The organism is Bacillus sp. ISO11 (genome assembly GCF_003458115.1).
GTDB lineage: Bacteria > Bacillota > Bacilli > Bacillales > Bacillaceae_G > Bacillus_A > Bacillus_A cereus.
Map to the genome: position 1 here is coordinate 1 of NZ_QXCO01000020.1, position 57671 is coordinate 57671.

A 57671-nucleotide genomic window follows, 5' to 3' on the forward strand; every position below is an offset into this window, starting at 1 on the left:
GACTTACTATCTTTTCCTATTATTTTCTAGAATGGTATAGTGCTAGACAATCAGCAGAGTCGTTAACAACTAACGAGGCTAAACAATATGAGACCTCCACACCTTCTAAAGAAAATGAAACGCAAAATAGCAATCAAACAGAGACTGAGACGGAAACTACATTACAACCGGAAGAATCTGTACAAATTCCCGCTTCAAAGGTAAACCATCAGTTAGGAGATAAAGTAGCATATTTAATTATCCCTAAAATACAAAAGAAATACTCTGTATATTGGGGAGCTGATGATAAAGTACTAAAAAAGGGTGTAGGTATGTTTGTTAGTGACTTAACCACTACACCATCTGGAAATGGTCATACAGTTTTAAGTGGACATAGAGATACTGTTTTTACCGAGCTTGGTCAATTAAAGGAAAATGACCAACTTATTGTGGAATATGAAAATAAAACATATACATATAAAATTAACAAGCATTGGATAACAGATTCAGAAGATCGAACAGTTATTGTAGAAAAAAGTGAGCCAACATTAACATTAACAACTTGTTATCCTTTTGACTATATAGGAGACGCTCCAGATCGGTACATAATTGAATCATCTCTACTTTCCATTCGGTAAGGAAAAAAGTCCAAAAATTAAAGTGGTTTAAGTAGGAAGAAGGCACCTTTGGGTGTCTTTTTTTATGAGTAAGAAGTACTGCCAATATGCGAGGAAAAATAGGTCATAAGACGGAATTTCAGCCTGAAAATTCTAAACTATCTTTTTTATTTCCTTTCGACATAATATGACAATATCTTTATATATAGTTTGTTATTATTATCTTGGCAATCTTATATTTTACATAATTGGAGGAACAAACGTGGGAAAAATATTTAAATTTGGATGCCTAGGCATTATAGCTTTATTTGTAATCGGAATAATTGCTATGGTCGCTGGTGGTGGAGACTCAACAGAAAAAACTTCAACAGACACTAGAGCAGTATCAAAAGAAGGTGTATCTTCTGATGTAAAAATCGCTGTAGGATCTATGGAAACAGTAGATTCTGTGGGTAATGAATATACAAAAGAACAAGCACAAGGTGTCTTTAAAATTTTAGAGGTTACACTTACTAATAATCAAAAAGACGCTATCACTGTTGATGCTAATAGTTTTAAATTAGTAGATAGCAAAGGTCGTGAATTCACATATTCAACACAAGGTCAAACATCTTTTGACTTGGCTAATGGTGGGAAAACTGACTTCTTCTTAAAACAATTAAATCCTGGTCTAACACAGACAGGTAAAATTGTATTTGATATTCCAAAAGATGCTGAAGGTCTTTTCTTAAAAGCAAGTGGCGGTATGACAGGTAAAGAAATTAATTTAAAAGTTGAATAGTTAAAAGCACTCGAAAGAGTGCTTTTATTCTTTCTCAATAACCAAAATTATTTAACGTGGTAAAATAATACTCGGATTGGTATCCAATGCCATATTACGACGGTTCAAATCGTAAGAAGACACTTTTGAGTGTCTTTTCTTTTGTACATTATATCTATTACATGCTCATTGATTTTTTATGTCAAATATACATAAAAAAGAAGAGATGCGCTAACATCACTTCTAGTAATTGCTACCGTCAGGATGGTAATTATATCATTTATTTTTACGAAACCTACCCTTTTGCTTCCGATGGCAACGGGGATTGTTTTTTGTTATCTTTTTTCTAAAGTTTGTTTCCTAAAAACATACGCAGAAACTTCACTTACAATTGCTTTCACAAATTCTTTTAGAAGCTCAAACAAAAAATCTATAGATATATTCTCTCCCCCTTTTCTTTCAAATAGAAAGGAGGAATAAATAATCACCCTCACAATATACAGTTAATTCTACTTTATCATACTAGTACAATCTCACCTATATAAAAAAGACCACCATTTGTGAAGTGCACCCCAATTGTTAGACACATAATTAACAATTGGGTACAATTTCATATTGGTAGTCTTTTTTGGGTAGTTTTAGAGATTTTAATTATAACATCTAAATATATCATTTCCAATATACTATATTTTTTATAATTCTTGATTTCTCACTCTTCATTGCATGATAACTTTCCCTATAACGAGTAACAAATAACATGAAAAGAAAAGATTGAGAAATTCAGAGTAGAGTTTGGACTAGCAACTAACTATAGAAGTAATGTTGGATAAGCTGTAACTCAAGGAGTAAAAAGAGTAGCCCCGTTGAAAGGAAGAATGGAAGAAGCTCAAAAATCAATCAAGCTTTTCGATCAAAAACTAAGTAACGCTCAAGCTAGCTTAAATGAAATTGAATCAAAATTGGGTGTTAACCGCAATTAAAAATCATAACAAAATATAACATAACATGAAAAAATAATATTTGGATGGGAGTCCAATACATATTATTTTAATTAAAGTGGTTCAAGTCGGAAGGCACCTTAGGATGTCTTTTCTTTATAAAAAAGGACTCCTAAAGCACCTTAAATTAGTCAACTTCAATATTACTCTCTTTTATTAGTTTGTTTCAACATAATATATTAATTTTAAGTTAAAAATTTGTTATAATAAGTAAATGATTATATTAATTAGATGGAGAGGATACAATATTATGGGTTATAAGTTTCGTAGAATTATCCAAGTTTCCCCGGGTGTGAAAATTAACTTTACATACACAGGTACGGGAAGGAACTCCATTCCACCTGAATCAAGAACAACAACTTATATACCTGGAACTGGAATCTCGTATACACCACGAATAGCTGATTCAAACAACTATTATATACAACGAGGGTTTCAAGGGCAAAACACTTCCTATTCCACTATGAATGAACAAGATTACAATACAGTAAGAGCATTTGAGCAGGTAAGAGAAACCAAAACTTACATTGTTGCTGCTTTTCGTAAGAAGGATAATCAAGTAAACTCCGTGGGTAGAAAACTAATGAAACCACTTTCCATAATTGCAGGCGTTTTTGCAGGCCTATTCTTACTTATGATGCTTGTTATACCTGCTCTATTCCTGGCAGTCATGTCTTTCCTATGCTATAAAAATATAAAAACACCATTTGCAGTTGTATGCCCAGAATGTGATGCTGAGAATCTATTCATTTTTGAAGAAGAGAAAATTGCTTGTCGTAAATGTGAGAGCACTCTTATAATCCAAAAATAAAAGGTTCTCAAATACACTTCCAAAAAATGAATTGTGGTATTGAATTCTAAGATGGCCCTTGAAGCTCATAATTGTTTCCATACCTCCTTGAAGGCTCCAGCTCTCTTTTTCATTTACATTAGGAGGAATGAACAACTATGTTTAAAAGATTAGCAGTATTACTTATTGGAGCTCTATTATTATTTGGTTTATCCGCTTGTGACAGCGTTAAATCAATGACAAATAATGTCACGGTTGGTAAGGTAATTGAAGAATTTAAAGCTGCAGGATTAGAAGCTGACAATCCTAGTGATCTACCAGAAAAAGAATTTGGAAATACTAGAAAAGAAGCAAAGCGCATTCTGGTTCCAGCATTAGGTGAAGATAGTGGTGGTAGAATATTTGAGTTTAAAAACAAAGAAGATCTTGAAAAAGCTAAGAAATACTATGACGATTTAGGTAATGGTAATCAAATGCTATTCTCTCATACTTACGCAAAAGGTAACTTCCTTATACAAATGAATGGTGATATGGAAGATGCCCAATTTAACAAATATAAAGAAATTATGGACAAAGTAATTAAGTAAGTTAAAGGATCCGCTTTCATTTATATGAAAACATGTTAGAATTATCTTTGGATTGGCGTCCAATACATATTATTAAAATTAAAGTGGTTCAAGTCGGAAGGCACCTTTGGGTGTCTTTTCTTTATGAAAAATAATTATAAATAAACAAAAAAGCCTCAAATATTGAGGCTTTTTAGTATTTTCTACCTTCATAATAGGCAAAATATCCTCCGCAGTACCTTGAAATTTCATATTTTTTAAAATACCATGTGATACCTTCATTATCAGTGTATGCATTTCTGAATACATTTTCGGTATTAAATTCCTGTTTGTAGTATATACCATTTTTATATGTAATGTCTTCTAACGGTTTATAACAACGTTCATAAGTCTCTGAATTTGCTGATGCAGCACCAATTCCTCCAGTCAATGCAATACCAGCTGCTAATGTTCCAACTACTAATTTCTTGAACATAATAAATCCCCCTCAAATAGTTTTTATAACTTGCACCTTAAATGTATCACTTCTGTTAATTTTGTAAATATTTTGAATCTGTAGAAATATTTATTTAATTATTAACAATATTGGGATTATATTTTATCTAATGGAAAATAGAGGGGTTTATGATAATATGTAATAATGCATGTTCATTCAACAAAAAATCGTGATAAAATCTAAGCACCTGTTCTATTTTTTCAGTTATCTTAGAAACCTTACTTCTTATTTACCCAAATGGGAGGCGCTTTATGGCGCCTTTTTTTTATTTTTCAAAAGGACCTGCTCATTTAATCCATAAAAACATAAAGTAATTTGAATCCATTAAAATACATGAGTGACTCCTTATTTTTCTCCTACTATTTAAAGGAGGAATTATTATGGGCTTTAGTGGTAGTTGCGGTGGCGGCTGTGGCTTTGCAGGAGGATTTGCTTTATTAGTTGTATTATTTATTTTATTAATTATTGTTGGAGCTTCTTGCTTCTGCTAAAAACTATGGGAAAAGACACTCTTATTTGGGTGTCTTTTTTTGGTACATTAAAAAGCCTCGCCATCCTATGGAGATGGTGAGGTCCTTAGGGCATATATCCTCTTTTCTTATACATATTAGATTCGTTATACACACATTGAAAATATAGCAAAATATGTACATAATATCCAGAAAAATATATGTACTAAAGGTGGGGTCGTCGCCCATAGAAGGAGGCGTAATTAGGGCTTTAGCCAGAGCTTTAATAATATTTTAGGTGGTGAGTTTTATGAGGGCACAAGAGGTTCTCATAGAGAATAACAAAAAGAGATACATATTATTGGAACAAGAAGGATTACCTGTAATGCCAATTATGAAATCCCAATTACATATAGTGAACGAAAACAGCGTAAATAGCCAAAAGGCCACATACAAAGTTTACTATCGTAATCATATTTTGTATGTAACTCATCACATGCTTCCCCTCCTTTTTACTCATTACAATCAAGATCCTTCTGTTTTTCTTCCAATATAACCTTATTTATTTTCGTTAACGTATCCGTCATTTGCTCTAAAGCATTTATATCGATTTTTGAAAAGTATTTCTCAATTAATACATCATCTAACTCAGACAATCGCTCTATATACTTACTACCGTTTGGACCAAGTGTAAGGAAATACTCCCTTTTATTGTTAGGGTTTACTTGTTTTGAAATCATCTTCTGCTTTTCCAATTCCGATAAAACTTGGCTCACAGCCCTTTTTGATATATTAAAAGTAGCCGCAATGTGATTTGCTGTCGTATTCTCATTTAAATTAATATGAAATAGCATGCTCCCTTGCTGTCCTGTAAGACCGTACTCATCTTTTAACTCCTAAAACGGTAAAATTTAGAATTAATTATAAACTCTGTTCATTTCATTAATTATTTCTTTATACGTTCTAGTCATAGCACTCTTCCTCCATGCTTTATTCACAACGAAAAAAGAAGACATCCATCAAGGTGCCTCCTTTTCCTAATTAAAATTTTAAACTCTCACCATTCGTCGCAATTACTTCTTTATACCAATTGAAACTGTCCTTCTTCGATCTTTTTAATGAACCTTTTCCTTCATTATCTTTATCAACGTATATATATCCATAACGTTTTTTCATTTCGCCAGTAGAAGCACTGACAAGGTCAATCGGGCCCCAACTTGTATAACCGATAATATCTACTCCATCTTGAATTGCTTCGGACATTTCGATCATATGCTTCTTTAGATAATCAATACGGTACTCATCATTCACTTCGTCTTCATCATTTAATTGATCGATTGCACCGAGACCATTTTCAACAACAAATAAAGGTTTTTGATAGCGATCATAAAGTTGGTTCGCTGTAATACGGAAGCCCTTTGGATCAATCGTCCATCCCCACTCTGATTTTTCAAGATATGGATTTTCAACTGAACCGAATACATTCCCGCTCGTTATGCTTTTTAACACTTCTGAATCTGTACTTGTTGCTCTACTTGCATAATAACTAAATCCAATATAATCAACAGTATACTCTTTTAAAATTTCTTCATCTTCTTTTTCCATTTCAATTGTTAAATTATTATCTTTAAAGAAGCGTTTTGCGTATCCAGGATATGCTCCTCTTGCTTGTACATCAATGAAGAAGAATGATTCACGGTCTTGTTCCATCGCACGAAGAACATCGTCTGGATTACATGTATATGGATACGTTGCACCAGCTGCGAGCATACAACCAATTTTTGCATCTGGAATGATTTCATGACAAGCTTTTACAGCTAACGCACTTGCGACAAGTTGGTGATGAGCTGCTTGATACTGAATTTGTTTTTTATTATCATCTTCTTTAAATGCTAGACCTGCTCCCATGAAAGGTAAATGTAAAAGCATATTAATTTCATTAAACGTCATCCAATATTTCACTTTATCTTTATATCTATTAAAAATCGTTTTTGCGTACGTCTCGAAGAATTTTACAAGCTTTCTACTTCTCCAGCTTCCATACTTTTCTACTAAATGAATAGGCACATCAAAGTGAGCCATCGTAACAACTGGTTCAATGCCATGCTTCAACAGTTCATCAAATACGTTATCATAAAACTGTAATCCTGCTTCATTTGGCTTTTCATCATTACCATTTGGGAAAATACGCGTCCACGCAATCGATACACGTAACGCTTTAAATCCCATTTCTGCAAAAAGAGCAATATCTGCTTTATAACGATGATAAAAATCAATTGCTTCGTGTGATGGATAAAACTCTCCTTCTACTGGTGTGAAGGAATGAATATTTCCTTTCATAATATCCCAGCGGTTTTCACCAGTTGGTAATAGATCAACCGTCGTTAATCCTTTTCCGTCTTCTACATATGCGCCTTCAACTTGATTGGCAGCAATCGCTCCCCCCCATAAAAATCCTTTAGGAAAAATAACTTTAGACATATAGAAAAACTCCTTTATATAAGATTTAACGAGGAAAGGTATTACGATTCTCAAGGAATGCCTTTCTTCGTGTGAAACATAATGAAATGTAACTACTATTTAACTCCTAACTCTAGTAAAGAATCTCCTGCTTGAATCTTTTCTACTTCAGTTTTTTTCATACTATATTTATCATAATTTGTAACAACAACTGGTGTCGTCACAATATAACCCGCCTTTTGAATTTCAACTATATTAAATTCAATAAGTAATTGCCCTTTTTCTACTCTCGCTCCTTGTTCAATATGAGAGGAGAAAAACTCGCCATTTAATTTCACAGTATCCATCCCAATATGGATTAAAATTTCAGCACCTGAATCCCCCGTAATTCCTACTGCATGATTCGTCGGGAACAGCGCAGAAATTGTACCTGATAGTGGTGAAAATAACTTTCCTTCCGAAGGCTCAATCGCAATGCCTTCACCTAACGCACCTGATGCAAATGCAGCATCATCAATGTTTTGAAGTGGCATAACTACACCATGAAAAGGACTAAAGATTACTTCATCATCGTTTGATGCAGCAACTTTATCAATTGTTCCATCTGTTTCTGTAGATATTTGCTTTTTTGTAAAACCAAATAAGTAAGTCAGAATAAAACCTACTATTAAAGAAACAACCATCGAAACAATTGCTCCCCAAAATCCAGCTGTAATCCCATCTTCCGGACTAATAAATGTCGGAAGCGTAAATATGCCAAGCCCACCCGTCATATAACTTTGTGTACCAAATACGCCAAGTATTGCGCCGCCAACTCCCCCAGCAATACAACTCATAATAAACGGCTTTTTAAGAGGAAGTGTAATACCATAAATCGCCGGCTCTGTAACACCGAAAATACCTGAAATAAAAGCCGGAATACTAAGTGTTTTTAATTTCTGATCTTTCGTTTTCATCCAAACGCCAAGTACAGCACCAATTTGAGCAAATGAAGCAGCAAATATAAGCGCTAGTATCGGATCAATACCGTGTACTGCTAAATTGTTATAGCCAATCGGAACAACGCCCCAATGAAGGCCGAATATGACAAGCACTTGCCAGAAAGCACCGAGTAAAGCACCCGCAACTAATGGGCTTGAATTATAAAGCCAAAGCGTCGCCTGTCCTAAGAACTGCCCTGCCCACGTCGCAATTGGACCAATAACGAGAAATGTAACTGGTACAACGATTAGTAACGTTAAGAATGGTAGTACAAATGTTTTCACAACATCCGGAATGACCTTCTTTAAAGACTTTTCTACTTTCGCTCCAAAATAAGAAGCGAGGATAATTGGAATAACAGATGATGCATAGTTCATTAAAATAACTGGTATTCCTAAAAACGTAATATGAATTGGTGATTCAAACATAGTCCCTGCAAATAACGTATATAATGGCTCACTTGCTGTTATACCGGATAGAGCCGGATAGACTAATGCTCCACCAATTGCCATACCGATGAATGGTGATCCTCCGAATTTCTTACTTGCTGTATATCCTAAGAAGATCGGGAAGAAATAAAATAACGAATCGCCAACTGCATTTAATATTTGATACGTTCCTGACTGTGTACTTAACCAGCCTAACGCTACAAATAGTGCATTAAATCCTTTAATCATCCCTGTTGCAGCTAACACCCCTAAAATAGGAGTGAAAATGCTAGAGAGAATATCTATTAGACTACTCTTTTTCTTCTCACTCGCACTTTCTTCCTCTGTTTCTTGAAATCCTCCGACAGCAATAACCGCTTTATACACGTCGGATACATGGTTACCAATTACAACTTGATATTGTCCGCCGCTTTTCATAACAGTCACAACATCTTCCATACTTTTCAGTACTTCTGTATTAGCTTTCCCCTCATCTTTCAACTGAAATCGTAAGCGAGTTATACAATGTATAACGCTATCTATATTTTCTCTCCCACCAACATGTTTCAGTATGTCTTTTGCCAATTTTTCATACTTCATAATAATTTCTCCCCCCTACAATCATCTCATTTATCATTTTTATAAAAAGAAAAAACCTAAACTAACCATAACGGTGCGATACATACGAATCACTCCATTACAAGTCAATTTAGGTTTTGCCTGCTAAACAGTAACAATCCCGTTTATTCAATTACATAATTCATTGCGTTTCGTTACACGATGAATGTGCAACGTCAAATACACCTTTTCATCTTTTGAAAGATGACTATTATGTGCTTTTTGTAAGTATGCTTCAATTTTTTCTGTACAACAATACGCCTCTTCGTACTTATTTTTCACTTGCTCGTATAAAAAATCATCATCGGCCGAGCTCAATTCCTTCTGCATTAAACGCTGAGCAAAATATCGCAAATGCGTTACAAACCGACTATAATTAAATGAATTCTCATCTAAGTTCATCTTATAGTGGTACTTTACAACATTTAAAATATCTTGGACGATTTTCGTCATCGTTACCGTTTGTTGCATTGCCGGCTCTCCTTGCTGTGCATTAACGAAATGCAGTGCAATTGACCCTGCCTCATCTTCAGAAAGTCTAAGCCCAGTCTCTTCTTCAATGATGTTCAAAGCTTGTAGACCAATTTCAAACTCTTTCTGATAGAACCTCTTTATCTCCCAAAGCAGAGTATTTTTGAGATCCATTCCTTCTTTATGCCGAGTTAAGGCGAAACTTAAGTGATCCGTTAATGTAAGATAAATATAATCACTTAAATCCCCCGGCAAAACTGTCTTAGCAAACTGAATAATTCTCTCTGTAATCTCTAAATTTTCTACAGGAATTTCAGTTAGCAACTTAGCGAGTTTCTCTGATAATTCTCTTGTTTCTAGCACAAAGGTTTTTTCTATCTTAGATTCATCAATCGCATCGCCTACTTTTTTCTGAAATCCCAAACCTCTGCCCATAAGTACAACTTCTGTCTCATTATCCTTCATCGTACAAACAACATTGTTATTTAAGATTTTATGGATTCTCATATTGTTCCACCTTCTTCTTAAAGTCACAAAAGGTAATAAAAAAACCTAAACTGATTCCAAAAGCCACACTACACCCGTAGCCTCTAGATCAATTTAGGTTTTGCCTGCTGAACAGTAACAATCCTTTTAATTATTAACTTACCTTCATTATACACAAAAAGTAAGCGGTTGCAACGATAAATTATTGAATTTTTTTTACAAAGCAAAATACTAACAGTTAATCAGCTGTTGCTTAAATTCCACTAAAACTTTCTCTCTTCATAATCTTCCGTATCAGCTTCTTTCTACAACTCCTGCTACGTAGTCAGTTGCTTAATATTATAAAGCAAAGAAAGAAGAATATAGTTTAGTTCCTGTAATTAAGGATTTAAGTGGCATTTTACTTATTAATACTTTAAGGTTTTTTGATTGTTGTACTATGATTACCCGCTCTAATAAAGATGATGATAAAGATATTCTTGAGTATAAGAAAGAATTATCTAGTATGCTAAGTGCCATTAATAACAACCTTAACAAAAAGGAACCAATTTACTTCCTTTTTAACAAAAATGAAAAGTTCAAGTTTGACCAAATTTAAACTGTTCGTGAGCTATATGAAAGTTATTTAATTAAAAGTGAGCTAACATTTAAATCATCTCATATGCCCTTGCTACCAAAAACATTCTTAAAAAATTCAACAACACCTATAAATATAGAAATTTATCAAAAGAATGTAATGGAATTTCTTGATGGACATAAAAAGTCAAACCTTGGTCTAGAACAAGTAGAAAATTTCGATAATATCTATAAATCTATACAAACCATGCAAAACAACTATATAAAATAAGAGACCATATAATGGTCTCTTATTTTAGTGCAATCCATTCATAGCTTACCTACTCTTTTGATTTCTTCATTTAGGCATACGGACTAACACAATCCTCTATTTTTTCAATTGATAGCCTGTACTATTTTTCTGCAAAATGGTATATAAACGAAAATGTGTTGTCGTAATTAGTCTAGCTTTTGTTGAAGATTCTTTTCTAAATTCTTGAAGTAATGTATAATTAAAGTGTCCTACATGAGATATTGAGTCATATCTCATTTGTCATTCAAAAAAGGCCTGTATATAAAAATAAGGCCTTTTTGTATGTATTCCTAAATATCCTTCTTATCCTCCAGTTTGAGTATTAGTATGATTATCTGTCATTTTAAAATATTACATACTATTCACTATCTCCTTGATCATTTCAAGTTAAATAAATGCAATCTTTTTATGAGCATTTTTACGATTCGTAATCCACTTGCACTACTTACTTAGTACATAAAAAGTGAGATTAGTCAGCAGTTTAATTTACTCACATTTTTGAATTTAGTTGTTTTATCCATACTTCTCTTTCATAGTTAAGAGCCGGTCTTAAAACAGCAATCACCTTTTTAAACCATTGTAAAATTTCCTCTTTAGAAATTGTTCCTTTATATTCGTCTAGTACCTCTTTAATAAAAATAATAGATGGATGTTGTTCACCGAAATAATTCAAACTTTCTAGATATAGACTGTGCTTTACACTAATAGCCATTTCAATAAGTTCTTCACTAGAAAATTGTAAATTTCTTTTATTATCCTCTATCTTATTAATAATATCTCTTAACTTTCCTGTTTTATAATAAAATTCATATTCAGGTGGAACCTCAGGTAGTTCTATAGGTTCAGAAGGAGCAAAATAAAAAACAGGGTAATCGCATTTCTGTGCACTTTCTACCATTTCCTTTATATCTATCTTCTCATTAACTTCCCTAAGTCCCATTAAAAACTTCAAAGGTGTTGTACTCCAAAGCCAATCTGCTTTAGGAATTGAAAGTTTGTCGAACTGAATGTCTAAATACCTATCCCATTCTTTAGAATATGAATCATGATAATGTGTACCCTGTTTCCATTCTCCATCATAATTATAATAATGCGCTACAACTGACCAAGAATCATAACTTCTATAAGTTATATCATTAAAAATCAAAAAGCCGCGTGGCAACAACCAAATTACTCTCTCTTCATTACTAGTGTCAAAAATTGATTTATTGGCTTTTTTACTTTCAACCACTTCAACCTCATCAAAATTTGGTCTTTTCCCTCTAACTGGTGGTTTTAATAAAGGCTCTTCCCAAATTAATCTTTCTAACTCTTTATATGATTTATCAATATCCTCATAGTTCCAACCTAGAGCAAACCTACTTTTAAAGAAATCAGGTAAAAAGTATTCACCATTCTCCTCTCCTAAAGAAATGGGAATAAATTTTTCCTGCTTTGTATTATTATAAATGTTTGGGGTAATAATCATTGTTTCAGTTCCTACCCCTCCGCGTCTAGTATTCGCCTTTTCACAATAATCTTTGTCACAAATAACTAAAACCTTGTCCGCAATTTTAATACTATTCTCCATAAATTCAAATCTATCATGCCCCACTACTCCATGCCATCTATCAAGAATTACTTCCACACCTGATTCTTTCATTAACTTATTTGCTAAATCAAGAACCCATTCTTTATGATCCTCTGATGACCAACTGTATGATATAAATACATGAGGTACTTTTTCTTCATTTTTCAATTAGCTTATCTCCCTTTTTTTTTAACTAAATTTTAACATACTATTCTCATGAAAAATTATCCAAAAATGAAGAAAAACTCATTTCTTCATAGAGCTTTCATACTCAATCATTTATCTTAAACTATTAGATTAATTATCTATATTTACAGTATTATTACTTTTTGCAAAACATATAATTAAAATATAATAATTATATATTCTAATTAATCTTATTACATATTAATGCTAGTCAAAATTAAACTGTACTAATAAGTAAAAAGACAAAGGTTTTATACTTTTGTCTTTTTATTTTAAGGCGATTCATTCGTAACTTTCCCACTCTTTAGGCTTCTTATCATACTTTAAACGTCCAGTCGTACAGAATGAAGCAATCATCCATTGAATGAGGTTCATCTTTGCATATGGATCAACACAATCCTCTATTTTTTTTAATTGATAGCCTGTACTGTTTTTCTGCCAAATTGTATATCAACGAAAGTAAGTTGTCGTAACAAGTCTATTTTCTTCTAGAAAAAAGTTAACTTCCTCTCTTTACCTATGAATACGAACAATGAATATGCCTTTAAAAGTAGATTCTCTAAGCAAAATACCCCTAAAAGCACTAAAAACGCCTTCCTACAAAACTGTAGAAAGACGTTTTAAACATTGTTATTGCTTGATTCTTCTATAATTGACTATAACTATTTAACCGATACCGATGGTCGGGGGTGAACTAAAACTCCTGAAGGAACACGATTTTGAGTCGGTTATAGAATTTAATCTTCTCCATAAACCATCAGAAACATTGATATATATACGCTCTTTAACGTTCAATTTAAGTTTAAACAAAATTATAACATACGACTATCTTGTAAATAAGTATTTTTCGTTTAAAAAGATTCGTCAAGTTGAGTAGTTCGACATAAAACAATTTTCTTCCTAATATATTAGTTAATATATTAACGCCCTTACCGACACAAGACTCTTTAAATAATCATTAAGCAAAACAAAAAGGCTAAATCGATTGTCCATCTTTAATTAAACTTGTTAAATCAAAGAAATCTATTAAATGTCGTCCAAAAGCATTAATTCCAATTTCAGGGTTAGCAACATTTTGACTGCTTTCCATATTGTCTTTTTCGGGACTCGCCACAATTCCAAGTAACCCCATTCTTTCTAATCGGTTTTGTATATTTTTTTTATATGCTTGATTTTCATAATGTTTTTTAATCTCTTCTTGTGATGCGGATACACTTAAAAAGTTATTAAGTTTTCCCGTTACATTATATCTATATTCCCCCGTATAAGTTAACAATTTTTTTATATCATCCACTCTTAATTCTCTTAAGACATCACAATAAGCTATGATACGATTTTCATCTTTGATTTCTTGATCGATTATGTTTTCAAAACCATTAAAAAGAAATTCAACTTTTTCATCCTGCGCATCATTCATTATATCTTCTAAAATAATAGGAAATGCTTTTTGTTTAAGAAATTCATTAAATGCCTTGTCCAATCTTTGTATTTTATCTTCAATAGCTATAATACGTTCTTGATGTTCTTCTAAACGTTTTTTCAATCGATTTATTCGATGTGAAGTAATAGCCCCACTTATATAAGGTGCTACGCTTCCAATATTATCAAATACGTATTCTACCTTACTGCCTTCTTCAACTCCTAATAAATTTTTTACCGATTCAACTACATCGAATTTCATTTCTTTCTCCTTTACATGGTTTATTAGCTAATTTCTCGAAATTCTTTTATTACATCCGGAATGCCTGTGTTTAATTCATCTTTATTATATTCCATTCCTAATTCACGTCTTAATTGGTTATAATCTTTTACTGTTACCTCTACAAGGTTTTGTGAAACACCTTTTTTTATTTTACCGAAAGAAGAAGCTAATTCTTTTGTCGCTTCGATTAATTCAAGACTAGCATAACCTGCATTTTTAAAAATAAATTGTTCAATATCTTGAGGACTTAAATAGGTTCGCTCACTTGTATGTCCTAATTCTATATAACCAGCTCTTATGGATTCTTCTTTAACTATATTTACACTAGAAATTATCATACTATAAAGTGGTGCATATAAATTCTTATATTGTTCCATTTTAAAATTCCTTTTTACTTTTCTCGGCTCAATATATAAATGAATAAGTAAAAAAGTAAGAACTGAAAATATTACTGAAATAAAAGCTGATAATATTTTTACATCAATACTCATTTTTCCTCCTTAATAAACAAGAATAATTTCTTTTCATAGACAAAGCACCCTTATAATAAGAGTGCTTGTACAATCTATTTTAAGTATAAAAATACTTCAAATTCCTATATAAAACTGTTAAAACATCATTTTTTTCCTTTTGCTTGTGCCAAAACTGAAGCAGCAAGACTTTTTGTTAGTTTACTAGTACCCTTATTTTGCAATGCTTTTGACGCTTTAGATGCCATAGACGCACTCGATACTTTCTTTGATCCTTTTGCCATTTAATCACCTCCTTATTCCAAATGGACATTTTTACCTTTATGCATATATTGTATTACGTTTAAAAATAAGACACAAGATATATGTATAAATTCTTTTTTAAACACAATTTAATTAGTAATTATCCACGAATCTTTTTCAGCAGGATTCGTATATATTTGTTAGCACCGCACAAGATGGTGACCACTCTTTTCCCTCATGCTTGCATTTATTCCTTACCACTACATATACATACTTTTTTACACTTATTTAACTTAAAAATCATGCGAATTTATTCCATATATGAGGTAATAATGTTTTAAAGATACGAGGGATTCAGGTACTTCTTATCTACACTTAATTCAAATTGGCGTAGAAATAAGCATTAAAGTTTCAAGTTTTAAACTTCTTGTTTTCCCCTTATCTAGCAGTACAGTTATTTTCTTTTGTCTATTTTTAAGCTTAATTGAGTCATATCTCATCGTCATTTTAAAAAGATCCCCATTTTTATATGGAGATCTTTTTTTAACGAAATGAAACTACTAATTTAAAATAATAGAAAATGAGCTTGATCCCCATAAAGTTGTTTAATTTACAATAAATTCGTTTAAAACATAATAAAGTTATTTAAAAAATGCTGGTCATGTTCTTCAACAATTGAGCCATTTAATTGAATAAGACTACACAAAAAGTTGCTTTCCCTTACGTAAGGAAAGTGACTTTTTAGCTTGATTCCCCCCCTGTTATCAAGCTATTTATTTTAAGTTCTTTTGACAAATATTGAAAATATTATTGACTATTCAGTTGAACTGTATTACGTTATTATTAAGTTGAACTATATAGTCGAACTGAATAAAGGGTGAGGATATGAAACATAAATTACTACCGTTGTCTGAAACCATGCATTATATTTTATTAGCTATGCGTGAGCCACTCCATGGCTATGCCGTAATGCAGAAGATAGAAAAGATAAGTAACGGTACTGTTATTTTAGCAGCTGGTACATTATACGGTGCGATTGAAAACTTGAATAAGCATGGTTGGATTGAATCTGTTGGAGAGTCAGGTCGGAGAAAAGTTTATATGATAACTGCGGAAGGAAGTGCCATTTTGAAAATGGAGCAAAATAGGCTATTACATATATTATCCCTGTACGAAGGAAGTGAATCGAATGAAGAAAGCTAAGATATTTTTTGATATCGAAAAAGAGGAGCAATGGCTGAATGAGCAATTACAAAAAGGCTATCGTTGTACAAATATTAGTGGATTAGGAATATACACTTTCGAAAAAACCGACAAGAGATATGTGATGCGACTGGATTATCAAGATTATTTGTCAAAGAAAAAGTTTAAAGATTACAGAGGGATATATGAAGATTTCGGTTGGAACTATATAAAGGGGCCCTGGCTTAGTGGAACTCGATATTGGCAAAAAGAAGATGATGATCAAAATGAAATCTTCTCGGATCGCCAATCAAAGAGCAATTATTATAAAAGATTGATGGGTTATTCATCTGGTATTGGTATACTGTTATTGCCTTATTTTCATATGCTTTACAAGAATTCAGGTGTATATTTAACTGAAGGTCTTTGGAGTATGAAAGGTGCATTTTTTTGGAAAGCATTATTATTTGAAACTCCATTTGTCCTTTTGAGGTTGCTTCCAGCCCTTATGCTTGTTTTCATTGGTATCAGCTTCTATAAAACTTATCAAAAGTATTCAATGTTAAAAGAAAAATAAACGTTTTTGAAATCTTCCAGGATCGCGCGCTATTGTTGAATAAACCTTAGATTTCCAAACGACTTTATTGTTATATTTTTGAGTACAGTGAAGTATCTGATATCGAAAATTAAATAACTATATTTTAACCCTGTCCTAAATTTAGTACGGGGTTATGCTTGTTTTAGGTATTAAAGTTATATAACTTTATTGTCTTTATACACCTCCATTAATATCCTCCCGCCTTAATTAATAACATAGTCATAAACATACTAAACAAGAGGCTTTTTAAATACTTATTTTCATCTTTTGCTACAAAAAGAGCTAAACAGCAGAATGAAGCCCACCCTAACCAAAATAGCATTCCAAAATCATTGGTAAATTAGTCAATTAAATCTACTCCTTCGAATGTTTTATCTATTACACTGTTTAATATATTCATTTTCCCTTCATATTTTAAGAACTAAATAAAAAAAGACAGAAGTTTTACATTCTGTCTTTTATATTTGCCTTAAAGTAATCCATTCGTAACTTTCCCATTCTTTTGGTTTCTTATCATATTTGATACGACCAGTTGTGCAAAATGATGCAATCATCCATTGTATGAGATTCATCTTTGCATACGGATCAACACAATCCTCTATTTTTTTCAATTGATAACCCGTACTATTTTTCTGCCAAATTGTATATAAACGAAAATGTGTTGTCGTAACAAGTCTAGCTTTTGTTGTAACTTGCCATTTCGCAATTTTCGTTAAATCTTCTTTAACTTTTCTCTCATACTCTTGTCTTATCACTTTATAAGTCTTATCTTTATTAATTAATCCATTAGAAAATGAAAAAGGCATTTGATGCACCTCATAGACCGTTCCTTCTTCATCTCCTAAAATGTTTGATTCTACTAGAAATATATTTTTTAGTTTTAACTGTTCCGTTAATTCTTTTCCGCTCCGATAAAAAGGTTTTTTTATCTTCTGAAGCATAACAACCTGTACAATTAATGCGATAAGTAATGGATACGCTAGTATAAACACCATATTAATAAACATATTTGCAATAAGTACACCTACTAGTGCGAATATCATGTAATAAATATATGTTTCTCTTTGATGAATGATTCTACTGTTCAAGTCAGGATACCTCCGTTTTGATAGATAGTGAACGCAACATACACAATTGCTCCTAATAAAATAGAACAAGCCCCTGGAAAGCTCTGTATCAGCTGTATTTCTTTCTTTGGTAGTTTGGCCCCAAATATAGAAGCTGCATGCTCCAATTGGTCTTTAATCGCTCCTACAAATCCTAAAATCTTAATTAGTCGATACACACTAGCTATCCAAAAGAATAGTAAATGGAAAGCTGTGAGTGTAATTGCGGTAAGCATAGCCGATTCTTCTACTACATTGCTAACATATAAACCTACCACCACAAGCATTTTGGTATCACCGGGTGAAGAAAATTTAAATGTCTCTAGCAATAACCCACACGCTAAGGCCATGACTAGTACAATTGCAATCTCTTTCCCTGTTCTTGTTCCGGCAAGGTACGTGATTCCTATCCCCAATATTAAGAATAGTAGATGCCACATATTCTTCGTTTTTCTATATTTCAAATCAGTAAATACATTTAGGAACATGTAACTTAGTAATAATCCCACAATATACAGACCCATTTTCTTTACTCCCCTCTTAATTTCATAAAAAATGCTGTGTAAAAAAGGGAACCACTTTTAGAGTAGCCCCCTCGTTTATTTTTATATTTATTTTTTGTTCCAAGAATCAACATCTGCATTGCTTGATGCTTTTGTGAATCTTGCTAGAATTGTATCATAGCCACCTTGAATTGCTTTCCATACGAACGGGCCAATTACTAATACGATAATCACCGCTAAGGCAATTAACATACCGTTTTCTGATGATAGTTGCGAATCCTCGTTTTTTAACCAATTTTTCATTTTTGCTAACATGATTGAATCTCCCTTATCCATTTATTTGAGCTATACTTAAAAAACATCATTCATCTAAAACTTCTATTATTTGTTCCAAGAATTCACATCTGCATTGCTTGATGCTTTTGTGAATCGAGCTAGAATCGTATCATAACCACCTTGGATTGCTTTCCATACAAATGGGCCAATCACTAATACGATAATGACCGCCAAGGCGATTAACATACCGTTTTCTGATGATAATTGTGAGTCTTCGTTTTTTAACCAATTCTTCATTTTTGTTAACATGTGTATTACTCCTTTTCCTATTCCATTTTTAGTAATGTCTTCTATAAACTTGCAAATCCTTGCATTAAAGATTGAATAACAATCACCATCGGATAAATCACAATACAACCAATAACAGCAACGTTAAATTTATTCATTTCCATCGGCTTATTTTGAATGAGACGGTTATAGTTCTCATGTTTTAACTCGCGCATCATTTTAATTTGTGCGTCCATAATGCGAAGACTCTGTACCTTGTCTGTTTTTTGTGCTTGTTGCAATGCAATCGTAAAGGTATTTACTTCTGGACTATTTAAAGCAGCAGCAAAGTTTCGAAATGGTTGATCCGAGCCCGCATACATTTCTAATTCCGCTGTAAGTGTAGATACATACGGACGAAGATGTCTTCCAGCATATATCTCTGCCTTTTTTACTGCTTCTAATGTTGTATGTGTTTTTAACAACTGCAACATTGGAATTAGATACTCTGGTAATTCGAACTTCCTAGCTTCAATCGCCTGTTTGCTTCTTTTCTTTAATAGATAATCAGGATAGAAATAAAGCAATGGTGACATTAGAGCGCCTACTTTAAATAAATAGTAATCATGAAATACAGTACATATTAAGAAGACAGAGGTAAAAATGATGGGATATGCTACCTTCATTTTCAGATATTCTTCTGGTTCCGTATCCAAGCCAGCTTCTTCTAACTTTTTCTGGATCTGCTCTTTTTTTTCTTCTGTCAGATACTTATGTGATAACGACTGGAAGGGAGCAAGCATTATTTGATTTAAATTCTTCTTTTCAATTCGTTTTGCATTTTCTACATAGTTCGTAAGTAAGCTACCACTATCTTTTTTACTTTGTAGAAAGGTAGAGAATACCCAATACATGACAACGAATACCACTACAGCTAAAATCGTAGCCACCTTATTCCCCTCTTTCTGTTGGGTTATAATTTGCAATCTTTTCTACACGAGTTGCTAAGAAAAAGACAATGAACATATTTACCGCTAACGCGATTTTCCCCATCATAGAACCTGCTAAATATCCATATGCTTCTTTTGACATCAACATAATAACAATTGGCATGGCGATAACGATTAAGCAGTTCTGTACAAAAGCCCGTTGTGCTTGCGACAAACTAGAACGCAATCTTGCCAGGTATAGCTTTTGTTTTTCAAAATCTTCTGCAATATCTAGTAGGACTTGTACTGAATTTGTTCCACCTTCTCGGCTACACACTTCCAACATTTCATGGAAGAATACCAATTCTCTAAAGTTAAACGTTTCATTGAATTCTCTAAATGCACGATGCATTGTGGTTCCACCTTCTAATAAAAGAGAAACTTTCTCTATTTCTTCTTGAATGCTTTCATGCATCATTGGTTTCACCTGAACTAACACACGTTTTGCATTGTTGCTAATTTGAAGTGCATTTGCTACTGCCTTCATATAGATAGAAAGACGGTCAATGACAATCAAGTAGTAACATTTTTTTCTTCGATAAAGAAGAAACCTTGGAACTAAAAATCCAGATAAAACAGTAATCAGTGTAAAAGGAACTCTACCAAAGGAAAAATAGAATACTGCTGCAATACTCATTCCGAAAAGAATCGTATATACCCAGTACATACTTTTTGTCAATTTCCACTCGTACTTTTGGGCTTCTTGGATAACGGATTGTGGCAAATACATTCGTATCCCTTTGATATTTCTTAATTCCAAGCGCCTTTCTTCTTTCTCATTTTCTTGAACAAATTGAGAAAGAGCAGAACCTTTAGATTTTGCAAAAAGTAAAACGAGCAATCCTACACTAATAAAGATTAAAAATATACATCCATAGGCTAACAAACTATGCATACTGCACCTCCTTTTGTGAAAGGAATGGCGCATAAAGAGCTGGATTTACAGTAGAAGAACGGAATTTCTTCTCCATTTCAGCTGACATTTTTGCTGTAATGATATGATCTCCATGAATCTTTCCTACTCTCTCATTCATTTCATCGTATTCCTCACCCGACGGAATAAATTGAGAAAGCTGATTGAACTGTATATCATCTCGATAATCTAACAATTCAATCATCTCTGTAATATAGCGATTCCCATCATCTTTCTTCTCTAAAAAGACAATCACATCAAATGTCTGTGAAATTAATTCATATAAATACTGAGCATCAATATTCGCACCACTTTGCAGACACATAAGCATTAAACGTCTAACCGCTTCTTTTGCACTTCTTGCATGGACAGAGGTGAAACCAGGATGTCCTGTTTGAAAGAAGTTAATCATTTTTAACGCTTCTTTCCCCCTCGATTCTCCTACAATTAATCGCTTTGGTCCTTGACGTAAAGCATTTGTTAACAATCTGTCAAAATCGATTGCATTTTCTTCTACTTCCGATGCCCTACATTGCATCGGAACGAAGTGATGTTCTGGAAATATGCGATGTAAATAGAGTTCGGGGTTATCTTCTACTACGAGAGTACGTTCTTTCTTCTTCCCATTTGGAATATGAGAAGCAAGATACTTCATAAACTCTGACTTTCCTGTACCTGTTGCTCCAGCGACTAAAATATTCATTTTGGCTTTCACAGCTGCAGCCAAAAAGTGTAACATTTCTTTCGATGCTTGATTGGTAGATAACATACGTTCTTTAGAGGCACGGAGGTGATCTGCATTCTTACGAATCGTTATTGTTGTTCCGAGTCCCCCAAGTTCATCTAAAGCAATATTGATACGGATATATGGAAACACGCAGTCCACATACGGCTTTGCTGTATTTAATGACTCTGATGTACTGTTTACCATCTTATAAGCTAGGGCTTTCACTTCTTCTTCTGTCTCAAATCGGTAAGGAAATGTACATTCTCCCTCTCCGATTTTTTCGTAAATGATTTCTTTTGTGCCATTGATATAAATATCAGTTACATCCTTATCTTCTTTTAAAGGTTCTATAATCCCAAATCCAACAATTTCATCACACACCATATTTAGTAACTGTTCCGAAGGTACATCTGAAACGACGACTTGATTGCTTAGTAAAAAGCCTTTAATAATTTGCTCCACAGCTGTTCTCTTCTCTTTATTCATAAAGGATTCGCTTAAGATATCACGATGTTCTTTTACTAAAAATGCACGAATTTCATCTGTAATATCTTTAATTTGTTGAGCTGTAGTTGTTCCTAACTTTCGAACCGATTTAGAACGAATCCTATAACCAAAGTGATATAAGTCCACTCGATTTCGCTTTAAGGATACTTGTTTTTCCTGTAAATAGCCCCACATACTACTTGCCACCTTTTTAATTTCGTAAACCAAAGAGACCCTTTTTCATAGAGGAGTGCTGGGATGGAATATTAAGACCAGCTACTTCCATAATATGATGGACCTTTGCATTAATTTGCGGGGAACCAAATTGCATTCCCCATTCATAACTCGTACGATCTCTGTCATACGGAATTGTCACCGCAATGTTTTGGGAAGAAAGCTTTTCAATATCTTCTACATAGTCCTCGTCTCCCATATTCAAAACATGAATCATACGAGGTAATGTTAGCTTTGCTTCTTCTATTAGTTGTAATTCTCTTTTAATTGCTAACGCACCACGAGGGTTGCCATTTAGCACATGAACAACAAGGTCTGATTGGTATAGGATTGGGTAACTAAGCACCTCGGATAATTCAGTTGGTACCGATAGGATGATGTAGTCATATTCTGTATCTACAAGTGATTCGATAAATGTCGTTACAAACAATTCTTTCTTTTGAATCTCTGGGAATTGAGTTAAACTATAACCTGATGGAAACACCAGAAAATCCATCTTATCGTGTAATTTTTGCGTCAACCTTGGATTCACTTTTTTTTCTAGTAAATCTTGCTTGGTACAAATATACTGCAAGAGATTGTATTCATTTTCTTTTCTTACAAGCCCTAGCATATTTTTACTCTCATGGCTAAGACCTGTTCCAACCGCGAAGTTTGGTCTTACTTGGTCCGCTTCTACATAAAGCACCTTTTTCCCTAAATGAGCTAACTCATTTGCCATCGCAATACTTAACGTACTTTTTCCTACGTTTTCGTTTGTCGCATAAAAGGCAACCATTCTTACTTGCCGGTCCATCTTAAAAGCCCCTTCCTTATTTGGATTCGTTCAGATACTGTGCAACATATTCTTTTACACTTTTAGATATGGGATTGGTTGAATGCTTCTCTACATAGTCTAAAATATTTTTCTGGTCAGATATTTGCGAGAATCCTTCTGCTGGTTCTAATTCTTTCCCTGTTTGTTCTACCTTTTGTCCAACTGCAACAGGAATTACATCTCCAAGTGTTTTCGCACGATTTAGATATTGAAGTTGTTCTGGTGAAACAGCCAATGTATATAATCGCGTTACTTTTGGCTTTTGTTTTCCTTCTTGTTCCTCTTTTGATTCTTTCTTTTCTAGTACAAATGCATCTTCTGTATTGCTATCCTTTGCAGCCGTAACACGTACACGTTGGAAAAGACCACCGAATACTACCTTCTCATTGTCCCCGTCCTTCACAACCTGCTTAAAATATAAGTCCACATAAGTGTTAGGAATGATACTATTACCTGAACTTGTTTCCAAATCAACGAGTAACGGGAATGCAGCTTCTCCATCTTTCAAATTTAAAATGGCAGAGTCAGGTAACTCCTCTTTCTTTACTACTTTATTTTTAAAAAGATAGCTATTTTCGGTGATGGGCTGCCCATCATTTGTCCACTTACCTATAACCTCTTTTTTACTTACACGTAATGCATTTGGAGGAATCCCATCACCAGGTAATGTTCGTTCCACTAGCATTTCTTCTTTAATCTCTGTATGCGCAGGTATATCCTTTGCAGCTACAATAACTTTTGTTGGTTTTACTGCATTTTCTACTGCAAAATGATTGTATCCATAGATACCCGCTACTGTTATAGCAGCTAAACCTACCGCTGTAATCTGCTTCTTTTGAAACTTAGACGGCTTCAATGTTTATATTCCTCCTTATGTAGCCTTTAAACGCAAAAAAGGACACACCTATGGCGTAAAACGCCTTAGGTGTGTCCTTTTAGCTAATCTAAAGTCTATATGAAAATGTTGGATTTATTTTCTTTAATATTACAATCTCAATATTATGATATATATAGTTTCATGTCAATCATTTCTAAAAAATATCTGTTTTTTCTATTTAAAAACCACGTAATCGATAATTAACCTCGCTCCAAAAACCCTGTTATAACAAGGTTTCTAACCTATTAAGCATCCCGAAAATATGTTGTAATTAATCTAACACAACTGAATATTCCAAGGTGGTCGGTTGCTATCCTTTCTCTTTCATTTTATGGAGAAAAGAAGAGATCATTTGGAAATACTGTTCACAATAGTTGATGCAAGAGGCAAAATTATTATTAAAACGAAATCAATTTTGTTCCTGTTTCAAAATACTTTGCAGGAGCATAACTTTTCCCATTCCGATCCTGAAATTCACTTCCAATATATAACGATGCAATCATTACGATAATTCCAATGAAAATTACACGTTTCATACGTTGTTTTTTCTTTTTATCCATTCAATATTCCCCTTTCTACAAAAAAAAGACACATCCCATTAAGGGATGTGCCTTTGGTTTATCCATTCAGCTACTAGTTTAAGAAGGATATCTTATTGTGTTGATTCATCTAATTATACTATATTTTATTCTCATTTCCTATTTCTCATGTAATACCAATCTGTTAATTTATAAAGTACATCTTCCTTACCAACCCAATTCCAACCAACTCCACTTCCTCCAGGGAATGGATCGTCAGGAAATACTCTTCTTTTTATGAAATCATCATACGCAACACCCTTAATCTCTACTTGCTCAGTTAAACATAAACTCATTTCATTGATACCTGCTGGAGCTGTTTCTACATTAAAAGTGTATACACCATCTTTTGTCTTCAGTGGTGAATACCATTTTTGGCCACCATCAATGATTTTCTCTTGTCCATCCCAATATAAAGACTTAGTTGGTCTTTTACTATCAAAAACATGTCCTGTTGCTTCAGATAAATACATATTTTTAGGTAGGAATTTCGCTGTAGTATCTTTAAGTTCTTTCTTCTCTAAATCTTGAGTAGACTTTAATCCTTCGTCTGCAAATGGGTATTGTGCCTTAGCAGCAGTAAATACACCAGGGTAATTCGCATTCCAATCATTTTTGTACTTACCGTTTACTTCATACGAAAATCCATAACCAGAATGTAGCTTAGAAGGAGCTAAATTACCAATACTCCCTGTCAAAGTTTCATAATACATTTCCCCAGTTATATCTTCTTTTGATACACGTTCACTTACTGTTTCTACTACACCTTTTACACTCGTTACACCACACATTGCCTTTTCTTTTGAAGGCTCATAGATTGCTGTTTTAATAGGATTATTTTTGTACGTAGTTTCCTCGATGTCTATACGATTACCAGCAGGGTTAATTTCCGCTTGAATTGTTCCTTTACCTTTATGTTGCCAGTCAAGGTTCAGGGTTTTCTTTTCTCCCTCAGTTAATCTTACCTTTTGTAAAGCTACTTGTTGTCCGTTATGTTTTAACACAACTACTGTTTCAGGATTCGTATATTTTTCTTCTAATACATCTAACTTTTTAATTTTATTCTTCTCTTTTTCTAACTTCTGTCTTGCATTATCTAGCTTACTTGCCGCACTATCTAGTCTATTTTCTTCCCAAGAGCAGTCTCTATCAATGTAGTGATCCTTTCCCTCGGCATCTACTTCATGAATTGGATTACGGCGACAATAACTTAGACTAGATTGAGCACTATCTCTTTCCGATTCAGAGCTATTTACTTCTTGTTGAGACTTATTAATATTGTTGTTTACCTTTGCTCTATATTGATCACGCTCTGGTTTAAAATTATCACGTGATACATCTACTCTTGTTTTGATATCCTTTCCTTCTTTTGCTGTTTCTCCTTCAATTCGATCAGCAGAAAAATCAATTTTATACTTAAAATCATCTTCATCTCCCGGATCTGGATTAGGTGTTACTTCAGTACCACAGTTACCATCTATGGTGAAATCAACAGTTTTCTCGTTTGATTCCCTCTGAACAGCATCAAGGACTTTAATTTTCGCAGTATATCGACCACACATTTGTGGCTGCCACCTTAGTTCTTCTGACTTAAATTGTCCTGCATCACCTTCATTTGGTTTTTGATTATCTTTTTGTGGAATTGAACGCAGATAATTTTCTTGATGATACACGGTTTCGCCATCTTTTGTAATATCTAACATCCATTTAACTCGGTTCCGTTCTCCAGCAGCTTTTTGATAAGGGTTTACTGTTGATCCATTAGGATCTCGGTCATTGTATCCTTTATTTTTACTTACATATTCAAAACCGTTAAATGTAAATTTTACGGGTATATCTTTTTTCCCACTCGTAGCTTTAAAATCTTTTATTTGAGGTTTACTTGTACGCACATACCACAAGCTATACCTATTCACACCTTCTACACCACTAGCCCCTGCATATCCGCCAGAGAGATAGGCAATGTCTCGTATCCAATAAAACTTTCCTAGAGTTTTATTAGGGCCATCTAATATTTTAATATTATGTTTTTTCATGTTATTCAAAACAAAATCTGGCTCTCCCCAATATTTATCTTTAACAACAGTTTTTGTAACTCGTTCAACTTCTGTTACCATTCTATCCCCAACTATGACTGAACTGTTGACATACCCATCATTTGAAATTCGTACATACGGATCTGATAAGTCTTCATTTTGAACTAGATTTTCCCTTGGATTTTCCCAATTGAATGATCCATTGTAGATAGCTGGATAATGCAAATCAGCTTTATATGCAAAATCTACTGCTTTATAATCGCTTCCTGGTCTAAGTAAACTACCTTTTAATTGCAATTCATCAGATTTTAATAGCGAATTTTTACTACCATCGAAAAAAGGTATGTCATTATTCGATGCACTTGCAACTGACGGCAATGCTAACATTAAAGAGGTACAAGTTAAGAACAACCTATTTCGCATTCTCATAAAATTCTCCTCCTTAAACGCAAAAAAGGACAAACCTGTACCTTGGTAAGGTACGTAAGGTTTGTCCTTTACGTATTTATCGTTATATTAATCTTATAAAATTATACAATAATGCATTTCAACTGTAAACACTAAATGATTACTTAGGCTCTACTTCTACATACATCATGTGTTCTGCTGTAGAGTGACCTACACGAATTTTATATTTACCTTTTTCATAATTATTAATTGCTTGAGCATCTACTGTTTCCTGGATTTCTTTATCTAAAACTAAAGCTGAATTTAACATAGCAACCCATTTTTTAGCTAATTCAATAGTCGCCTCATTATTGTCTAGGAAAATAATTTTAAAATCATCTTCATTATTTGCATCAATGTAGACTTGAGCACCTATTGTACCTGCTGGTAAGTACATATTCTTATCAAGTATTCTAATAGTTCCATTTAAATCTGCATATTTAAGATTAGTGCCGTGTTTACTATTCACACTCTTAATAAGATTTTGCGCTTCTGTAGAAATAGATTTCTGAGCAATTGGATCGTTCATAGCAACTGGATTATAAGTAACATCTTCTGTAGTTAAACCTTTGTCTAAATTCGTTGGTAAATTAATTTCTGGTTTTGTCTCAGGTTTCGGGTCTGGTTTTGGATCTGGCTTCACTTCTGGTTTTTCCTCTGGTTTTGTTTCAGGTTTTGGGTCTGGTTTTACTTCTGGTTTTTCCTCTGGTTTTGTTTCAGGTTTTGGATCTGGCTTCACTTCTGGTTTTTCCTCTGGTTTTGTTTCAGGCTTTGGATCTGGCTTCACTTCTGGTTTTGTTTCAGGCTTTGGATCTGGCTTCACTTCTGGTTTTGTTTCAGGCTTTGGATCTGGCTTCACTTCTGGTTTTGTTTCAGGCTTTGGATCTGGCTTCACTTCTGGTTTTGTTTCAGGCTTTGGATCTGGCTTCACTTCTGGTTTTGTTTCTTTTTCAACTGCATTAATAGAGTTATATAAGAATTGACTATACGCTTCACGTGTTACAAACATTTTTGGAGAATACATATTATCTCCTGTACCAATTGTAACCCCATTTTCCTCTAATGCACTAATTGCACCGTAAGACCAAGAATTTTTATCAACATCTGCAAATTTTGTTGTTTTCGTTGCCTTAAATTTAAAAGCATTTGTAAGCACTTGTGCCATTTGTTCACGAGTTAAAATATCATCTGGACCATACTTTCCATCACCAAATCCATTTACAAGTCCTGCTTTAGCAAGTGCTAAGATTTCTTTTTCAAACAAATGTCCTTTAATATCAGTAAAAGGATTTTTGAAGCTAGCATCTGCATCTGCTGGTTTTACGTACATATAAATCATACGAGCAACTTGCCCACGAGTTACATTATCACCAAAGCCAAAGATATTATTTCCGTACCCTTGCACTACTTTACGATTTGTTAAATCATAAATTGCTTTTGTAGACCAGTGATTTGCTGGAACATCATTGAATTTTAATGAGTCTGTGTTATCAGCCTTAGCAGTAAATGCTCCTGCTCCTAGTAATGATGTACCCATAATTGTTAGTGCTGTTGCTGTTTTTAAAAATTTGTTAGCCATTGATTGTTCCTCCAAATATATTAATTTTTCATAGATTCTTTTATTGTACCTAATTTAAACATAAAATCCAGATAATTTAACATACAAATTAATTAATTAACATTTTTTATAACTTCTGTTCTATATAGGTATATTTTCCTGGCAAAAAACTATACTTTTCAGCATAGTCTTTTATAGTACAAATCTTAGAATTTTCATTATTTAAAATATACTTGTCCCAATCCCTCTTTACTCGCCCATATCGGAGCTTTTATGCCATCTACACCAATCAGCTTAAATATGAAGAAATGGTGTTCTGCTTTCACCTTAAAAGAAAGGGATTGATTATGATCGGTGCGTCCCTTTGTATACTCATACTTCCATCCATCCATCTTTTCTTCTTTCATTCTTTTCTCTATCCCAGGGACTAAATCCACCCTTTTTCCATTGTAATCATATTGAAATCCACCCTTATTTTCTGCGATTTCTACTATATCAGCAGCAAAGTTATGTGCTTTCACTAACTGTATTCCATACAAAACGCCTTCGGGTAAAAGGCTAATTAATAATAAAGAAAAGGTAAGGAATAGAGCCGTAGTTACTGTATTTTGCATTTTTAATGCACCTACTCTTTTTCTTTATTTTACGTTTCCACCTAATTGTTTTTCTTTTCCATTTGCATCATAAATAATAATACTTCTCGCTTTACTCTTTATCGTTTCTTTTTTTTCATCAAATTGCTTAAAATAACTAGCAGCTTCTGCATCACCTTCGACAGCAATCATTGCTGGTTTTTCCTGTACATCATGTACAGTGAAGTTACGTTTTGAAGCGGGATCTTTAAAATCCGCATTACCGTTATACGCCTTTTCAAACTCTTGTTTCGCTTTTTCTGCATCAATAGCTATTTCTTCTTCTGCACGCAGAGTACCTACTTTTACAGACTTAGCCACAGCTATCTCGCCTCCCCTTTCTAAAGACGATTTATTATCAGTATGTGTTGTATCTCCAATCACCATATCAGTTACAAAGAATAGACAACCTACAAATAACAGCAACATACTTGCTGCAACAATAAACTTTTGCATTCCTCTTCAGCCTCCTTAACTTTCAGACTTTCGAAATCGAAATCCACTTAAAATGGAACTTTTTTTGGAATTCAACAATTGATTTGGTAGCAATAACTCTGCTATTTCCTTCATTATTCCTTCTAACTCTTTATAATAGTTGCGACTTGATAGTAACGTACTACTATTCAATTGTGACTCCAACACATCTTCTATTTCATATGGTGGTAAAGCAGTTAATACCTTATCTCCAAAGCATTCTTCTACTATTTCATGCTTTAAAAGTACAGGAGAAAACTTATTCCCAATGATCCTCACTTTCTCTAAACCTAAGTAAGAAACGAGCTTTCTCTCTTTTTGTGTAAGAGGATGCGCTATCTTTAGCAATTGATGCAGATCTGGTTCCGCTACAAAGAATATGTAATCCGCCATTTCACATATCTCATGGTATAAATCTTTATCCCAATCGCTCCCTGCATCAATAATAGATATAGGTGCTTCTTGGTTGGCCAATAAAACCTTAATAAAATGGTCGAAGTCCTGCTCTGTTTCGTTTTGAAGCTCTTGGTCAACTATAGGATTCTTTACAATATAATTTATTCTTCCTTGCTTCCATTTTGGAATTAATAATATATCAGATTCCTTCTGTAGCATCTCTTTATATCGCTGCAACATAAATTCACTACGATAGTTTTCTGGCGCTTCTGTATATCCCTTTAATAACGGATACGTATAACCATCATCATATAGATTCTCTATATAATTCACATCAATCTGTAGTTCATTTAAGTAAGCGGCTAAAAGATGTGAAACAAAAGTGGCACCACTTCTCCTATTCATGTTGGCCACAACAATTGTTCTTCTTGGAATAGCAATACCAATTTGTTTCTCATATACTGGCTCAAAAGCCAATTTATACTGTTTTTTTATAATTGGCGCTTTTGGCGTTTCTTCCTGAATAGACTTACGCTTTTGTTTGTTTTTAAATAATTTTAAAGTAGAGTGTGATTCACTGTTGTTACCTTCCTCTAATTCACTTGATACTTTCTCTTCTTCCTCATCAAAAGGAACTTCAGGCAATTTCGTATGTTGCGGTGCTTGACTTGCTCCTACAATTTCCACCACATTTTTAATATCCGATTCCTGTAGCAGCTGCGGGATGACTTTATTATCAATATCAATTTTACGAGAGTTAAAAATGTCATAGATACCTAGATAAATCAGTTTCGCTAAAAATTCATCATTATTTTCACGCTCTGTAAATACTACAATGCGAATATCCCGCTGAAAGCGAATGTCTCTTAACTTCTGTAAAATAATTAATTCTCGCTTATCTTCGTGTCCCGCATCAATATTTAATCGTTTGTCATTAATACATAGAATATCAGGTTGCTCCGTATCTAGAATTTCATCTAAATACTTTATGTGCATGACATCACTATCAGCTACTTCAAATCCTGCACCAACAAAATCCTCACGTAAATATGCCGTATACACAGTATCACTAATAGCTAATACAATCTTTTTCATTATGAAAAACTCCTCTTTGATAGAAAATCACTTTAAAGTAATAGCATGTTTTCAAAAGGCACTTTTGTTGCGTTTTGTATTTTTGTTAATAGTTCGGTGAGAAGTGATTCTATTTCAAACCCCTCCAAATTACATGGCATATTATCAATAAGGTTATATTTGACTCTAACCTCTAAACGATCCTCTATTTCTTCTAACGGTATCGCACTAAATAAACTTTGTTCATATATAAATCCATCCCGAAGATTTTTTTGTATTTCTGTCTTGTCTTTGTAAACAATGGTTACTTGTGCTAATTCAATAAAAGGATTATCTAAAGTTAATTTTGTATTCCAGTTTAGACTCCAGATTTCACAGCGGCCGTCCGTATGCACAACATTAGCAGCTACAGATGGAGTAATTGTAAATAAACGATCTACTGGAACATTTGTAAAAGTAGTTGTTTTTCCTTCAACTACTTTCAGTCCTCTTTCCTCACGTTCATGCTCAAGCGAAATTTCCGCACCAAACAATGCAATTTCACAAAATACTTGCTCCATTATGGGTTTAATGCCTTCATACGTTCGAACAGCAAATACACTAAATTCTTGTGTTTCATCCGTTCGAACTAATTCATAAATGCTAAATTCCGCTGCATTTACAATCGCAAAAGGAATATCTTGTACAAAATTAGGATTTATAAATAGAGAATCCGGAATCACTGTCTCTGGATGTTTGAAAAACTCTAAGCCAAGCTGATATCCTTTTAGAAATGCATTCTTAGCAGCAGCTGGAAATAATGTTTCAAATCTTTTGAGATTGCTTTTAAATTGCTTCTCTTCGACCTCGTTATTAAATTCTCTATCTTGTAAAATGTTTACACGATCAGCAAGCAGTAAAAAATAGTAGTTAATAAGAGAATTAATTCTCTCCTCAAAAACTTGATTATCTTTACAATATTTACCAAATCTTCTTTTGCTTTCACTAATAATTTCATTCATTCTTTAATACTCTCCTTATCATTTTCTAGTTATTAAATAAAAAAAAGACACACCAATGGCAGGTATATGCCCTCGGTGTGTCCGTTTAGCAAGAATTAAATATCTCTCGATTCGTATATTAATTTTAATCAATAAAACTTATGTATAAGATTATCTCTATAATATCTAAATGTCAATACTACTTCGCAATTATTAATTAAAGTCACAAAAATAATGCTTCTAATTGATTAACCTTTTTCTTTTTTTGCATATGTCATTTAATCACCTAATTCAGGTAATACTATTGGTATATTTAAGTAAAGGATTTTTATACCAAAATTTCATTTTTTTATTTACAACTGAATTTCAAAAGTACAAAACAATCATTTAATATATTCCTCGCCTTAGGGAACTTAAGATATAAAACAATCTTTATAGTACTCATAGCATAACTAACAGTAAACGACTAAAACATATTAATGTTATGTAAACAATCAGGCGACATAAACGCGTTCAGTTAATATTAACATATCAACTGACATTGACATGAAATTTCATATTGAGAGATGAATACAAGTTAAACTAACCCATCCAGTTCATACCTAAGCTAATTTATTAATTACATTATTTCGCAAACAAATATTATAAAATAGCTTGTAAGTTCCTATTTTAGTTATTAGACAAAAAAGCACGCTAATGATGAATATACATCCACAACATATTTTTCTTGTAACAATTAAAATGACTTCTAGTTAGTATATACTTATATTTGAATGATGCACAAAATCGTTTCTTCTACTCAAATACTATAAAAACTACAATCTATAATTATAGATTGTAAAGATATTAGCTGCACTTTTTTTATCATAGAAAAGAACTCATACTTATAGTATGCCCAAATAAATAAGTCGTATACCTAAGTATTACAACTGCTATTTATAACTAAAACTCCCAATATGCTACACCGTTCTTTTTATAAACCTCCTTGATCAAGAAGGTTTCAAAGAAAGTCTATCTCCATTTAATTTTTAACACAATTTGAAGTACATAACCCAAATTTGTTAATGTCATATAAACAATTAACTAACACTAATACCCTTGAATGAAATTAACATATCAACCAACATTGATATGAAACGAAACAAAAATGTGTAGATGTTAATTTCATATTGATATTTTACATATTATATCAATCCGATGATACTCAGATATAAATTAACGTAAAACCAATTAGTAGATCTACATTTATTATCATTAGTTACTGGAATGTAATAACTAACAAACCAGCGCATGCTATATTTTATTACTAATTACTTTTATTAACTTTTTAATGGGTATCTAAGTCATACACACCCATTAGAATAACTAATATCTCTAAATGTAAATGGCAGTTTCTATTTCTGATCAACATGACATTAACAATTAGGATGATTTATCCTTCGTTTGGATGTTTTTTTGTTAATGTCGTATCAATCTCGTAGCAATACCTTATTTCATGTCAATGTTATCTTTATGGATATTCGAAGTATGCTTATCTAATTTTCGTTAACATATCAATCTCATTGTCTTATTTATGAACTTATTAATATATGCAAACATATACTAGAAATCGGATATCTACAAAATACATCACTTGGATTATTCTAGTATTCTAAGTCGAACCTTAGTATCTTAAAAACTTCCTCAAAATTATCTATAAAATCCTTCGTTTATGGTTCACATTTCATGTTAAAAGGTAATCTTTTTAGATCAACATGTATACAAAGGGTTGATCTATATCTATTATAGTTAACAAAACATTAACAATAGGTGTCCGTATGTTATTAGTAGGTGGTTGTAGTGTTAATTTCATGTCAATGTCATGTTTCATGTTAATGTCAACTCACGGACTCAATCTGTTCTTTAATGCTGATAAAGATCATTTTGTTGATACTGACTACATAAATTTCTATCACGACATGCAATATACAACTTAAATTGTACATTCTACGCTAAATTAATATACATAAGTAGATCCTAACTTGTATATAGCAAGTAAATAGGGAGTAGGACGAACCTCTTCGAAGTATTATGATTGTGCTCCTATATCCTTAAATACCGTTTTGTTTATTGAACAATACTAACTCTACATTAATATTATTTACTTTTTACTAGTTTTTATACGTAATAATTAGATTTTGGGCGTTACTTTGTGTATTTTCCGTTATATACCCGGATTATATCCTTATAACTTATTTACAAAATAGCTTTATTTCCTTATCATTAATATTAAGTAGCCTAATTTGTTAATCTCATAGCAACTATCAATAGCGCTACTACAATAATATATATATTCCCATTAACAAAACATTACCAATTTAAAATATATAATTGGTAATAAAGTTACTGATTCATCGAATTCTACACTAAACGTTAATGTTTTGTTAACAAGTATATGTTTACATGTTAATTCTATATTTCATGTAATTCACTGGATTGATAGGGGTTTTTACTAATATTATCGAAATACTAACTAACATGTTAATCTCAGCTCACATGTTAATTATAATTAGTTATTTATGAGTTGATTTTTGAGGAGGTAGTTACAATGATTGAGCAAAAAAATGAAAAACAAGACCATCAAATTAACGATGATGATATATTAGATGATAATGTTTTCGAAAAAGCATGGCGGATAACAGAATTCTCAAAACTAGTAGGACGTCATCATAATACAGTTTATAATTGGTTCAATATCCTAGAAGAAAAGGGACTTCATGAAACTTTAAGAACTCAAAATACAAATGAAAAACTCTATAATGCTTTAGATCTTGAAATTGCTCTATTTATAAAGCAGAAAAGGGATGAGAAATGGTCTCTAGATGCAATTATTGACCTTTTACCACACCAATTTGATTTAAGACCAGTTTCACCAGAACATCAAACAAATGAGGTATCCACTGAATTAAACCTTCAAGCTACTGCTGAAATTATTGAAAAAATGGTAACTAAACAGTTAGAAGAAAAAATAAAACATATTGAATCTCATTATGAAGAGAGGGTAGAAAGTATATTAAAGCAGTTACCACAACCAGAAGATGTAGAAACGCTAAAATTGCGTCAACGCCAAGATAGGCTTGATAATTTTATTATTGAGCATAGGGCACGTCAGGAATTAAGAAAACAAGCAGAGAGCTTATGGAATAATAAACCTGAGGAAGAGCGCACTAGAAAAGCAGGCTGGTTTAAAAAAGAGGAAGACTTGAGTAAAAAACAACTCTTCATAGAGCAATACATACAAGATAATATTATTGAGTATATAAAATCTCTTATGGATTCAGTGGAATAATAAAAAAGTCTGGAACTTAGTCCAGACTTTTTTATTATTTTGTAGTACCAAACATCTTATCTGGATCTAGAAAATCTGCTAGATCTTCATCTTCATTTGCTCCAGCATTATTATTTTCTTCGTCACTACCCATATCAATAAAATCTCCAAATGCAAAACCTAAATCCTCATCCTCATCTATACTTTCAATCGTACTAATTTGAGACTTTTTATACTGAATTTGGCTTTGTCTTTCTTTAAATTCATTAAATTCTTCAACTAAACCTTTAGATAATCTCGATGGTAATGCATCGGTTTTATAGAAGGTATATACAGTTCCTAAGAAATCATTCTTACTTACCAAATATCCATTAAAAACTGTACCATTTATAGGTAAATTATTTGAAACTTCTACCTTAGCGTCATCCATAAAGGAATCATTAATATTCTTTTGCTCATCTAGGATAGCAAGCATACCAAAATGATGTACTTTTGATGCTTCAACAGAACCATCATCGTTCTTCTTCATCAAATCAATCGGGGGATGGAAAGAGCTTCCTCTTAATGATTCTTGGAACATTTCTATAATTGCATGGCTATTTTCTATTTGATTCATATTACGTGAAACCTTATTAATTACTAAACAGCCCGTTTTCTCAAGTAAAATACGTTTAAAATCTTGAGAATCCAGTATTACGGATGTACCAGATCCATTAGCAGCGGTATTTAACTCATGAATAATTTCACTAATACGTTGATTTGCATAATCTCGTGAATTAGCAATACCTTTTTTCTCATTTTCATTCAATTCCTTAAATTCATCGTAAAAATGCTGGTTATCAGCAAACACAACAAATGCTACACCTTTTGATTTATCATTTGCTAATTTCCAAATTTCCTGTGAAAATTTATTTACTTGTCGTAATACATCAGGCCCATCTGCTCGGACGGGAAGAGTTACAACAATCCCCATTTTAATAAAGTCTTTGCGCTCAATAGCATTTTCAAAGGCTATTCTCGCAAACTTCGCTTGATTCGCCTTGATTTCAGACATTGGATATAGCTGCGCAACTTTTTGTAATTCTTGTCTGATTACTGGCTTGTTATGAAAAGCCGAAAATTCTTCAATAGCCTTAATGATTGTAGAAGTTCCAGTTCCTCCACCTAAACCTGCAAAAAATAAAACAAGTTCATCCGAAGGTCTTACTCGTTCAGTAATAAATTCTTTTAGCTTTTCTTTTGCTTCCTCATTTGAATCAAGGACTTTTACTGCACGCTCAGGATTCTTACCTAAACCACCTAATTTCAGTGAAACTTGATTACTTTTGGGTACATTTTTTAATTCAGCTAGATCTCCATCATTACTATTTAGTGCTAAGCAATTATATACTGCTGTACCATCTGTATGTGTATATTCCGCAAATTTATCTACCATTCTAGTACCAGCTTGACCAAAACCGACCATCGTCATTTTAACTGCCACTTCATTCTTCAAGAAGTTTTTTGCCATTATTTTATCTCTCCTTATTTATCTTTTTTCTTTTCCCTAACTCAATCAGTACTTGTTGCCCTCTATAAGTTGAGATCAAAAATTTATATGGGTGCATGGTTTTTTCATAGATTAAAGACATTGATGATAGTGTACTCACACTTATTTCAGCTGAACGTCTAGATATATTCGTACGTTCAACCTCTAAAGAATAGGATTTTCCCTTTTTTTTCTTTACTCTCCTATCAATAACTACATTTTCCACTATTTCATTAATAGATATGCCCCTCATGTACTTCGTCTCTTGAAATTGTTTATTTACTATGTTTCCTATGTATAGAAATACACTATAGAGTATCTCATCTTGTTCAAGTATATCAGCAAACATGTTTACTACTTCATCTGCAAACTTGATTGTTTGATATTTTTCACTTAAAACTTCGTTCAAGTCGTCCCCCCCTTAAAACACTGGTTAATTATTCCTAGAAACATAGTACATCATTACACGTCGTATATCAAGTCATTATAAATAAAACTTATATACAGGACTTGTATATAAGACTTATAAAATTAAAAATAGAATTAATATATATTTTATAAGGGTTTATGTATACGCCTTATATATAATGCGTATACATGTTATATCAATCTTAAATTTCATGTAATTGACATTTCAAAAAAGATTATTAAAAAAACCAAATCAAAATTCTAAAAAACAGATAAATAACCACTAATTTTTTTAGCATAAAAATTCCAGAAAAACTTATACACCTTATATATAAGCTTTACATATAAAATGTATAAAATAACGCTTTTATATCGTAGTTAAATCAAAAAACAAATTATCTAGTTTACATACAAGTTTTATATAAGACCCTTATATAAAACTTGTATGTAAACTGTATTTGTAAAGCTTATATAATTCAACTAAACTTTTTTTAATATTCCAACAATAAATATTATTCGAGTGTATTTATATTACTAGGGAGATTTCAAGACATTCTTATAGCAATTCACACTAAGTTTTTCTTTGTTACCTACCTGTTTTAACGGGATTTATCACTTATAAGACCGCTCATTGTTAATGTTATGTTAATGTACTGTTCTTCACTTAGTACTTGTTAGTTCACATTATTATATATGTTATAAGAAAAATTATCCTCTTTTCCTCATTTGAATTCAATTCCTTGTCAATTTCATTCATTCCTCAAAAGCCAGTAGAAGAGGTTGTTAATTTCATATGAACAGCATCAATATCCTTGATATTCAACATATTAAAAAGGGAGTACTAGGATAAATCAACTTTGACATTCTAAAAGTAGTAGGCTAACAATCACATCTCTATTATAAAAAAGAAACATTTGTTCAAACTAGATTATTAAAAGTGAAATCTCATCTTATTAACATCAAAGTGATACTTACATTATAATAAAATTTTTTGTAATGCAGGAGGAATGATGATAGCAATTACAACCTCACATAAAATTAACAACTGTTCAATTTTATTATTTCAGTTAAGATAACTCCTTGTTTAACGAAGAAAAAGTGAAGGTAATTCAATTGACTAAAACCAATATGTTAAGTATCTATAGACATATTGTTAACTTATTTATGATTTGGTATAAACAATTAATATTATTTGTCTAAGTGAATTTACGATTCTATACAAGAAAAAAACATAAAAGAAAAAGTTGGAATTTTACATTGAGCAAATAGTAGAAGTTGAAAAGAGCGTTTCATCACTAATAAAAAGTTGAATTTCGAATTAAGGATAGAAAAAATTATTCTTTATTATCAATAAACCTTTTTATAAATCTTGAATAATTTTAATCAATTAAAATAGTAGTTTGGCTATCTAATAAATGTTAGGACGTCATAACATTATTTTATAAATAGAATTTCATTATAACTATTGTTAGGTATCTAGTAGTAGCTCGTCCTAACAAAACAAGCGATTTAATAGAGCCTTATAAATCAATAATTTATAAGAGATTTATAAGAGTAGTTTTCATCTCAACTTCAACGTACAAAATGAAGTACCTCTAAAAATTAAAATGTCTTATTTATTTTTTCAGGTTTTACAACCACCACATCAATGTAATAGTATATTAAAAATAATAAGTATTTAATTTAGTTTAATTCAATATAAGAGGTGTATGCATTGTCCGAAAAAGTGTATAAATATAGAAGATCAGGTACCCAAAAACATTTTCACTTAAAAGAAGCTGACATATTTGTCTTTACAGTTTTATATTACAAAAGAGCACTTACAACAAGGCAAATCACGCAGTTATATAGTGCATTTGAGGGAAGAGAATGTTCTGAAGCTAGCATATTTACAAAGCTTGACCGGTACTCACAATATGGAGCTATGTTAACTAAAAGAATAGATAAAAGGGCTGACAGCATTACGAAACGCGCTTTATTTTCCTTAAAAGAAAAGACAATTGAATTCTTATTGGAAATAGGAAGAATTCCCAAAAAAAGTTCAAAAAGACGGTACTCAAGAACAACTTCTCTTCACACTATGTGTTCACGTGAAGTCATGATCCGTACTCTTTTAGCGACTACAAAGAAGACACAAACCAATGAAGTATTATATGAATTGGATATTCGTTCTTTTTACCAGAAAAAAAATATAAAAATTGAGGACAACCAATTGGCCTTGATTCCTGATGAACATATTTCATACCAAGATAAAAATATCCATATTGAGATGGACATGTGCAAAGAGACAAATTCTATCTTAGTTGAAAAAGTAGAGAAGTACATAGAATATGCAAAAAAAACAAATGAGGATGTAACGGTTATCTTTGTTATGTACGACAAATCAATGTTCCTTGCTGAAGATGCAGAACCGCCATACATACGTATGAAAAATCTATTATTTTCTATGCGGAAGCATCATGAATTATTAATGAATATACCAAATCTAAATGTACACATTTGCTCATTGAAAGATGCTGGGGATGTTATTTCAGATATCATTCTAGGAACAAATGATAATCAAAACTTGGAACAAGATATTCTTTTTCCTTTATCTCAACGTACAGTAGGAGATGTCAATTGGCGTTACACTTTTGTCGAAAAAATTCAAACGTTTAAAGAATCAATAGATGGTGGCCTTCGACGCACATACAAGAGAGATAAAGCTTCTATTCAAGATTTCTTTTTTATTTTTGGAAATGAAAATGATTACCGAATGATTGCAAGATTAGATGATGTCGTGTTTTCAAGAAGGGATGGAGATGAAGGCGTTCCGCTTGTAGTTATCTATCCTAAACGTGAAAATCCTAGAGATATTCTACTGATGGACACTTATGATAATGTACTACTTCTATCCATTCAAAATACAAATATAGCAACCGATGAACAGATCATGGTACATGCTGCAAATAACGTTAATCCGAAAAGACGTAAACTTGTAGAATTATATTAATCGTTTATTTTTTATATATTTTTATATAACTTTATTGATTTTTATTATTTAAGGTGATAGAATAACGTTTGAACTAAACACTCAAAACTACAATCAAATCAGAACATATGAAATTAAGGCAAGCGACACACGCTGTTTTTACAGTGGGTGTCGCTTGCCTTTTTTTGTATGGAGAAAGGTGGAAGTGGAAAATGACAATGAACTTACAATTTGCAACAACTACTGGGGGAGTGCTCTCAGCAAGAGAAGCATTTAAAACTCCAGAACTAGTCCTTAAACATATTACAGAAGGGGGAGCTAAATTTTGCGTTTCCCTACAAGATATCAAAATTCCAGGGAAACCTAATTATTATTGGTACGATGTAATAATTGAAACTGCGGCGAATAACAAACTAGAGATAAATATTGCAGTACTTTCTCAAGAAGAATATAACCAATTGTGTGAAGGAGATAGTATTGACTTATATTTAAAACAAACTGAAGATGCAGCGAAGTTCTTTCTAAAAAAATCAAAGGAACAATTCAAGCCAGAACTTCATAATCGTTTTACATTACACCATAAAGCTCAACTATGTCTTTAAAAAGTAGGTGAACCCTTATGGAGGCATCTAAGCAAAGATTACCATTATACACTACAATCGCCTTAATTAGCGGATTTATCCTTTCATTTGGATTTGGTGTAGCAAACTACATCCAGTTACTCTACTATGCATTTGAACCACCGTCTTATCCTATAGAAATTACATATGTACCACTATTTTTAATGTTCTTCTCTTTGCTATTAGGAGAATTTAGTTTTAGGTTCTACAGCCGTATCCCAGCTTTACAATTTCAAAATGGCAAGTTATTAATTTTAATTGCTTCTCATATTGCAGTAGATATTCAGTTTTTATGGTTTGCAACTACTCCTATCCATGCGAAAGTTATTCCTTATCTTATGAATAAAGCAAAACATGTTAATTTTGGTGAATATCAAGCAATAGGGGATGTATTAACAGGAAATTTCCATACACTCACCATGATATTTGTATTCTTACCGACCGTATTTATGATTTTGTTTACTCTTTGGTATAGTGGCCATATTATCCGTTACAGAGAAGAAATCTTAAAGTGGGTACAAAAATACGAATATAAAAATCATAAGTTGCAAAAGTGGTTTAATAGCCAAGAGGAACAAATATATCCTGATGTTGATATAGGTCCTCATATTAAGCACAAAGAAATGATTCGAATCAAGGGGAAAGATAGAACCCTAAATGGAATTATTATTGGTCCTATTGGTTCTGGTAAGACATCTAGTTTAATTATTCCAATGATTAATCAAGATTTACACTGGATGGTACGTTTTATAAATAAGTTTGAAAATACGTATAAAAAGAATAATTATGATACAGAAGAAGTAAAAGGAACATTTTTAAATGGGATAACTGTTATTGAACCGAGTAATGATTTATGTCAAAAGGTATTTAAGTTAGTACAAGCACACAAGATTCCTGAAAGTTCAATTTATTATATTGATCCCACAAACCCTGATACCAAAAACATTAATATTTTACGTGGACCAGTTGATAAAGTAGCCGAGGTTTTTGCAATGGTTATCCAGGGTCTGTCGGAATCTAATAATGCATTCTTTGAACAAGCACAACGGAACCACCTTAAGCAACATATTTATTTATTAAAACTACATAACCCACAAAAAGATGTGACCTTTGATGACTTAATAGATATGTACGACGATGTAGAACGTGTACACCGTATGCACAAACTATTAAAAGTACAGGTAGAAAAATTATATGATTTTGTTCAAAGTGGTGTTGCTTCACGTGATCAAAAAAACGAATATAAGATTATAAAAGGTATCGATGAATGGTTCGATAATACCATTCGTGAAAAAACGGGTTTCCAAGGGGAACCGGCCGTTTATAAATCTGGAAAATATCGTGGAAAACCAATGCATTATGACCGGGAAGAAGAATATGTAAAAGGTTTGCGTAACATCTTAAAAGATTTAGCCTCAAATGTTTTAATACGACGTGTTTTATTTGGAAAATCAGATTTTGATTTTGATGTTCACCTAGAGCAAGGTGGTATTTTACTAGTAAATACAGCCAAAGGAGAACTTGCAGATCTTTCTAATGTACTAGGAAAATTCGTATTACTAAGTATGCAAAATGCTGTATTCCGAAGAGAACCAAATATTTCACCATACCATCATATTATTGTGGATGAATTCCCTGATTATGTTGTGCGCCCGTTCAAAGAGTTCCCTGCACAATCTCGTAAATATAAAGTCATTCTGACAATTGCAAGTCAAACACTATCTCAATTAGCTTTGGATTTCACAGAGCAGTATATGTTTACTTTACTAGGTTCGTTCCGTAACAAGATGATATTTGGTGATGTAACACCATATGATGCGAAAATTTTCTCTGACATGTTTGGTGAAACAGAGGAATTTAAAGAATCCGAATCCGAACAAGGGATTTCTCCTATGCAAGAGAATCCCGTTAGTCGCTTAGGTTCGACATATCAAAAATTAAAAGAAGTCGTTATGTCACCAGGAGATATTATGGCACAAGGTGCCTTCATTTGTGCTGCGCGTATTGTACAAGACAATCATGTGCAACCTGTACAACAAATTACTAGTAACTTTGTACCCAAAGAGGAATTTGCTCAAGCAATCATTCAAGTAGAGATCAAGTCTGGACAATATTGGGAAACTGAACGTCTTCGACTCATTGAAGAATCTATCGCAAAATCAAATCCTATGAAACATGTAGATGCAAATAATAAAAAACAGATAGAATCATTTCCACCTATGCATGGTGATAAAATAGAACAAAATAATTCCATAGAAACAAACACTGTAGAAAATGTAACTTTTCCTAATTATTTTAAGGGTGTCAGTCAACAGGGAAATGTTATTGAAGAAACTGAAAATAAGTTGTATGAAGAAATTAAGGCATTCGTTATTGAATCACAACAAATCTCACCATCTCTTTTGCAAAGAAAATTCAGAATCAGCCATATAAAGGCTGTAAAATTTATTGAGAAGTTAGAACAAAATCACATTGTGAGCACTTACACCGGGAATAGCCCTCGTAAAGTTTTAATTTCAAACAATAATAATACGTTGATATTATCAAAGGATTCTCAAATCAATACTACTCCTTCATCTAATACAGATTTAGATAATACGACTTCACGAGAAAATAGCATTCCAAACGAAAAATCAGAAGCAAAGCAAGAGGAAACAGGCTTCTTTAAAGACATCCTATATGATGATGTAGTAGCCTTTGTTAAGGCATCAGGGAATTCTTCTATACATGCACTACAGAACGCATTTAAAATTGATTATACACGTGCTTCAAGATTACAAGATGCCCTACAACGGAATGGCGAGCTGCCGAATATAACAAAAGAGACACATAGGGAAATAGTAGGTCCTAAAAAAAATATGGAGCTAGCAGAACGGAAGAAAGAGGTATCTAATACTATGCTGGAACCAAAAAGGGATATAGATTACCCAATTCATTTAGGAATTCCTGTAGAAACTGATCCATTGCAAAAAAAGCTTCTAACAGAGGGACTTATAACCACAGTATTAGAGGAAACAAAAACAGATATGAAAACTAATTTGAAACCAGCTACAAAAACAGTTAATCCCACTAAAGAAAATAAACTTGATGAAGAGGTTGCAAAAGTTTACGAATCTATTAGCATTACTGTTCATCAAAACTTAGAAAAGAATATGGTAGAGAACACTAGAAATAATGAAGAGCAGCATGAAGATAAACATATCGACTATAAAGAACGCAAAAAAAACTTAAAAGCCAAACAAAAGAATACGTATAACAATACAAATTCACTACTTAATAAAAACCAGCAACAAAATAAAAATACATCTAATGTAATGAGTAAGGAATTAGATGATTTTTTTGATTAATACCTATAGAAACCTAAAATAACTTTTTATTCAAGATTATATTTTTAGGGAAAATCTAACTTAAATTAGGAGGAAAGGTTAGATATAGTATTTTAACTTTTCCCTTTTCAAAAAATAATACTTGCACAAATTACATAAAAACGTTATATTTTAATTAATAATTATACAAATAAAACATGACTTACGTGAAGGACACACCTTACGTACCATTCCAACGGTACAGGTGTGTCCTTTTTTACGTTCTAGGAGGAAAATATAATGGTTGAAGATAAGGTAAATACTCATATTACAAAAGAACTAGGGATGGCATTTGAACCGGATAACACGCTAGAGGACATCTTTATAGAATCAACTTTCAATCAATTTGAAAGAATACGTGAACATGAATTAGAAGAATTAGCTCGTATGAAACGTGAACGTACTGTAGGGAAAGGCTTAATTACCATAGTATCTGAAAAATTATTCCCAACTAAAAACGGGACATCTGAGCGGATACAAGTGCTCACAATGCAAATTGGTACTCATACGACAGCATATTGTCCACTTACAGAGGCAGGTATAAATATTCCTAAAAATCCTCAATGGCTGATAGGTAAAACAAAACCCGTTATTATTGAGCATTTCCAAAGAACTGAGGAAGGGAACTTTGCTGTTGTATCTATCACTGCAGGAGAACTTGCACTGCAAAGAAAATTATATGAAGAAATAGTAGAGCAAGAGGGGAATAAAGTATACACAGGAACAGTTTCTGGACATATTCCATCTGCACAAACTATTCTGGTTGAAGTTCATGGTGTAACAGTAGGAGTAAGATACTCGCAATGGTCTCATTCATTCGTTCGTTCGGCGGATATTATTATTGGCGATGTTGTAGAGCTTATCATCGATAAAGTAGTGGAAAAGGATGGGCGCTATGAGTTTAGAGGAAATAAAAAGAAACTTGAAACGGATCCAATGGAAAAACTATTAGAATTAAACAAACGACGTGACCGCTTTGTAGGTAAAATTGTAGGTGTAGATGCTATTGCTGGGATTTTCGTAGAAGTTGCACCAGGTATTCAGTTTAAAGGGCTAAAGGGTCGTAATCTGGCAAATCCAACTGTGGATGACGCAGTAAACCAAACAATTGTTACATGTGAGCTGCTTAATATTGATGCTAAAAATAGAAGAGGAACTGTACGTATCCTAAATTATCCGCAAGGCCAAAGTAAAAAATCTAATTCGTCAATTTACCAATTTTAATGGATGATTATGCGTACAATAGAGAAACAAATGTCTACTTATATTCCTTCTATTCCTCATTTATCAAGTGAGGATATACAAGGACTTCAAATATATCGGATACATGATTTGGATAAAACCTATATATTCCACTCTTATGACGAATTAGTTAAGTTTAAGCAGCTTTTAACAGAGGAACAATATGCTATACTCAATTTTATTGGTGTTCATACATCCGTTCGGTTTAATCATTTATTATATCTATTCAAGAATAAATTTTCGCGGAAGAAAATTAACAATGCACTTCAAGGATTACTTTACTATCAATTTATCGAAAAATGGCAAGTAGAAATTTTTGATATGGAAATCTTTGAAGAAACATATACCTTATCCAATAATGGATTTAAACTACTAAAATACTGGCAAGGAAATATGTTCTTCTTTGCCCCAGAGCGTCTTGACAATCATGGTAAATATGTTCACCTGCGTTATTGGCATGACATAGACCTACTTTGTCATTTACGCTACGCTCCTTCATTTTTAGGTCATATTATGCATCCATCTATTAGTAAAGGGGTTTTTACCCCTTCTTTAAGTTTTATAATAAATGGAGGAAAAGAACGTAAATTTAACTTTGTTGTATACTCCACCTTATTATCTGATCAAAAGGATCGATTAAAACGAATAATTGCTAGATGGAAGACTTTTGTAGAGTCAGGAAAAGATGTTATTATGCAGGACTTAGGGAATAACCCTACAATCTTAGTTATTTATGTTTCTACTAAAAAACAAGCAAAGCAAATTAATAATGAACTATTACTTGATTTAATTCCTGGTAAAGTATTGTTATGCATAGGGGAATCTTTACATTTTCAAGGATTACAACACGCTTTTTATCAACCTCTTGCAGAAGGGGAGATTAAACAATTAGATACAAAGCTATTTATAGAAAACTAAGCCACCTTACAAGCTTTCGCTTCAAGGGTGGCTTGTTTATTTTATAATTAGCTTGGAATATTCAAAAAAACTTAACAAAATTAATAATCCTGTATCTACCTCTATACAAAGCAAGGATTTTGCGAAATAATATTCTTTGATACCTGTTAATAAAATAACATTATATACAAATATAGTTATTTCATTGGAGGAATATACAAGAAAGGAGTACTATATTGCTACGTATACAAAGAGGGTACATGTACGATCCTGATAATAATGAGGTAATAGTAAATGAAATTTTCTATGATGGTACATCAGAAAAAAAGTTAGGCAGTAAAATGGGGATATTTGATCCAGTTAAAGTACCTATTGCTATTTTTGAAAAGGTCCAGGAAAACGAAAGTATGACCTATATGGAAAATGTTGAAGTAGAAGAAAAAAATATTAAGGAAATACTTTGTTATTTAGTTCAAAATCAAAAGCCCGAAAAACTATATTTTGAAATACAGTACATGAAGTAACACCAGGGCCTGAATATAAGAGGGGATTTATAGCAGGCGATTTAGGGGCATTATTATACAATACATGTGGGATCTGCATATAAACTTCCTTCTTATCCCTGTTCTATTGAAAACAATTGAATATAATATAAAAATGGTTTAATATAAATCTATATTTATTGTTTAATTGATTCCGTCTATTCCCACACCCTATGTGTTGTGGTTGAGTTTTAGAAACAAGTTGTATTCTTGTTTCAATTATGAAAGGGCTTCTTTGAGCCGATTAGTGTATATATAGCTTATTTTGCTATGCACATTTTAATCGACTTGAAGAAGTCCTTTTTGTGTTGTCTTCGAGTTAGGAATCACTTATACATAAACCTTCAGGACTAAAAGTATGCTAAATGAGAAAACACAAATTTTGTGCTTTTTGTTTAATTTAGAGGAGAGATTATATGAATTTTTACAGAGTATAGCATAAAAAATATGGATAAAACGCACATATTTCGTGCTTTTTATTTAGAAGAGAGGATATTTATGATGAAATATGAACATGCAATTACTTTGGATATGCCAACATTATCAATAGGGGGTATCATTTAAACCTTTCAAAAGAAAAAAATTAATAAATACGTTAAAAGTTATGAACTTACTATCTATAAAATAAAACCTTTATCGCCTCTTTATATTGTTGAAAACTTCAAAATTTGACGATGAAGTAAGATAATAACTATTAATTCATAATGGCATTTGGAAGGGAAGAACAAGGAAATTTAAATATGTAAAGTACTTGTTGCAATGCTAAAAGCACAAGGAATTAGAATATGAAACTTGAGAGGAGTTATATAATATGATTACAGTTAATCGAGGATACATGTATAATCCAGATGATAATGAAGTCTTAATTACCGAAATTTATTATGAAGCTGCTACAGATACTAAACTAGGAAGTAAAATGAATAACTTATCTTACTCAGCCATTCCTAATGAGATTAAAGAAAAAATAGAAGCAACTGCTTCATTATCCTATGCGGAAAGCATTGAGATGTCTCAGCCATTAGCTGTCCTATATCAAAATGAAATTAACATATATGGAAAACCAGAAAAATTATACTTTGAGTATACAAACATTTAAAAAGAAAAAAAGACATTGAACAGTTTGTTTCAATGTCTTTTTTCTTTTTAAACTATAGAGGAACAAATGGTTAAGGCTTTGTTTGGCATCCTATAGTGTTTTAGGTGTGTTATACTTATATTTGTAAATTATAATATTCCGTAGAACGTTAGGTTTGTTTGCTACTATTCGATATATATAACTGGAGGGAAAATTATGGTTTTTTTTAAAAAGGCAGTATGTGGTGTTTGTGATATAAAGGTTGGTTTAAATCGTTATAAAATACTAAAATCTGATGCATGGCTATGCCCAGATTGCTTTCATAAAGCAGGTGGCTTGGGTGTTGTAAGTGTAAGTACGGACACTATCGAAGAATTGAAAGCTACAATCGATGCAAAGGTAGCAAAACTTGCTGAGGATCCATTGTCATGCGCTGAAGGAATGTATCAATTCTGTATAGATAATACATTCGGTTCTGGCTTTAATGAAAAGTGGGGTGTAAAACACTTCAAGGTATTAGAAGATAACTTGATGAATGGCGAAAAAATTCATATGACTTATATCGGAATGCACGATTATCAATCTACAACAAAGCATGATGGTTATTATGCCTACGCCATAAGTAATAAACGCATTATGTTCGGACAAAAAACAATGACTGGTGAAAAATTCAAAGCAGTAGATCATGAAAAGATAAATGATATATCTTTTGAAATAGGGATGTGGTTAGGCTTTCTAACAATTGATACTCCGCAAGAAAAGATCAAAGTTGCGTTAGATAAAGATTCAGCAAAATCCATTAATAATCATATCCATCAAGTTCTAGATGCTTTAAAAAGCAAACCTACTGAAGCTCAACCACAAGCAGTATCTGCTCCAATATCAACAGCAGACGAATTAAAGAAATTCAAAGAGCTGTGTGATATGGGTGTTATTACAGAAGATGAGTTTAACGCCAAAAAGAAGCAGTTACTTGGTATATAAATACAAGATAAAAAAGGCAAGTATATTAGAGGGAAAAAGACATTAAACGTATTTGTTCAATGTCTTTTTTATTACACTGCAGAGAAGCATGTATAATAAATATTGTAAATGAAATAGAAACTGCACCCTATACGAATTATTGACTAACCTAGAGTTTCTTTTTAGATGACAGTTTATTAAATTTTTAGCGATAAAAGCCAATAATTTAAAATTGAGACATCCTATTTTTTATAATCTGACTAATAATTTTTGTTACCTAGGACAAGGATACCAAGGTGCTGAGGAGGTACTAAGAAAAGTACGAATTTTCCCAAAGTCATCATAAATATTGCGTGGAATAGTCCACGTGTGCGTGACAGTATAGTTCTTTAACCTACAATCAGGTGATACAATATCCCGCCATTCAGTAAGGAACCCTCCATCTTTGGTTAAATAAAGAATCTTAAAAACCGGATTCCACACTACTTCCCCCAAGAGGGTCCTGTTGTTATTTAGGATGTATGAAAAACTAACTTGACTACTCTTATCAGAATTTAGCATAACTGTACCAGTAACGTTAGATATAGACATAAAAACATCGCTTTTATCTCCAGTACTACTGTTGAATACAATCCAGCCTGGGGCAAAGTATATTTTAGTTAAGCGGATATTATCCAATTCAGCAATTTTTAAGACTGTGTCTTTTGGTTCAAATCCCATAAAATATCCCCTCTCATCCAAAAATATATTCATTGTATGAATGTATTTTTGTCCTAGTAAATTGGATTTAACTATTTTTAAAAATTAGGCAGTATTACTACTTTACTTAAATCTAAAATACATAAGTTGTCATGAACGAATTATTATTTTGAAGGAGATGAAATATTAATGCATATAGTTCCGTGTTGTCATCTACAGGTATATACATCATTTACACCAAATCCTATGCAGTATATTCCATATGGGTCATGGAATACTTTTGTACAGCTCAACCCGCAACCACTACTTCCTGGTACTTTTGTAGAACTCAATCCACAGCCACTACCTCCAAGATATCATTATTAAAAACAAAGGCTTTCTAAAAAACTTAAATTGCGGAGTACATCTAAAGACCACTGGAAAGGTAATCTTTAGATGTATTTACATACAGAACATTGCTTCATATACAACTACAGAGGAACAAAGCATTCTATTACAAGTAACCCCTAATTTAACTTTCACTTACCTTTGGACTTTCGTCCTTCATAAAGTTAAGGAATAAGGTATCTGTGATGATGGGTTCTAACAAGACTTCAAGAAGGTTTACAAATGTTATTAAGCATTGAAGGACGTTGAGAAATAAGGGCACAATATGAAAATAAATATGTAATAGTAAGGAGAAGAGAAGCGCATATATAATATACTTAAACGTCAATATAATTCTATTTTCCAAGGGGTGATTTGAATTAACGAGGAAGTACAAAGAGAGCTAAACCTATTAGTACAAAAAATTTGTGAGACCGTGTCTTCTATCCAAAAAATTATCCTTTTTGGCTCTCATGCTTATGGTACACCAAATAAAGATAGTGATTTTGATCTTTGTATTATTGTGGATGGTGTAGGAACAAGAAAAAGAGAAGTGATTAATCTTATCAATTGGGGTATTTACGATGTGATGGAAACACCAGTTGATATTTTAGTATATGGACCTGAAGAGTTTCAAGAACGTGCTAACCGTAATGTAACCATGGAATACAAAATTGCACTAGGGGGGCAAGTTTTATATGAAAAATACTGAGGATCTAGAAGAGTTGCTATTCATTGCAAAATCTATTTTAGATTCTGCTAGGTACTTAACTCACATGAAACCTTTCCCTGCCTCAGTTATTTGTTACCATAGTCAACAATGTGTTGGGAAACCTCTAAAAGGATTTCTTACACTAAACATTAGAACAGCCCCTAAAACTCATAACCTTTTAATGCTGCACAAATCTTGTCTTAAATTAGATGAGGAGTTCTCATTGATTTTAGAACAATACGTGCAGCTGAATGGTTATGTTACAAACATTTGTTATCCGTATTTTGAAGCACTTACTGTCCAAGATGGATTAATGGCTCAACATGCTCAAAAAGTAATGAGTTTCTATAATGAAAAATTAAACAAGCTAAATATACATGAAATTGTGATTGATTAAAAATAGAGGATATGCATAAGAGAGGGTTCCTATAGCAAGGGACTCTCTTTTTCTATGTAAAAAAGAAGGGGCAAGTTATATAATGATGAATACTTATAGAGAAATTAAAGAGGAAATGAAAAAAGTCAATTTATCTCGAGATTGTTGTTTTGTAGGTTAAAGTGTGGAAAAGATAGTCCGTTGTCACTATTATGTAATACAATTGCTGAGATTCTGCTAGAGAACCGTACAAAACCTATTGATATCTTGGCTTCCTAGGTTGGAGTAGAAACACTTCTATGATTGCTGATATCTCACTGACATTACAAAATATCTAGGCTAATACAGATATATAAGCAGCTAATCGCTTGTTTATACACTTCTAAACCTCTCGTGATAACAGTAATTAAGAGCCTTGCCTAATAAGACAAACAATGAATGTATTTCGCATTTGCTGCGCCAAGATACGTCTATTCAACCCTTCACGTTTTAATTCAAGTCGAATCATCTTTTGTATTGCAACCTCAGACAAAGCCTTTGGCGCATCTTTTTCGTAAACTCAACGATATGTTCCCTGATTAAAATTAAATGCTATAAACAAAGGATTATCTGTATACCGTCTAAGCCTTACATGTTCAGGAATAGTTATATAGTATTTGTAAAGATGCTTTGTATCTTCCTTGGTTAAGGAAACAGACCTAGTTACACCATTTTCTCCTGGAACAATTAAAGAGCAAGCTGTATATGGCTCATATTAGGCGATACAAGCTCTTGTAAGGACAACCCATAGTTTACTACTAAATCTATTATAAAAGCGTTTCTATCCATAATAAGAGGGCGGTATTTAACTTGTCTTTCTGTTAATCCTTTTGTTGAAAGTATAGTTTGTTTTAATAGTTTTTTTCTGCTTCGATTATAAAATCCTTATCACTTAGTGATTGATCAGGAATTAAGGAGAGGTGAAAACTATATACTGAAGTTTAAACATGTTCAGTTTATTTAAGAACCGCCATATTCTGTGTCTTGTTTTCTAGCTCATAGAAATACTCCTAATAATTTTCTTTAGATAGTTCACTCCATGATTTGATATGTAGGAGTTTCTCAATTACTCTTAGTCACTTATAAAAACCTTTAATATCGTAATTATAACGTTCAACCCTAGATTGTTTACGTCCATTTTCTGCTAAATAAGCAGAAAATGCTTCTAATGCTACTTCTAAACTAATACCCTTGATCATTATAATCACCTAAATTCTTATTATATATTATAACAAAAAATAAGTGAAAGACCTGCTACCGCCCTTTGCTGCGCTCGGTTGCTGGCATATAAAAAAGGAAAACGGACAAACAACCCTTTTCCTTTTTTATATGTTGTTTTTTATTTTCAATGACAAAAAGACAAATCTAGTCCTAATAAGGCTTCATAGATTTGTCCTTTTACATGGGAGTAATGATATGTTTAATTACCATTATTATAACGGTTTTTACAAATATTTTCAATTAGGTCTGACATCTTATTAATAATCATATTAGTAATTGTAAAATCTATTATAAATATATATCTTATATATTAAAAAGAAGTAAAGATAAAACTTTTATAGGCTATCAAAAATAGAGAAAAGACCTACTCTCACAAGGGAAAATTAGATATTAGAACGTAAAAAATCATAAATAGTAGAAAATGTATCCGTAGATTCAATAATTATTAGACTTTCAATTCTACAAAAAAGCAGAAAGAAAATTATATGTTTCTACATAAAACCGGAAAGAGATTGATACAAATCACATTATATTTATTCAACCTTTAAAATAGGACATGTTTTCTTTATTTTGGTAAATAAGCAGTGTGTAGCGTCCAATTATCCATATTTTGTTCAGATAATGTAGCTATTTGTTAACATTACACAGTATTTACACATAACTCACATTATTATTGATGATTTTCATTAGATAAATTCAATAACACTAGTATCCCCAACAATATTGGTAAAATAATATTCACATTTGATCATATTTGTCCTCATATTCACTTTTTTTATTAATATTCTTCTGATTTTTTGTAGATATAAAATTGGATATTTTACTACACGTAAAGAATATTTAATGTGTAGTGTGGAAATTTTATTATAGGTAGAAGAGGATTGGTATAGAAATGCATAAAAAAAGACTCCATTTTACATGGGGTCCTTCTGATTTTGTATTTATAAATAGAGTAGTAGAAAAGGGGGGAATAAACCAAACACGAATAGCCCTCCACTTTCGATTTTTTCAAAAATAGAGAGCTTGTTATTATCATTTCATTTCCATTGCGGTTAGCACCTGATCTGGAGCTGTTATTGTTACACCGGCACGTACTAAACGTTCGAAGGTACGCATAAACTCTAGTAAATTAAACTGCTTTGGTAGCTCAATCACACGAAGTTTTTCTTGTGGCAGCTTATCAATTGCCTCGATAAACCATTCGCGCACATCACTTGGAATTGTGCGTTCTTTATGGCCACGAACTTTTAGTTTTTCACGCATTTCAATTTCTAAAGCGATATATGCATGGAGATTCACTCCCTGATCATATGCATATTTTCTAAATAACGTTTCTTCCTGGTATTTTAGATAATTACGGTGATAAGACTCTTCTGTTACTGGTACTGCAAACTTCTGCTTCAGTAGTGCATGTACATTTCTAAACATCTTCTTAATGTTATGAAGAGAGTACATAGAATAATGTAGACCAAAATTAAAGACAGCGTGCTCACGGTCACTATTTCTCTCTTTTGGTATGTGCTGCGCAATAAGAGGGTAGAGACCTTCTTTCGCTGCTGTATCAAGAATTTGATATTGAGATGTCTGATGCAATAATTTTTTCAATGTATATACAATTTTCGTTGGATATCCTTCTTTTCGATCAACCATATCACGAAGCCCACGAATGACACTGCGAATTTGACGATGACAAGTATGCTTTAAGACATGAATGAACTTATTCATGTCTGCAGACAGTTCACCGATATTCATTTCTTGTAGAAGTGATTCAATGAATTTCGCTTTACGAGCATAGGTAGCTCTTGGTGTAAACGGATCCCTGTATTGTTCTTCTCCAGATTCTTTCGTACATAAAAAGTCTGAATGAATAGACAGATATAATGTCGTATATCGTTTTGTATGCTTTACACCTTTTTGCATTTTGCAAATTTTGAATAGGGGACTACCCGAACATGGTAATGTAATTGTTAATTCATCGATAACCGCACGGATTTGATGCGGATATTTTTTATGTAAGAAACGATACATCCCGCCGAAGTGGGTTTTATTGCCTCTTTCGTCATGCTTATCTAATGAACGCTTTAACGTTGTTTCTGTATGTTGTTGCATTGCGATATCTAAGAATAGCTTCTTAGCCGCTACAGATAGCTTAAAGAAAGCTTTTGTAAATACAACAGGACTAATATATACGTACGGATTTGCTTTTTCTGTTTCCTCATTCAGAAAATGAGTGAGTTTAATTGTGTAACGACCATCAATTTCATTTTCAATGGAGATAATGTTATGTAAGCTTAACTTTTTCAAAGCGATATAGAATTGAGAGTGTTGGATATAAGCAAATTCTTCTTTATATTGTTTGTAATCTTCCCACATCATATGTATGGTTACATTGGGAATGACACCACTAGTAAAGCATTTCTTGTGTATATATAAGAACACTTCGAGATCAGCATTCGTAATGCCGTATAATTTATGCTTTCTTCCCGTTTTTTCTGCAAGTGCAGACATTGCGCGACGTGAAAAAGATGGTTTGGCTCTTTCGACAAATCCATCCACATCAGCAATACGATCTTCGTATGTCATGTGCTGTAGAATATCTTCTAAATAAGTATCTTTATAACTGTAGTACTTCTTCTCAAATGCTTCCACAAGCTTTTGCCAAGATTTGAGTGTTACTAAAACTGCGTTTGTTGTTTGCCCATTTAAGCTCCGTTGATTACGTATCACAAATGATTTCCCCATCTTTTTCACCTCCGTTCTACAAATTCAGAAATATATGTCAAAATACTATAAAATATACCAATTATGATTATAGCAAATCGAATTTTGTAAAAATGTGCCCTTTAAGAGAGAATTTCAAAAAAGGCAACACCTTATGGGCCTTAGAGCGACAAGGGATAGAGAAAATTGTTATTTTTATTTTTGGTACGCGACTTGGGAAGGAATGTTGCTCTTTTCTTGTATGATGCTATTTAATGAGAAAAGGAGAAATCCTTTAATATCAATACTTTATTGATATTTCAATTGATTTTTGGTACGCAACTTGGGAAAGGTGTTGCTCCTTTTTCAGGAAAATGGGTACGCGACTTGGGAAAGAATTTTTGTGTAATATATAAATTGCTTGTGATTTAACATCTTAGATCACCTGATATAACAGCATTTATGGCTGATTTCACTAATAAGATAGGTACGCGACTTGGGAAAAACGTTGCTTATTTAGAAAAAAAGTACGCAAGATGGGAAGAATGTTGCTTCTTTTTCACCTGAAATTAAATAATTTAAATGTTTAGTGTTGCTTATTCTAGTGGAATAGTACGTAAGTTGAGAATGATGTTGCTTGTTTTGGACTAAGGGTACGCAAGATGGGAAAGATGTTGCATGTTTTACTTCCATTTAGTGAAAAGGGTTTACAAACTAATAAAAACTAAGTGTATTGTTGCTATTACAAATACGAAAGTTAATTCTTGAATATTAGTTTCCATTTATTTAATATTTTTTTATTTTGGAGTCTACCAATGTTTATCCTTATGAACTTAATATTTTATAAAGACATTATCAAATATATTTAAAATAAAGATTGGGTTAGCATCCTTTCAGATATTTCAATGTCCTTATTGATAGTAATACTAGGAACGGTACTATATACAATTCTATTTTTAGTAATTTCAAAACCCAAAAATCAATAAAGATTTACTTTCAATTATCACTCGAGGAAAGGAAAAAGACAGCAATAAATCAGCTGTCTTTTCTTTCTTGACACCTATAACATTCTATTTTTTAGGCATCCACGTATGTCCACAATTTATGCAACCATTGACAATGTTCTTTCTATCAATAAATCCACTGAATATTGTTACAGGAAATCCTAAAAATACAATAATTATAAAGGTAAATCCAAACACATTTTGAACACTATAATCTCCATGATCGTCAAAACGAAGAAGTAAACAAAAAGAGACTATTGGAAAATAAGCAAAAGAAGCCTAAAAACCAGGTTCTTTTGCTTATTCCTTTATGTAAACTTTTCAATATAAATTTAGGTTGAAAAAGCTTGGATTCTATACTTCTAACCCTATAAATAATTTAGTTTTCTTCCAATTATTCACTTGAGATCCACTACTAATAGGACTAATTATTTTTAAAACCTTTCACAATAAATTATATATTTTGAATATTAAACTAAATATTTATAAATAAATTAAAATGTTAGAAAATACAAATAATATGGTATTCTTATTTATGTAATATTCATTCCAAAAAAGGGGGATTTTTCATGTTTAAGAAAGTAATAATTGGAACATTAGCAACTGGAATTATGTTATCTGGTGCTGGAGGAGTATTTGCGGAAACACCTACTGATACAAGTGTAAAATTAAAAACAATTGATAATAAAAAAAGTTTTGTTAAGAAAAAAGAAAAACAAGACTTTCCTGGTTACAAATCAAAAGGGGAAATACCCACTGTAAAAGAGTGGAATGGAGTAACTTGGTATTTAAAAGGAGTAACTGAAGTAAGTAAAAATTCATGGACAGGACATTATGAAGGATGGCGAACAAGTAATAATTAAGAAACTTTAATTTATTACTCAAAAATAGGCAAAAAGACAGCAATCAATCAGCTGTCTTTTCTTTTTTGATCTATAGACATTCTATTTTTTAGGCATCCATGTATGTCCGCAATTCATACAACCATTGACAATATTTTTTCTACCAATAAATCCACTGAATAAAGTTATCGGTGCCCCTAGGAGCATCATTAAAAAACCAACAAATGCAGCCATATCCTGAAGTGGAGAATGTCGAGGAACTATTCCAATAGCTATACGTGTAGCTAACATAAGATACAGAATTAAAAACATCCTTTTAAAATTATAACCACGTTTATTACCAACTATTTGATCAGATTTGCATTTCCTACAAACAACCCGCCTAGTTACTTTTTCTTTTCGCACTGTCATGTTCAATCACCCTCTTTAACTATAAATTCCAATAAACTAATTAAAAGATGTATTAACTACAATAAGATACAAATATTATCAAAATAAGAAAAAGA

The 57671-nt window shown here is 32.4% G+C and carries 48 protein-coding genes and 5 pseudogenes; 20 read left to right on the forward strand and 33 right to left on the reverse strand.

Going from position 1 to position 57671, the window contains the following annotated elements:
* From D1166_RS19760 to D1166_RS19780, 5 genes and pseudogenes are all read left to right on the forward strand, one after another.
* On the forward strand, window positions 1-617 hold a 617-nt coding region (locus tag D1166_RS19760), incomplete at its 5' end, for a class D sortase (protein WP_133300467.1).
* 241 nt (window positions 618-858) lie between these two features.
* Complete coding sequence (locus D1166_RS19765; RefSeq protein WP_000516007.1) at window positions 859-1377, forward strand: DUF4352 domain-containing protein; 519 nt, start codon at window positions 859-861, stop codon at window positions 1375-1377.
* A gap of 740 nt (window positions 1378-2117) precedes the next feature.
* Window positions 2118-2336, forward strand: a pseudogene (locus D1166_RS19770) (ribonuclease); the annotation flags it as partial.
* A gap of 268 nt (window positions 2337-2604) precedes the next feature.
* Entirely contained in the window at window positions 2605-3165 is a 561-nt protein-coding gene (locus tag D1166_RS19775; protein ID WP_097862157.1) for a DUF4236 domain-containing protein, read from the forward strand.
* A 137-nt stretch (window positions 3166-3302) separates the two neighbouring features.
* Entirely contained in the window at window positions 3303-3731 is a 429-nt protein-coding gene (locus D1166_RS19780; RefSeq protein ID WP_000476452.1) for a hypothetical protein, read from the forward strand.
* 172 nt (window positions 3732-3903) lie between these two features.
* Here the strand turns inward: D1166_RS19780 and D1166_RS19785 are convergent, their stop codons facing one another.
* Window positions 3904-4185: a hypothetical protein gene (locus D1166_RS19785; RefSeq protein ID WP_000473845.1), complete on the reverse strand. Its 282-nt coding sequence runs from the start codon at window positions 4183-4185 to the stop codon at window positions 3904-3906.
* A gap of 401 nt (window positions 4186-4586) precedes the next feature.
* On the opposite strand from D1166_RS19785, the gene D1166_RS19790 reads away from it, so the two are divergent.
* Window positions 4587-4697, forward strand: a complete 111-nt coding sequence (locus D1166_RS19790) for a YjcZ family sporulation protein (RefSeq protein ID WP_000506971.1) — start codon at window positions 4587-4589, stop codon at window positions 4695-4697.
* Between the two features lie 367 nt (window positions 4698-5064).
* Here D1166_RS19790 and D1166_RS19800 read toward each other — a convergent pair.
* The 10 genes and pseudogenes from D1166_RS19800 to D1166_RS31340 all read right to left on the reverse strand — a co-directional run.
* Window positions 5065-5175: pseudogene (locus D1166_RS19800) on the reverse strand (CDP-diacylglycerol--serine O-phosphatidyltransferase); the annotation flags it as partial.
* Window positions 5168-5626 (reverse strand): annotated as a pseudogene (locus D1166_RS19805) (MarR family winged helix-turn-helix transcriptional regulator). The pseudogenes D1166_RS19805 and D1166_RS19800, both read right to left, overlap by 8 nt.
* Window positions 5627-5696: 70 nt before the next feature.
* Window positions 5697-7136 carry a 6-phospho-beta-glucosidase gene (locus tag D1166_RS19810; protein WP_000048733.1) on the reverse strand — a complete coding sequence of 480 codons (1440 nt, stop codon included), beginning with the start codon at window positions 7134-7136 and terminating at the stop codon, window positions 5697-5699.
* Window positions 7137-7231: 95 nt separating this feature from the next.
* On the reverse strand, window positions 7232-9124 hold the full coding sequence (locus tag D1166_RS19815; RefSeq protein WP_000873014.1) for a beta-glucoside-specific PTS transporter subunit IIABC: 1893 nt from the start codon (window positions 9122-9124) through the stop codon (window positions 7232-7234).
* Between the two features lie 147 nt (window positions 9125-9271).
* Complete coding sequence (licT, locus tag D1166_RS19820; RefSeq protein ID WP_070184266.1) at window positions 9272-10120, reverse strand: BglG family transcription antiterminator LicT; 849 nt, start codon at window positions 10118-10120, stop codon at window positions 9272-9274.
* Between the two features lie 1337 nt (window positions 10121-11457).
* A complete protein-coding gene (locus D1166_RS19830) occupies window positions 11458-12705 on the reverse strand; it encodes a toll/interleukin-1 receptor domain-containing protein (RefSeq protein ID WP_097862159.1) in 1248 nt (415 codons plus the stop codon).
* Between the two features lie 300 nt (window positions 12706-13005).
* A pseudogene (locus tag D1166_RS32180) lies at window positions 13006-13203 on the reverse strand (hypothetical protein); the annotation flags it as partial.
* A 496-nt stretch (window positions 13204-13699) separates the two neighbouring features.
* Window positions 13700-14404 (reverse strand): hypothetical protein, encoded by a 705-nt coding sequence (locus tag D1166_RS19840; RefSeq protein WP_097862160.1) that lies wholly within the window; start codon window positions 14402-14404, stop codon window positions 13700-13702.
* 23 nt (window positions 14405-14427) lie between these two features.
* Window positions 14428-14916, reverse strand: a complete 489-nt coding sequence (locus tag D1166_RS19845) for a hypothetical protein (protein WP_000020917.1) — start codon at window positions 14914-14916, stop codon at window positions 14428-14430.
* A gap of 125 nt (window positions 14917-15041) precedes the next feature.
* Window positions 15042-15179, reverse strand: coding sequence for a hypothetical protein (locus D1166_RS31340; protein ID WP_001051893.1), 138 nt, complete (start codon window positions 15177-15179; stop codon window positions 15042-15044).
* 844 nt (window positions 15180-16023) lie between these two features.
* On the opposite strand from D1166_RS31340, the gene D1166_RS19850 reads away from it, so the two are divergent.
* Window positions 16024-16341, forward strand: coding sequence for a PadR family transcriptional regulator (locus D1166_RS19850; protein WP_000681020.1), 318 nt, complete (start codon window positions 16024-16026; stop codon window positions 16339-16341).
* On the forward strand, window positions 16328-16897 hold the full coding sequence (locus D1166_RS19855) for a DUF2812 domain-containing protein (protein WP_000709385.1): 570 nt from the start codon (window positions 16328-16330) through the stop codon (window positions 16895-16897). The genes D1166_RS19850 and D1166_RS19855 overlap by 14 nt, the downstream gene beginning before the upstream one ends.
* 479 nt (window positions 16898-17376) lie before the next feature.
* Here the strand turns inward: D1166_RS19855 and D1166_RS19860 are convergent, their stop codons facing one another.
* The 16 genes from D1166_RS19860 to D1166_RS19930 form a co-directional block, all read right to left on the reverse strand.
* A complete protein-coding gene (locus D1166_RS19860) occupies window positions 17377-18006 on the reverse strand; it encodes a hypothetical protein (protein WP_001088480.1) in 630 nt (209 codons plus the stop codon).
* Window positions 18003-18548, reverse strand: coding sequence for a hypothetical protein (locus D1166_RS19865; RefSeq protein ID WP_000525024.1), 546 nt, complete (start codon window positions 18546-18548; stop codon window positions 18003-18005). Before D1166_RS19865 ends, D1166_RS19860 begins: the two co-directional genes overlap by 4 nt.
* 87 nt (window positions 18549-18635) lie before the next feature.
* On the reverse strand, window positions 18636-18842 hold the full coding sequence (locus tag D1166_RS19870) for a hypothetical protein (RefSeq protein WP_000879954.1): 207 nt from the start codon (window positions 18840-18842) through the stop codon (window positions 18636-18638).
* A gap of 66 nt (window positions 18843-18908) precedes the next feature.
* Window positions 18909-19112: a hypothetical protein gene (locus D1166_RS19875; RefSeq protein WP_000956353.1), complete on the reverse strand. Its 204-nt coding sequence runs from the start codon at window positions 19110-19112 to the stop codon at window positions 18909-18911.
* Between the two features lie 41 nt (window positions 19113-19153).
* A complete protein-coding gene (locus D1166_RS19880) occupies window positions 19154-20020 on the reverse strand; it encodes a hypothetical protein (protein ID WP_000201165.1) in 867 nt (288 codons plus the stop codon).
* Window position 20021: 1 nt separating this feature from the next.
* Complete coding sequence (locus D1166_RS19885; protein ID WP_098202953.1) at window positions 20022-20954, reverse strand: type II secretion system F family protein; 933 nt, start codon at window positions 20952-20954, stop codon at window positions 20022-20024.
* On the reverse strand, window positions 20947-22380 hold the full coding sequence (locus D1166_RS19890; RefSeq protein WP_097998736.1) for a TadA family conjugal transfer-associated ATPase: 1434 nt from the start codon (window positions 22378-22380) through the stop codon (window positions 20947-20949). Before D1166_RS19890 ends, D1166_RS19885 begins: the two co-directional genes overlap by 8 nt.
* Window positions 22381-22396: 16 nt before the next feature.
* On the reverse strand, window positions 22397-23215 hold the full coding sequence (locus tag D1166_RS19895) for an AAA family ATPase (protein ID WP_098209553.1): 819 nt from the start codon (window positions 23213-23215) through the stop codon (window positions 22397-22399).
* A 16-nt stretch (window positions 23216-23231) separates the two neighbouring features.
* The gene (cpaB, locus tag D1166_RS19900; RefSeq protein ID WP_097862200.1) at window positions 23232-24092 is read right to left on the reverse strand and encodes a Flp pilus assembly protein CpaB; all 861 of its coding nucleotides are present in this window, start codon (window positions 24090-24092) and stop codon (window positions 23232-23234) included.
* Window positions 24093-24511: 419 nt separating this feature from the next.
* Window positions 24512-24673, reverse strand: a complete 162-nt coding sequence (locus D1166_RS31345; protein WP_000358416.1) for a hypothetical protein — start codon at window positions 24671-24673, stop codon at window positions 24512-24514.
* Window positions 24674-24804: 131 nt separating this feature from the next.
* Entirely contained in the window at window positions 24805-27156 is a 2352-nt protein-coding gene (locus tag D1166_RS19905; RefSeq protein WP_097995528.1) for a hypothetical protein, read from the reverse strand.
* A 139-nt stretch (window positions 27157-27295) separates the two neighbouring features.
* Complete coding sequence (locus D1166_RS19910) at window positions 27296-28753, reverse strand: S-layer homology domain-containing protein (protein ID WP_118043402.1); 1458 nt, start codon at window positions 28751-28753, stop codon at window positions 27296-27298.
* 197 nt (window positions 28754-28950) lie between these two features.
* Entirely contained in the window at window positions 28951-29346 is a 396-nt protein-coding gene (locus D1166_RS19915) for a DUF4320 family protein (RefSeq protein ID WP_097862179.1), read from the reverse strand.
* A 24-nt stretch (window positions 29347-29370) separates the two neighbouring features.
* On the reverse strand, window positions 29371-29820 hold the full coding sequence (locus D1166_RS19920; protein WP_097862178.1) for a hypothetical protein: 450 nt from the start codon (window positions 29818-29820) through the stop codon (window positions 29371-29373).
* A gap of 15 nt (window positions 29821-29835) precedes the next feature.
* The gene (locus D1166_RS19925; RefSeq protein ID WP_098203181.1) at window positions 29836-31329 is read right to left on the reverse strand and encodes a CpaE/TadZ family protein; all 1494 of its coding nucleotides are present in this window, start codon (window positions 31327-31329) and stop codon (window positions 29836-29838) included.
* Window positions 31330-31361: 32 nt separating this feature from the next.
* Entirely contained in the window at window positions 31362-32309 is a 948-nt protein-coding gene (locus D1166_RS19930) for a hypothetical protein (protein ID WP_118043403.1), read from the reverse strand.
* 2566 nt (window positions 32310-34875) lie between these two features.
* Here D1166_RS19930 and D1166_RS19935 point away from each other — a divergent pair.
* The gene (locus D1166_RS19935; protein WP_000572539.1) at window positions 34876-35616 is read left to right on the forward strand and encodes a MerR family transcriptional regulator; all 741 of its coding nucleotides are present in this window, start codon (window positions 34876-34878) and stop codon (window positions 35614-35616) included.
* A gap of 34 nt (window positions 35617-35650) precedes the next feature.
* Here the strand turns inward: D1166_RS19935 and D1166_RS19940 are convergent, their stop codons facing one another.
* Both D1166_RS19940 and D1166_RS19945 read right to left on the reverse strand, forming a co-directional pair.
* Window positions 35651-37105: an FtsZ/tubulin family protein gene (locus D1166_RS19940; protein ID WP_001097031.1), complete on the reverse strand. Its 1455-nt coding sequence runs from the start codon at window positions 37103-37105 to the stop codon at window positions 35651-35653.
* A gap of 4 nt (window positions 37106-37109) precedes the next feature.
* Window positions 37110-37532, reverse strand: coding sequence for a hypothetical protein (locus D1166_RS19945; protein ID WP_001006726.1), 423 nt, complete (start codon window positions 37530-37532; stop codon window positions 37110-37112).
* Between the two features lie 1713 nt (window positions 37533-39245).
* Between D1166_RS19945 and D1166_RS19950 the strand changes: the two genes are divergently transcribed.
* The 8 genes from D1166_RS19950 (at window position 39246) to D1166_RS19985 (ending at window position 49227) form a co-directional block, all read left to right on the forward strand.
* Window positions 39246-40523, forward strand: a complete 1278-nt coding sequence (locus tag D1166_RS19950; protein WP_118043404.1) for a replication-relaxation family protein — start codon at window positions 39246-39248, stop codon at window positions 40521-40523.
* A 107-nt stretch (window positions 40524-40630) separates the two neighbouring features.
* Complete coding sequence (locus D1166_RS19955; protein WP_002006391.1) at window positions 40631-41104, forward strand: hypothetical protein; 474 nt, start codon at window positions 40631-40633, stop codon at window positions 41102-41104.
* Window positions 41105-41121: 17 nt separating this feature from the next.
* Window positions 41122-44469 (forward strand): DNA translocase FtsK, encoded by a 3348-nt coding sequence (locus D1166_RS19960; RefSeq protein WP_097842790.1) that lies wholly within the window; start codon window positions 41122-41124, stop codon window positions 44467-44469.
* 258 nt (window positions 44470-44727) lie between these two features.
* Window positions 44728-45711: a hypothetical protein gene (locus D1166_RS19965; protein WP_000228953.1), complete on the forward strand. Its 984-nt coding sequence runs from the start codon at window positions 44728-44730 to the stop codon at window positions 45709-45711.
* Window positions 45712-45720: 9 nt separating this feature from the next.
* Entirely contained in the window at window positions 45721-46647 is a 927-nt protein-coding gene (locus tag D1166_RS19970) for a hypothetical protein (protein WP_001259114.1), read from the forward strand.
* Window positions 46648-46862: 215 nt separating this feature from the next.
* Window positions 46863-47150 (forward strand): hypothetical protein, encoded by a 288-nt coding sequence (locus D1166_RS19975; protein ID WP_002183131.1) that lies wholly within the window; start codon window positions 46863-46865, stop codon window positions 47148-47150.
* Between the two features lie 829 nt (window positions 47151-47979).
* Window positions 47980-48264 carry a hypothetical protein gene (locus D1166_RS19980; RefSeq protein WP_097842789.1) on the forward strand — a complete coding sequence of 95 codons (285 nt, stop codon included), beginning with the start codon at window positions 47980-47982 and terminating at the stop codon, window positions 48262-48264.
* Window positions 48265-48459: 195 nt separating this feature from the next.
* Window positions 48460-49227, forward strand: a complete 768-nt coding sequence (locus tag D1166_RS19985) for a PH domain-containing protein (protein WP_000231143.1) — start codon at window positions 48460-48462, stop codon at window positions 49225-49227.
* A 252-nt stretch (window positions 49228-49479) separates the two neighbouring features.
* Here the strand turns inward: D1166_RS19985 and D1166_RS19995 are convergent, their stop codons facing one another.
* On the reverse strand, window positions 49480-49926 hold the full coding sequence (locus D1166_RS19995; protein WP_000505330.1) for a hypothetical protein: 447 nt from the start codon (window positions 49924-49926) through the stop codon (window positions 49480-49482).
* A gap of 724 nt (window positions 49927-50650) precedes the next feature.
* Between D1166_RS19995 and D1166_RS20000 the strand changes: the two genes are divergently transcribed.
* Together D1166_RS20000 and D1166_RS20005 are read left to right on the forward strand one after the other, a co-directional pair.
* Complete coding sequence (locus D1166_RS20000; RefSeq protein ID WP_097855951.1) at window positions 50651-50983, forward strand: nucleotidyltransferase domain-containing protein; 333 nt, start codon at window positions 50651-50653, stop codon at window positions 50981-50983.
* A complete protein-coding gene (locus D1166_RS20005; protein ID WP_118043405.1) occupies window positions 50970-51380 on the forward strand; it encodes a HEPN domain-containing protein in 411 nt (136 codons plus the stop codon). Before D1166_RS20000 ends, D1166_RS20005 begins: the two co-directional genes overlap by 14 nt.
* Before the next feature lie 391 nt (window positions 51381-51771).
* Here the strand turns inward: D1166_RS20005 and D1166_RS31850 are convergent.
* Window positions 51772-52597 (reverse strand): annotated as a pseudogene (locus D1166_RS31850) (integrase); the annotation flags it as partial.
* Window positions 52598-53651: 1054 nt separating this feature from the next.
* The gene (locus D1166_RS20030; protein WP_098283926.1) at window positions 53652-55361 is read right to left on the reverse strand and encodes a hypothetical protein; all 1710 of its coding nucleotides are present in this window, start codon (window positions 55359-55361) and stop codon (window positions 53652-53654) included.
* Between the two features lie 1531 nt (window positions 55362-56892).
* Between D1166_RS20030 and D1166_RS20045 the strand changes: the two genes are divergently transcribed.
* Window positions 56893-57186, forward strand: a complete 294-nt coding sequence (locus tag D1166_RS20045; protein WP_000475236.1) for an LCI fold-containing protein — start codon at window positions 56893-56895, stop codon at window positions 57184-57186.
* A gap of 81 nt (window positions 57187-57267) precedes the next feature.
* On the opposite strand, the gene D1166_RS20050 is transcribed toward D1166_RS20045, so the two are convergent.
* Entirely contained in the window at window positions 57268-57576 is a 309-nt protein-coding gene (locus tag D1166_RS20050) for a hypothetical protein (RefSeq protein WP_118043406.1), read from the reverse strand.
* Between the last annotated feature and the right edge of the window lie 95 nt (window positions 57577-57671).

Excerpts from the sequence above, each read along its gene's own strand:
- D1166_RS20030 (WP_098283926.1), bottom strand. The coding sequence starts at position 55,361 with ATGGGGAAATCATTTGTGATACGTAATCAACGGAGCTTAAATGGGCAA.
- D1166_RS19890 (WP_097998736.1), bottom strand. The coding sequence starts at position 22,380 with ATGTGGGGCTATTTACAGGAAAAACAAGTATCCTTAAAGCGAAATCGA.
- D1166_RS19985 (WP_000231143.1), top strand. The coding sequence starts at position 48,460 with ATGGTTTTTTTTAAAAAGGCAGTATGTGGTGTTTGTGATATAAAGGTT.
- D1166_RS19780 (WP_000476452.1), top strand. The coding sequence starts at position 3,303 with ATGTTTAAAAGATTAGCAGTATTACTTATTGGAGCTCTATTATTATTT.
- D1166_RS19895 (WP_098209553.1), bottom strand. The coding sequence starts at position 23,215 with ATGGACCGGCAAGTAAGAATGGTTGCCTTTTATGCGACAAACGAAAAC.
- D1166_RS19910 (WP_118043402.1), bottom strand. The coding sequence starts at position 28,753 with ATGGCTAACAAATTTTTAAAAACAGCAACAGCACTAACAATTATGGGT.
- D1166_RS19845 (WP_000020917.1), bottom strand. The coding sequence starts at position 14,916 with ATGAGTATTGATGTAAAAATATTATCAGCTTTTATTTCAGTAATATTT.
- D1166_RS19775 (WP_097862157.1), top strand. The coding sequence starts at position 2,605 with ATGGGTTATAAGTTTCGTAGAATTATCCAAGTTTCCCCGGGTGTGAAA.
- D1166_RS19935 (WP_000572539.1), top strand. The coding sequence starts at position 34,876 with ATGATTGAGCAAAAAAATGAAAAACAAGACCATCAAATTAACGATGAT.
- D1166_RS20050 (WP_118043406.1), bottom strand. The coding sequence starts at position 57,576 with ATGACAGTGCGAAAAGAAAAAGTAACTAGGCGGGTTGTTTGTAGGAAA.
- D1166_RS19980 (WP_097842789.1), top strand. The coding sequence starts at position 47,980 with ATGATTACAGTTAATCGAGGATACATGTATAATCCAGATGATAATGAA.
- D1166_RS19785 (WP_000473845.1), bottom strand. The coding sequence starts at position 4,185 with ATGTTCAAGAAATTAGTAGTTGGAACATTAGCAGCTGGTATTGCATTG.
- D1166_RS19970 (WP_001259114.1), top strand. The coding sequence starts at position 45,721 with ATGCGTACAATAGAGAAACAAATGTCTACTTATATTCCTTCTATTCCT.
- D1166_RS19810 (WP_000048733.1), bottom strand. The coding sequence starts at position 7,136 with ATGTCTAAAGTTATTTTTCCTAAAGGATTTTTATGGGGGGGAGCGATT.
- D1166_RS19850 (WP_000681020.1), top strand. The coding sequence starts at position 16,024 with ATGAAACATAAATTACTACCGTTGTCTGAAACCATGCATTATATTTTA.
- D1166_RS19955 (WP_002006391.1), top strand. The coding sequence starts at position 40,631 with ATGAAATTAAGGCAAGCGACACACGCTGTTTTTACAGTGGGTGTCGCT.
- D1166_RS19870 (WP_000879954.1), bottom strand. The coding sequence starts at position 18,842 with ATGTTAGCAAAAATGAAAAATTGGTTAAAAAACGAGGATTCGCAACTA.
- D1166_RS19855 (WP_000709385.1), top strand. The coding sequence starts at position 16,328 with ATGAAGAAAGCTAAGATATTTTTTGATATCGAAAAAGAGGAGCAATGG.
- D1166_RS19960 (WP_097842790.1), top strand. The coding sequence starts at position 41,122 with ATGGAGGCATCTAAGCAAAGATTACCATTATACACTACAATCGCCTTA.
- D1166_RS19865 (WP_000525024.1), bottom strand. The coding sequence starts at position 18,548 with ATGGGTCTGTATATTGTGGGATTATTACTAAGTTACATGTTCCTAAAT.
- D1166_RS19920 (WP_097862178.1), bottom strand. The coding sequence starts at position 29,820 with ATGCAAAAGTTTATTGTTGCAGCAAGTATGTTGCTGTTATTTGTAGGT.
- D1166_RS19840 (WP_097862160.1), bottom strand. The coding sequence starts at position 14,404 with ATGAAATTCGATGTAGTTGAATCGGTAAAAAATTTATTAGGAGTTGAA.
- D1166_RS19815 (WP_000873014.1), bottom strand. The coding sequence starts at position 9,124 with ATGAAGTATGAAAAATTGGCAAAAGACATACTGAAACATGTTGGTGGG.
- D1166_RS20045 (WP_000475236.1), top strand. The coding sequence starts at position 56,893 with ATGTTTAAGAAAGTAATAATTGGAACATTAGCAACTGGAATTATGTTA.
- D1166_RS31340 (WP_001051893.1), bottom strand. The coding sequence starts at position 15,179 with ATGGCAAAAGGATCAAAGAAAGTATCGAGTGCGTCTATGGCATCTAAA.
- D1166_RS19790 (WP_000506971.1), top strand. The coding sequence starts at position 4,587 with ATGGGCTTTAGTGGTAGTTGCGGTGGCGGCTGTGGCTTTGCAGGAGGA.
- D1166_RS20005 (WP_118043405.1), top strand. The coding sequence starts at position 50,970 with ATGAAAAATACTGAGGATCTAGAAGAGTTGCTATTCATTGCAAAATCT.
- D1166_RS19995 (WP_000505330.1), bottom strand. The coding sequence starts at position 49,926 with ATGGGATTTGAACCAAAAGACACAGTCTTAAAAATTGCTGAATTGGAT.
- D1166_RS19915 (WP_097862179.1), bottom strand. The coding sequence starts at position 29,346 with ATGCAAAATACAGTAACTACGGCTCTATTCCTTACCTTTTCTTTATTA.
- D1166_RS19940 (WP_001097031.1), bottom strand. The coding sequence starts at position 37,105 with ATGGCAAAAAACTTCTTGAAGAATGAAGTGGCAGTTAAAATGACGATG.
- D1166_RS19925 (WP_098203181.1), bottom strand. The coding sequence starts at position 31,329 with ATGAAAAAGATTGTATTAGCTATTAGTGATACTGTGTATACGGCATAT.
- D1166_RS19875 (WP_000956353.1), bottom strand. The coding sequence starts at position 19,112 with ATGTTAACAAAAATGAAGAATTGGTTAAAAAACGAAGACTCACAATTA.
- D1166_RS19905 (WP_097995528.1), bottom strand. The coding sequence starts at position 27,156 with ATGAGAATGCGAAATAGGTTGTTCTTAACTTGTACCTCTTTAATGTTA.
- D1166_RS19885 (WP_098202953.1), bottom strand. The coding sequence starts at position 20,954 with ATGCATAGTTTGTTAGCCTATGGATGTATATTTTTAATCTTTATTAGT.
- D1166_RS19930 (WP_118043403.1), bottom strand. The coding sequence starts at position 32,309 with ATGAATGAAATTATTAGTGAAAGCAAAAGAAGATTTGGTAAATATTGT.
- licT (WP_070184266.1), bottom strand. The coding sequence starts at position 10,120 with ATGAGAATCCATAAAATCTTAAATAACAATGTTGTTTGTACGATGAAG.
- D1166_RS19965 (WP_000228953.1), top strand. The coding sequence starts at position 44,728 with ATGGTTGAAGATAAGGTAAATACTCATATTACAAAAGAACTAGGGATG.
- D1166_RS31345 (WP_000358416.1), bottom strand. The coding sequence starts at position 24,673 with ATGGATAAAAAGAAAAAACAACGTATGAAACGTGTAATTTTCATTGGA.